We start from the raw sequence: 45,102 nt of genomic DNA, 5'->3' as shown, positions 1-45,102 counted from the left end.
ACCGCCCCTATGCCCTGCTCGTCGAGGCGCTCGCCCGCGTCGGCTACGTCGCCGTGGCCAAGGTCGCCCTGCACCGCCGGGAGCGCTTGGCGCTGCTCCGCCCCCGCCACGGCATGCTCATCCTTCAGACTCTTTTGTGGCAGGACGAGTTGCGCGACCCTGGGGACCTCGCATCCTGCGCGCCGGTCACTGACCGGGAGTTGAAGCTGGCCGAGGTGCTGATCCGAGAACTTACCGGCATCGACGTCGGCGAGGTGCACGACGAATACGCCCACGCCCTCGAGCAGCTCGTGGACGCACAGATCACCGGCGGTGAGCTCGTCGAGCCGGCGCAGCCTGCCCCGGCGCTGGACCTGATGGCAGCACTGGAGGAGAGTGTCCGGGCTGCCAAGCGGGCGCACGGGCGCCCATCGGTCCGACATCGGCCATAGCCCTTTTGCGGCCAGCCATCTCTGAGCGAATGGCAAACCGCTTTTGAGCGCTCGCGCAGCATCTGACTGCGGCCTGACTCGTGGCGGCGTCAGGCGGGGGATTCCGCCGCAGCCTCATCCGTGCGGCCGGTTCCAAGGGCCCGTCGCGGGCCCGGTGACGCCGCCGGTTGGCTTCCAAGGACACCGCGGGCACGCAGATCGCCCATGTCCGGCAGGCGGATGCCGGGCAGTGCGTCAAGAAGGTCTGCCTCTGCGGCGCGGATGCTCTGCGCGGGGGCCTCGGGGCCGGAGCCAAGAGTGCGGCGGGTGGTCACAGTGATCATCGTAAGTCCCTTGTCATGGACCGCCGTTCGTCGAAGCCGCTTGCCGCAGTCGCGGTCCGGCAGCCTGCCGCAGGCGAGGGCGGTCACCGGAAACCCGGCTGGTCGTTCTGGAGTTCCCCGTCCTCCCCCGCGACGACGAGAGGCAGCTGACCACGGACGAGGCCGTGTACCGGCTGGTCGCGCGTCCGGAATCGGCCGGGACAGTGTCGAGGTCCTGCGGGGCAGCGTCTACAGCCACCACGTCCGCTTCGCCTCCCGTTTCCGCGTCGGACGGGTGTTCCTCGCCGGTGACGCCGCCCACGCCATGCCGCGTGGATCGCCCAGGGCATGGCGGCCGGGGTGCGCGATGCCGCCTAGCTCTGTTGGAAACTCGACGCCGTGCTGTGCGGCGACCGGGCATTCAGCGGGGCTGGCCGTGGCCCCGGATGGCATCGCGCCTTCTGGGGCCACGGGCCGCTCGCATGGCGGCGGTTTACGGCTTGACGCCCACCTCCAGGACACCTACCGCCTGCGACGGCTTCTGGAGCCGGAAGCGGCCGTACTGGCCTCGCAGCGGGCCAGGGCCGAAGATCTCGACCGCCTGGACGCGCTCAGCGCAGCGACCGTGGCGGTCAACGCCTCACGTGCGGACCTGAACGAGGCGAACCGGCTGCTCCACGTGGCGATCGCGGAAGTCGCCCGCGTGTCACTGATGATCCCGATGATCAACACGTTGCACGAGGAAATTGAACGTTTCCTCAACCTCCGCGGAGAACTCGGCCGACCTCCGTACACGAGCGTCAACCACGGTCGATTGGTCGAAGCCATCAGAGGCGGGTCGGAGGAGGAGATCAAGCAGATCGCCCTCGAAGGTATCGAGCGCTCTCGCCAGTACATGCTGGACACCCTGCTCTCCGGGGAACAGAGGTGAGTGGCGCGAGCGGACCGGTGTAAGCGGGTGTCGGTTGGTGGGTGGCGAGTCCGGCACAGGCGGCCAGGTTGCCTGCGGTGGCGAAGCCGCTTCCGTCACCTTCTGGATGAGCCTGGTGGCTGCCAGGTGGGCCCGCAGCTGGGGACCAGGAAGGGAGCGGGGGAGGGGCAGCACCCGGATGCTTCCCTCCTCGCCCCCTTCAGGCTGACGGAGAGGCTCACGCGCTCGTCGCTGCGGCCGCCGATGCGCACCGCGAGGTCGATTGCTTTCTGAATGGATCCGGTGTTGGCGATGCCCTTGCCGACGATGTCGAACGCCGTGCCGTGGGCCGGAGCGCAAGATGGGGACCGGCAGTCCCCCGAACACCTCATGTAATGCATCCGGCGCGGCCCACGCCACATCCAGTACCGCAGCCTCCTCATAAACGGCTGCCTCGCCGAGACAGGACTGACGCTCAGCCCCTGACAGAAGACGACATCACGAGCAACCTTATTAGCGCCGCCGCCAGTTCTCCAGGTCCGGCTCCCGGAGGGCCGACCGGCGCTGCGGGCACGTAGCGGTGAGGGCGTTCGGAGACGGGCAGCTCGGCGGCGAGCCGTTCGGGGCCCATGGTGGCCCGGTCGACTTCCACGAACGCCCGCAGCATCGATCCGTAGTCGCCGTCGGCGGGGGAGAGGCCGGGGCGAGCACGGTGCCGACGTACGGGGTGGCGCCACCGGCCGGAGGCATCTGCGCCCTGGACGCATGGGAACGGAGAGCTCGTTGACGTCGATCTGCTCCTCGTGCGGCGGGGCCGGGGGCGAACACGAGGGGCACCGCGGTCCTGCTTGTCGCCGTGAGGTGCCCGCCGACCGCCGTTGCGCCGTGCGGCGGCTGCCGCACGGCGGAGTCGTACGGCGGTGCGACGCCGGCCAGCGGCTTGGCAGGCTGGCAGACAGACCCGTCGTACGCGACCGCTTCGGCGCGCCGGACGCGCTGGTGAACTCCGCCGGCTTCGTGGACTGGCCGGGCATCGAGGACACCCGGGACGACGCCTGGGACAGCGTGATCTAGTGGACCAGAAGGCACACATGGCTGGCGGGCAGCGGCTCCGCCGCCGGGGCCTGCCCTCGAGTCTCGACACCGCAAACCGAGACGGTGGCCGCCCATCGGCACAGCGACACACCTTACTGAAACAGCGACAACCGCTATGCGGTGAACGTCAACATCATCCGTGCGACGCACCGAACGCGCAGATCAGACCTTGAATGACAAGCTCACGGTCACCGAGCCCCGCCGGAAGGCACCCACGGCGGTCGGCCGCGCGTGCAGTCGGCAGCGCTGGCCTCCGACTCTCCGGAAGTGAAGGCTCGGGTCATGGGCACTGTTCAGTCGGTGCAACCCCAGGTCGTCCACGGATGCACGGCGGGTCCCGAGTGCGCGGATCAAGCGCGGAGCCCGTCGATCAGGGCGTCGACGGCGGCGAGCGCGGCGGCCGTGTCCAGTCCTGCGCGGGAGACCAGGGAAAGGCCCTGGACGGTGAACAGCAGTAGCTGCGCTTGTGCCTCGGGGGTGGCGGCCTGGGTGACCTCGCCGCCGGCCTGCGCGCGCCGCAGGGCGTCGGCGACGATCTGGATGAAGCGGGCGTGCGAGCGGGCCACGATCTCGCGGGCCTCGGCATCGTGCGGGACCAGCTCGGCGGTGGTGTTGCCGATCATGCACCCTTGCGGAACTCCGACGTCGGAGGCGATCTCCTGCGCCCGGGCCGGGTTGGCGAGCACCTCCCGCAGTGCCGGCAGCACCGGGCCGGCCTCCAGCGCCGTGACCAGCTGTCGTTCGTAGGTGTCCCAGTACAGCTGAACCGCCGTCAGGTAGAAACTGCGCTTGTCGCCGAAGGTGCCATACAGGCTGCCCCGCTCCAGGGCCAGTGCGTCGACGAGGTCCTGGACGGAGGTCGCCCCGTAGCCACGGGACCAGAAGAGCAGAAGCGCGCGTTCGAGGGCCTGGTCCTTGTCGAATGCCCGGGGGCGCCCTGTCCTTGCCATGCCTCCAGGCTACGACTTTTTGACCGCGTGCACAAAAGGCCGTACGGTGATGGCCGAGGTACTTCTTGAACGTTGGCACGGAAGTCGCTGGTGCGTGAGCGCGCCGCCGACGAAAGGCGGGACGACATGGACTTCACCGGCAATACGGCACTGGTCACCGGGTCGGGCGCCATCGGCGGGCTCGGGCACGCGACGGCGAGGCTCCTCGCCGCCGGCGGGGCCGACGTGATCATCACCGGTACCGACCCGGACCGCGGCGCCCGGGTCGTGGACGACGTGCGGAACGCGGTCGGCTCCGCCGGCACCGCGCGCTTCATCCCCGCCGACCTGGCCGACCCGCAGGCCGTGCAGCGGCTGGCCGAGGACGCTGGGGCGGTGGACATCCTCGTCAACAACGCGGGCGTCGTCCCTTTCAGCGCGACCGCCGACCAGGACATCGCCGACTACGACGCCGCCTTCGCAGTCAACGTGCGCGCGCCGTTCCTCCTCACCGCCCAGCTCGCGCCGAAGATGGCCGCCGGCGGGGGTGGCAGCATCGTCAACGTCAGCTCCACCGCCGCCGGCCTGGGCATGCCGCCGATGGCGGTCTACGGTGCCACCAAGGCGGCGCTCGAGTCCCTGACCCGCACCTGGGCGGCCGAGTTCGCCGCGTCGAACGTGCGCGTCAACGCCGTGGCACCCGGCCCGATGACCACCTCCAAAGTGGTGGCGGCCATGGGACCCGACCTCGGCGGCATGGGACTGACGACCGCGTTGAAGCGCACCGCCGACCCGGCGGAGGTCGCCCAGGTGATCGCCTTCGTCGCCAGCGACCAGGCCGGCTACATGACCGGCGCCATCGTGGCCGCCGACGGAGGCCGGACCGCCATCTGACCCCGGATGCGCCTGCCGCCGGCAAGGCAAAGGCGGTGTGGCGTTCTCCGAGATGGCGGGGAGGCCCGTCATCGCTGCCAGAACCACTGCTACCAGAACCACGCGCCTTGGCGCGAGTGAGGAGAACGAGTTCGATGGGTCGTCTTGAGGGAAAGCACGCACTGATCACGGGCGGGACGGGCGGCATCGGGCTTGAGACCGCCCGCGAGTTCCTCGCCGAGGGAGCGACCGTCGCGATCACCGGCCGCTCGCAGGAACGGCTGGACGAGGCCGCCCGACAGTTGGACGGCCCGCTGCTGCCCATTCTCAGCGACGCCGGGGACGTGCCCGGCCAGGCGGCGCTCGCGGCGCGGCTGCAGGAGGAGTGGCCGCGCCTCGATATCCTGATGAGCAACGCCGCCGATGTCACCCATCTCCCGATCGAGGAATGGACCGAAGAGGCGTTCGACAGGCTCATCGCCACCAACCTCAAGGCGCCGTTCTTCCTGATCAGGGCCCTGCTGCCGCTCTTCTCACGGCAGGCCTCGGTCATTCTCGTCGGCTCGGTCTCTGCTTTCGTCGGGCACGAGAACGCGGCGGTCTACGGTGCTGCCAAGGCGGGCCTGCTGTCCTTCTCCCGTGGGCTGACCTATGAGCTGAAGGACCGCGGTATCCGGGTCAACGGGCTGAGCCCGGGGCCGACCGTCACGGACACGTTCAAGCCGCTCGGCCCCGAGCGCCAGGCCGCCATCTACGCCGAACTCCGGCGGACCGTGCCCCTCCATCGCATCGGCACCGCTACCGAGCTGGCGAAGGCGGCTGTCTACCTTGCCTCGGACGAGTCCGCCTACACCGCCGGTACCGTGCTGCGCGTCGATGGCGGCATCGGGGAGCTTGCGTACTGACGAGTTGGTGCGTGATGGCGGGGGAGGTCGTGGAGCCCTGTTTGAGGGGTGCGGTTCAGGTGGCCGCAGTGCGGTCGGTCACCAGGCTGCCGGCAACGGCGCGGCAGGTGGCAGTGATGCGGTCGAATGAGTGCCAGTGGCGGTCGCGTTCCCAGCGTGCGTTGCACGGGCGGCATTCGTCGGGTGATGGTGGAACGATCGGCACCGAACAGCAGCCCCAGAACCGAGTGCGGCCAGTCGTGCCTCAGACGGATCAGCGTGGCCACCAACCGGTCGGCGAAGACCAACTGGTACCGGGCACCGGCTCCTGCGGCTCGCCTTCTCGCGCCACCTCGCGCTGCGTGGCTGCGGCTTTCGACTCCGGGCCGTTCCGGCGTCGATGTGTCCGCCTCGGCCCTCCGCCACCTATCCGCACGTCTGCGGGTGTGCCGCCACGAAGTGGAACACGCTGGCGCGGCGTGAGCGCGGGCCGCCAGGCCCTGTTCGTCCTCGCACACCCGTGCTCCGGTCATACCTGCGTCCAGCTCGCCGCCGGGTTCGGCGTCGGCACCACGAACGCCTACGGTACGTCGCCGAGGTCATCGAGGTGCCGGCCTCCCTCGCACCGGCCCTCGCCGAAGCGATGAAGACCGCCTCCGCCAAGGCGTTCGCGCGCCTGGACGACACGCTGCTGCCCATCGGCCGGTTCGCCGCCGGCCGGCCCTTCTCTTCCGGGAAGCGCAAGAAGCACGGCATGAACGTGCAGGTGATCATCGATTCTGCGGGGCGGCTGCTGTGGGCGGCACCCGCGCTACCGGCGCGGTCCACGACAACAAGGCGGCGCGCACCCACGGCATCATCTCCGCCTTGGAGAAGGCCGACGTGGAGTGCTGGGCTGCCAAGGGTTACCGGCGCCGGCGGCACCATACGGCGGCCCTCATGACCTGGCGGCTCGTGTGCGCCTGTGATGCGCCACCACCCGCATCACCAGCCGCGTCCAGGCCCTCGTCGCCCTGCACCTGACCTGCTCGAACCGAGGCTGAGGGCCGCTCGGTTGACCACCCATCTAACTGCAACTAGCCTGGTTCCAGTTCATCGGTGGCGACGGCGGGAGCAGGGGATGGCGGGGCTCAGCAGCAGGAGCGCGGTCGCGATTCACGCGCTTGCGATGCTGGCTCACCGGCGTGGGGGCTCGTTGACTTCCGCGGAGATCGCGGACAGCCTTGAAAGTAATCCGGTCTTCGTGCGGCGCATCCTCGGCCGCTTGCGAGACGCTCACCTGGTGTGGTCCACCGAGGGTCGGGGGGGCGGTTGGTCCCTTGCCCGCGCCCCGCGGGACATCACGCTCTATGACGCGTACGCCGCCGTCGAGGAGGGGCAGATCTTCTCGCGGCACACCCATCCCCCCAATGGGGGGTGCGAGGTCGGACGTGGCATCGGCGACCTGCTTGACGCAGAGTTCCGGAGCGCGGAACGAGCTCTGGAGGAACAGCTCGGCAGGACGACGATCGCCGGCCTGCTGCAGCAGATACTGGCCTCCGACGGCGAACCGAGGGGCCACTGATGAAGCGGTGACGCATGCGTACTGCGTCATGACACATGACTTAACTGTCACTGGATTGGTTACAGTTTGTTCCCGAGCGCCAGGAGTGAGAGCGATGCCCAAGGGGTCCGTTGCAATGTCGAGCACCGAGGCTCGCGGTGCTGCGCTCCACGACCTCGTGATCAGTCGCGCACATGTCTTCGACGGCCGCCAGACGCTCGCCGGTCTGTACGACGTCGCCATCAACGGCGGAGAGATCGCTTCGGTCTCGGCCGAGCCGCTCAGGGGCAGACAGGAGGTGGATGCGGCCGAAGGATGGGTCATGCCGGGTCTGATAGACACTCATGTCCATGTCTACGACGTGCGCGCGGTCTGCGGTCCGGATTCGATGCGGGCCTTCGAGGAGGACGAGCTTCCCGGAAAGCTCGGGCTGTTCCTCGACCACGGGATCACCACCATCAAGTCGGTGGGTGATCCTACGGGCGGAATCCTGGGCACACGGGCCAAAATCGCCGCGGGCACGCTGCGGGGCCCACGACTCTTGGCGACCGGTTGCGGTATCACCGGACGCGACGGGCATCCCGCCGCCACCGTCTTCAGCGGCAACCCCTGGGCGCGCGAGCGCTTCACGGGAGAAGTCGACAGTGTGCAGCAGGTCCGCGACCTGGTGCACCACCTCGCTGACCGCAAGGTGGACGCGATCAAACTCCTGTCGGAAGGCGCGTGCGCACACTTCGGCGGGCCGAAGTACCTCTGGCAGAATCCTGCCTTTCCGGATGGTGTCGAGTTGGAAAGGCTTGGCCTCGATCTCCTGCGGGCGGGTATCGAGGCCGGGCACGAGCGGGGCCTTCGGGTTACCGTCCACACCACCCAGCAAGCCGCGGCACGCGAGGCGATCGAGGCTGGGGCGGACGGCCTGGAGCACGGTGTCACCGTCGAGCCGCTCACCGACCACTCGCTCATCGACCTGATGCTCGAACACGGCATCACCTACACGCCCACGCTCTGGATCGACGATGCCCACCCGCACGCCCGCGGCAATCTCAAGAAGGTCGCTGAGGCGGGCGTGCACATCGCGCTGGGCAGCGACACCTTCAGCGGTCGGGGCCTATTCGGAGCCAACACTCTGGAAGAGGCCGAACTGATGGTGGCGGCCGGGCTGACGCCCACCCAGGTGCTGGCCGCAGGCACCAGCGGCGCGTCGCGGCAGTGTGTCCGCCCCGACCTCGGCGCGGTGGCCCCCGGCAAGCGCGCCGACCTGCTCGTGCTGAACGCTGATCCCACTGCGGATATCGGCAACCTTCGCGACCTCAGCATGGTGATCCTGAACGGCCGCCTCGCCATCGACAAGCGCTAGGAAGCTGTGTGACCAGCCGTGGTCGGCGGGTCGCACCCGACCACGGCAGATTCAGCGCGCCGGGGCCTCGCCGACCGACCCTGCGCCCGGTGTTTCTGGAGGAAGCCGTCCACCATCTGGCCTGACCTGGCCGTCGATTCCGGTGTCCCCGGCATTGTGATGGGCAGCGCGAAGCGCTGAATCCCTCCGCGCCCCTCCGGGGTGTGCCTCGGGCGGGCGTCCTTGTTCACCTGTCCGGTGCACCGAGTGAGCGCCGCGGGGACCGACCGTCCTACCGCCGTAGTGCCGTGCAACATCGACAGGACGGCGAGGCCCGGGCGGTCTCCCGAAGTGCGCCCTGGGAGGGGGCCGCCGGCCCGGGCCCGCGGCCGATGTCGGCGCGTGTGCGGCCGTGGTGCCGTTTCCGGACATCTCAGGGTGCTGAGGAGTCAATGGGTGCCGCGAGTCTCGATCGCTGTTGAGCCTGCTGATTGGCCGGCCGACATGAATGACCTCGGACCCGTTGCGTGGCCGCCTGCACTGATCAGGACTGAGAGGCTTGTGCTGCGTGAGCCCGAGGCCCGGGATCGTGCGGCGTTCATCGAGCTGCTGGCGTCGCCGGATGTGCGCACCTACCTCGGTGGACCCCGCCCGCGTGATGAGCTTGAGCGCGAGTTGCCCGAGTTGCCCGAGCGGTGGCCCGGGAGCTTTGTCGTTGATATGGACGGGGCGATGATCGGCCAGATCCTGCTCAGGAGAGCAACGGAGCACCATCGTCCGGCTGCGGTGGGGAAAGCCGACCTTGGCTACCTGTTCCTGCCACGGGCGTGGGGCTTCGGGTATGCCGCCGAGGCGTGTGCGGAGGCACTTGACTGGTTCGAAGGCGTTCTTCCCGGTGAGCCGGTGGTGCTCTCCACCCAGACCGCCAACGTCGGCTCGATGCGCCTCGCGGCAAAGCTGGGGTTCACCGAAGTAGAGCGGTTCCGGGCCTGGGACGCCGAGCAGTGGCTCGTCCTGCGGTCCCCGATACCGTCCTCAGCTTGAGTTCACGCTCGACAGCTCGGATCTGTCGAAGCGCTGTTGACGAAGCCGGGCGGGCGGGTTTGCGGGGTGTGCAGGCGCTTGGAGGAGTGACGCGGAGGCGCGTTGTTCGTCGAACGGCGGGGGGCCGCGCTGCGGACGGTGGCGTCGACGAGCAGGCGCAGCTCGTGGCCGGCGTTCCAGTTTCCTCGGTGATCCTTGAAGACGGACCCTGGCAGGACACCCTTCGCGAACCGCCCTCGACCCAGCGGACTGGGCCCCTGCAAGCCCTACCTGGAAGACGGCAGTCGGGCGCCCCCCCAGGGCAAGCTGGCGGGCACGGTGGGTCATGTCCGCTTCCAGTCCAGCCGCATCTGAGGCCACATCGGCTCGATGGCCACCTCCCAGTACTGCCGGAGGAGATCGCAGATGGCGTCGCGGAGTCTGGCGACAGGTGCGTCTTCGGTGGCGGCGGCGTCGCGAGGGGCTTCGGGAAGAGAGGCGGGTGCGTGTGCAAGCAGCAGGTCGTGGCGGACCCGAGCGCAGGATGCCTGGCGGACGACGGAGAGTTCTTCTTCGAAGGCTGGTGCGAAGACCGTGGGATTCGGGGCCAGGGAAGGGATGCTCCGGCCTCTGCGACACTGTCCCCTGGCGGCACCGCGCATGCCCGGTGCGGCCGTCGGCATGCTGGGCTGCAGAAGGCCGAGTCCCGGAGGAGTCGGTGCCCGTCACCCTTGGGTGACGTCCTCCGGTGCTGCCCGAGCGAGGGTGTCTGCCACCGTTGTGCAGGCGAGCCGGGCCACGGAGCGCAGCTCGGCGTCCGAAGCGCCGGCACGGCTCAGTACGGCCAGCGACTGGTTGACGGCGACGACAAATGTGGCGAGTTCGTCGAGCGTTCGGGCGTCGGCCGAGGAGTCCGCCAGTGCCGCGCGTACCCGTTGGCGCTGCAGGTCGAGCAGGCCGCGCACCTGAGTGCTGTTCTCCTCCTTCAGGGTCGGTGACTGCGCGGCGGACTGTGCGATGAGGCATCCCACGGGAACCGACGGGTCGGCGATGCGGCTCAGGATGAGGTCGAAGTATGCCTCGACCGCACGTACCGGATCACCGGAGTGTGCCGTCAGCGCTTGCTCGTACTGCGCGCCGTAGATCGACACGTAGCGGTCGAGGCACTGGCGGAACAGGGCGTCCTTGGTGCCGAAGGTGCCGTAGAGGGAGCCGCGGCCCAGACCAGTGGCGGAACCGAGGGCATCGAGCGAGGCTTCCGCGTATCCGCGCTGCCAGAACACTCGCATGGCCTGGTCCAGGGCCGCACCGACGTCGAACTGCTTCCGGCCGGACATGGCGCTCACCTCCAGTTTCACGACTCTGCTGTGAGCCTACCTGCATCCTGGAACGATCGGTCACACTATCTTTGACCGATCGATCCAAGATGGCTAGCGTGATGGACGGCGGTTCCATCACTCGAAAGGCCGCATGATGATCAACGACACCGCGCCAGACGTCCGCACACGTCGGTCCGCCCGTCGACGGGCGCCGGGTGCGCGCCGGGTTCTGGCTCGTAGCCGCGGTGTACACCCTGGTCATGCTGGGCGGGACGCTGCCGATTCCGCTGTATGCGTTCTGGGCGCCGCAGATGGGCGTCGGGCCCTTCACCACCACGCTGGTCTTCGCCGTCCACGCCTTTGGGGACGGTGCTCGCGCTCATGGTGTTCGCGTCGGCTTCCGACCGTGCGGGCCGCCGCCCCCTCCTGGCCGCCGCTCTCCGGGCATGCGGCGACGAGCACACCCGACGAGCGTCGACCGTCTCCACGGTGTCGCCCATGGGCGGACTGGGACCAGGGCGCCATCGCCGCCGGCCTGTTCGCGCAGTACGGGGCGGATCCCGCCAGGACGTCGCAACCCTGCTCCTCGCCGTCACCGTCGTAGCGACAACCCTCGCCGGCGCACTGAGCCGCCTCGTCATCACCACTGCTCGAGCGAGAGCCATGACGCGTGGCTCCGCTGCCTTCTGCCCACTCGGTGAAACCCCCGTCAACCACTGCCGCAAAGGATGATCGTGAGTCTGTCGCCAGCCCACCTGCCCACGCCGGAAGGACCCGGCTCCGTCTTCGAGGCCCCGAACCTCCCGGCCCGATTCACCGACACCTTCACCAGCCAGTACATCGATACCGGCGAGCTGCGCCTGCACGCCGTGACCGGTGGCGAAGGACCCGCGCTGCTGCTGTTGGCCGGCTGGCCCCAGACCTGGTACGCCTGGCGCCTCCTGATGCCCGCGCTGGCACAGGACTTCCAGGTCGTCGCGGTCGATCCGCGTGGTGTCGGACTGTCCGACAAACCCCTGGACGGATACGACACCGGCACGCTCGCAGGCGACTTGGTGGCGCTGATGGACTCGCTCGGACACCAGCGATTCGCCATGGTCGGTCACGACGTCGGGATGTGGACCGGCTATGCCCTGGCCGCGGACCACCCTGACCGGCTCGACCGCCTGGCCGTCGCTGAGGCCGCGATCCCGGGACTTTCCCCGACACCACCTCTTTTCGGCAGCCGGGAGGCCAATGACCGCCTCTGGCACTTCGCCTTCAACCGCCTCACCGGCGTCAACGAACAGCTGGTCAGCGGACGGGAACAGCTCTACTTCGGCCACCAGTTCGCCACGAAATCAGCGAAGGCACTGCCCGACCACGCCGTCCAGTACTACGTCGACATCCTCGCTGCCGACCCGGAAGCCCTGCGGTGCAGCTTCGAGTTCTACCGCGCGCTCGATACGACCATCGAACAGAACCACAAGCGCAAGACTCGACGGCTGTCCCTCCCCGTTCTCGCGATCGGGGGAGCGGAGAACTTGGGCTCATCGGTCGGCGCGACGATGCAGCTTACCGCCGACGACGTGGAGAGCGTTGTCCTCCCTGAGTGCGGCCACTATCCCGCCGAGGAAGCCCCGGAAGCGATGCTGTCGGCGCTCACCGCGTTCCTGGCGCCCTACCGTGACAGACAGACCGCGTAAGCGGATGCTTCATCCTGATGTTTCACGGCTGATCGGTGGCTGGTCACCGAGTGCGGTGCGTCGGCGGCCAGTGTTGCAGAAGTCGTTCAGGGCGCGAGTACGCGCCCGTTGGGCATTGCTGGTGAAGACCTTCCGGTAGGCCCATTGGGTCTGCAGGGTGCGGTTGCACCGATCGACCGTCCCGTTGGGCCACGGGCAGTGCGGACGGGGAACTTCTGGCATGCGACGGCGGAGTGGAAGTAGCCGTATCCCAGGCCCCGTAGCGCTCCGGGCCGTTCACCGCGGACGGCGACACCAGCCAACTGACCCGCACCCCGGCTCGCACCCGTACTCGTGTCTGATGGCGGGTGTCCCCCGGGACGAACCCGCCGGGGGGAGGGGACAGCGCGAAGTCAGCGCCGGTCGGCCGCCACGTCGACGGAGGCGATGTCCGCCAGGGGTGCCGCTTGCCGGTCAGCATCGCATCGAACCGCTTGTCGCCGGTGAGGTGGCGCCGGAAGAAGGCGTCGATGTAGGCCGCGGCGACCTGGCGTCGGCCGGCTTCGGTCAGTTGGGTCTCGTAGTCGGACTCACCGGGAACGGTGCACTGGCCGGGGTGGTCGCCGTCGTCGCCGGCGGCGACCTGTCCGCTGTCCGGCGACCACTGTGTGTCGAAGTAGTTGTGATCGCGCCGTGTATCTCGAACCGGTAGAACCCGGCGGAACTCTTGTCCGTCGCGTCGGCGGTGAAGGAGAAGGCCTCACGGCCGACCTGACCGTCGCAGGTCCCCCGCACCACGGCCACGGGCGCCTTCGTGATCCCGTACGCGGTCATGTCCTCGGTCATGACGTTGTAGGCGGGGGCGAGCGCCATGACCGCCCTGACCGTGACTCCGGCGGGCCACTGGACCTTGTGGCGATCGGCTGCCTGCCATGTCACGCCCCCGCCCCTGCGCGAGTGGCCCATGGCGCCGACCTTGTTCAGGTCGATGCGGTGCCTGGAGGCGACGCGTTGCGGCTTGTCCGTGACCGCGTCGCGGAGCGCGCCGACGAGAGCGCCACGGCCCGAGGCGTTGAGCTGCTGCCACAGCGCGAGGTGCTTGTTGATCAGGTCGGCCCGTGCGGAGGCGTTCGCGTCGCCCCACACCGACGAGGCGTTGATGCCGTTGGCCCGGATGGACATCACGACGAAGCCGTGGCCGGCCAGTTCCTCGCCGAGGTAGTCGTAGCCGCGCTCGTTGGCGATGGGACGTGTGCCGGGGCGCAGGGCCAACTGAACAGTTTCTGGCCCGCAGGGCCAACTGAACAGTTTCTGGCCGGCGGCCGCGTACGCGTCCCAGTCCCCGGCCTGTTCGGCGGCGTCGCGGGCCACCGCTGCGGTCCGGTCCGCGCAGGTCTCGTGCCAGCCGTGCAGCTGGACGATGAGGGGCCGCGGCGTGGTGCCCAGACCCTTCGGGTAGTGCACGGTCGCGGCGATCTCGACCGGTTCCCCGGTTCCCGGCAGCCGATAGGCCCGGTCACCCAGGTGGTAGGTGACGGAGGAGACGCCCCTCGGCCCCTGGGCCGGAGCGCTGGAGGGCGCGGCGGGCGCGGGGCTCCCCGCCAGGGCCTGCGACTGGAAGAGGGCCGCCGTGGACACGGCGAGTGTGCGGGCTCGAAGCAGGCGGTGAGAAGCCGTGGGTGTGTCGTTGTGCGTAAAGGACGGTCTCCGTGAGCGGTGAGCGGTGACGCCGGCAGGCAGCCGCCTGGCGCCGGACGATGGCTTCATCCCGACAGACGCCCGGCGAGGTCCGAGGTTGCGCGGCCCGGGGTTCCGGCGTGTCCGGGTTCTCGCCTTCCGCCCGCACGCGGCACACCGTACCGGTGTGCTGTGTGAGCGACGCCATATTCTTCCCGGCACCCGCAACGTCGTCGGGGGGTGGACGTCTCACGGAGGGGGCAGGCAGACCGCCTCCGCACGCCGACACGTTGTGAGGTACCGCATGGCCAATCCCGACGCCACCACCGTCATGAGAGCGCTCCGGCGGCCGTCCGGCGCCGGGGCACCGGCCGGAGAGAGGACACGTCGGCGATGAACGCGGCCGCCTGGCCGACGGCTTCACCCGCGGCTGCCGGTACGGACACCGGCAGGCTCCGCCGGCACTGGACGGGACTGCTGCTGAGACTGCCCCAGGGGCCACGGCACAGCAGGGATCACGTCATCACGCTCGGACCGGCCCGGGCAGCGTCCGGCGGACGTCACGGCGACATCACGCCCGACTTCAACCGTCTGTACCAACACCGCAGGCTCCACTACGTGCGTCTGGCCCTGCTCCTCGTGGACGACCTTCCCACCGCCGAGGACGTCGTCCAGGATGCGTTCACGGCCGTGTTCCGCCGTCATGGCGGCACACTCGCCGGCCTGGCCGACCCCGAGGCGTATCTGCGGACCAGCGTGGTGAACGGCGCGCGCTCGGTCCTGCGCAGGCGCCGGACCGTACGCGCCCACGTGCCGGAGCGGCCCGTCACCGTTGCGCCGGCCGACGAGGACGTGCTGCTGAAGGAAGAACACCGCGAGGTGCTGGCGGCGCTGCGGTCGCTCACCCGACGCCAGCGCGAGGTGCTGGTGCTGCGGTACTGGTCTCATCTGTCGGAAGCGCAGATCGCTGAAACGCTCGGACTGTCGCGTGGCGCGGTGAAGTCCACGGCCAGCAGGGCGCTGGCCGCCCTGGGCAGGAAACTGGAGGCAACCGGATGAGCGGGCAGACCGGCTACCACGGCCCGGACCGGCTGGAGGAGGTGCTGCGAGAGGCACTGGCCGCGCGCGCCGACACCGTCGGTGCCGGGGATCTGCGTCCGGCGCGACCGCCGTCGTCGAGCGGCGTGCCGCGGCGGCACAGGCTTCGCCCGGCCGTGCTGGCTGCCGTCGGGCTGGTGGCCGCGGTGGCCGTGGCCGTCCTTCTCGTGCACGGCGCGGGCGAACGGTCGCGGGGTCCTTCAGTGGTTCCGGCCGGTCCTTCGGTCTCCCCGACCGGTGGTTCCGGCCCGACGGCGTCACCGAGTCCGGGGACCGCGACACCCGCTCCCGCACCACCGCCCTCCGGCAGCCCGGCCGAGCGTTCTGGTCCCGGCCCCACGGGCGCCGCCGCGAGGTAGTTCCTCGTCCTCGTGGCGGCCCTGCCGGGTGGATCGCGCCGTGTCTGTCGCGCCGTCACCGCCGGCGGGCGTAGGCGGACTCGACGAAGCGGATCACCCTGTCGTGCAGTGCGGCACCCTGGGGACCCCTGCTGATCATGTCGGTCCCGTGGAATCCGCTCCGATCGATGACGAGCTTCTTGTCCTTCGAGGCGGAGGCCACGTACAGCTCACGGACCTGCTTCTCCACGGCGCCGTTCATGTCGCCGGGCGAGACGATGAACATGGAGGGAGCGTCGATGGTCCTCACCGCGGCCACGCCGTCGCCGCCGCAACGGGCGGGGGAGGACATGATGAGCAGGCCCACCACCGGCAAGCGGCCCTCGGCGCCGGCGACCGCCGCGGTGGTGCCACCGCACGACGCCCCTCCGAGGAAGACACGCTGGGCGCCCTGGCGCTTGAGTTCGGCGAGGGCGGCACGGGCGTCCCGAGCGATGTGCTCGTTGTCGGACACCTCTTCCGAGGCGCCGTGATTGCGGTACTCCGGGATCATCACGTGATAGCCACGGGAGGCGAGTTCCTCGCCGATACCGAGGAAGGAACAGATGCTGTAGCCCTGCTCGTGGGCGAGCAGCACCCCATCGGGACCGCCGCCGAGTTCGAGGGCAGACACATGCACGCCGTCACTTGTGGTCAGTGTGGTGACCTTGTCCCGCAGGGCGCTGGGTACACAGGCGTTGACGAGGTGGCCGGCGCTGTTGCGGACCGTCTCGTGTGGCCAGCCGGGAGTGTAGGACGCGGGCGGCCGGGTGGTGTTCGGTGTGGCTCGGTCCTGCGCCGAGCGTTCGCCGGTCGACGGTTCGGCCTCCGCCGGCCTGGGGGCGGAGCTCGGCGCACGAACCGTATCGGGCCCGGAGGAGCATGCCGCCGACGCACCGAAGCACAGCAGCACGACCAGAATCGCGCGAAGATCTCTTCTCACTGTTCGTCCTTGCCTTTCTCGCCGGGTGCCCGAAGTGCCCTGGGGCGGCACCGACTGCGGCGCCGAGTGCGGCACGTGGTCCCGCTCAGGGGGGTGCGGCGCCCGGGGTTGCCGTCTTCGAGCAGTTCGCGTGTGCCGGCCCGCAGGTGAGCGAGCGCCGCACATCTCTTCGTCATGACAGACGCGCGTTCCCTGGCCGGGTTGCAGGTGCCGTCGGGAATCCGGACTGCGCAGGCCGAGCGTGCCCATCGCACGCTCGATCCCTTTCGCTGCCTCGTCGGGGACCTGCGGCGTGACGGTGGCGAGCCCAGTGAAGCTGATCGGGTGGTTCGCGGACGGTCCGGGCGAGCTCGTCATTGAAGTCGCGGGCCAGATCGGCCGCACCGGCCGGCTTGTAGGCTGCACTCCGGGTGGGTCAGGCCGAGCAGGGCCATGTCCTGCTTGGCAGTCCGGGGCGTTGGCCCGCTGGAGAAACGCAGATCCCTCTGGTAACGGCGGTGGGGGTGCGGGCACCGGCCCCCACCGCCGTCCGTTGCCCCGCTCAAGCCCGGCGGCCGCCGTCGACCGACAGGGCGGTGCCGGTGACGTAGGAGGCATCCGGCGAGCACAGCCACACAGCCGCGGCTGCAACCTCCTCGGACTCCGCCAGCCTGCGGAGCGGGGTCACGGCCGCCTGCTGCTCGGCCATCCGCGAACCGGCCGAAGCGACGACACCGTCGAACATGGCAGTCTTCGTCAGCGCCGGGCACAGCGCGTTGACTCGGATGTTGTCCGGCCCGTAGTCCACGGCGGCAACCTTGGACAGGCCGACGACGCCGTGCTTGCTGGCCACATACGCCGGGGCGCCGGGGATCGCGTACAGGCCGCCGTTGGAGGCGACGTTGACGATCGCCCCGCCGCCGTGTTGCTTCATCACGGGCAGTTCGTACTTCAGGCACAGCCATGTGCCGATCAGGTTGACTCGCAGCACGCGCTCCCACTCCTGGACCGACATCTCCGTCAGAACCCGGTCATATGAGGGAACTCCTGCGCTGTTCACCGCGAAGTCGAGCCCGCCGAACGTTGCCACGACCTGAGTCACTGCCCGCTGCACGGACTGCTCATCGCCGATGTCGACGGCTACGGCCTCAGCCCGGCCGCCCTCCTTCACGATCAGCCCCACGGTCCGGCGGGCGTTGCCCTCGTCCAGGTCGAGCACAGCGACCGCGGCCCCGCGCCGGGCGAACTCGAGCGCGGCGGCGCGCCCGATCCCGCTGCCGGCGCCGGTGACCAGACCGGCCTTGCCGGCGTAACTGCTCACGCCAGCGGCTCGTGGTTGACCCAGACCACCTTGTACGGGTGGCGGCCCTGCCAGCGCTTGATGAGGTCGCCTGCCCCGGGCATGGTGAAGGTCGCGTTCAAGGCATCGAGGTCGGCCACGCGCAGCTGCAGGATGGCGCTGGCGATGGCCACCGGGGCGTGGTCGTCGCCCGGGACGCGGATGTGATGTCGGGCCGCGACCGACTCGACCAGACCGGATCCCTTCACGAGCTCCGCGAACTCTTTGAGGTACTGGTCCAGCTCACTTGCGGGAATCGGATTGTCGAACGCTACGATCATCGTGTGGTGAATCATGTCTCCAGCGAACAGGCATTTTCCGTGCCCGTCCAAGACCTATCCGTTTTCATTCAATGCCTGACAGGAATGAACCTCAATATTCTTGTGGCATGGCTGAGCTAGAGACCCGCGAACTGGAGTACTTCGTCGCCGTCGCCGAGGAACTGCACTTCGGCCGCGCCGCGGCCTGCCTGGCGATCGCCCAGCCGGCCCTGTCCAAAGCGATCCGGCGCCTGGAATCACGGCTCGGAGTGAAGCTACTGGAGCGCTCCAGCAGGCACGTCGCCCTCACCCCCGCCGGCGAAGCACTCCTGCACCATGGCCGGCACGCCCTCAACGCTGTCAGCGCGGCTGCCGAGAAGGCCCGCCGGGCCGGTGATCAGCAAGCCCACCTGCGCCTGGTGATCAAACCCGGCGGTGACGCAAACCTCCTGTCCGGCATCCTGGCCGCTTACGCCGGCCAGCCCGACGCCCGCCAGGTGGACATCCTCTTCGGCGGAGCCACCGACCGCGCCGATTACGTCCGCGATGGCCGCGCCGATGTCGCCCTGCTGTACGCGCCGTTCGACGACATGACCGGCCTGGACCACGAAACCCTGACGGTCGAAGGACGTGTCGCGATCCTGCCGCCGGACCACCGGCTCGCCTCTCGCTCAGAGGTCACTCTCGCTGACCTCGCCCAGGAGACACTGCCACGCTGGAAAGGCGTGCGCTGGACCGGAGCACCCGAGGCCAGGCCGGGGCCCGAGGTCACGGACGCGGCCGAAGCTCTGCAAATGATCAGGCTGGGACGCACCGTCGCCATCTTGCCACGCTCGCTGGCCCAGCCCATGCACCCCGACCTCGTCTACCGGCCCGTAACCGATGCCCCCAACAGCGAACTCGTCCTCGCATGGTCGCAGGACGACCGCCGCAGCCTGGTCGCGTCCTTCGTCGCTGCCGCTGTAGATGCTGCGGGGACGACTTGAGGATGCGGATGATTCCGCACGACCCGAAGGCAGTGCGATGCGGCCGCCGGGATCTCGACGGAGACGGCCGAACGGCAACACATGGGAACGGTCCGCACAAGGCGGCGGTCTGAGCCATGGGATACGACCCGTGCTCCGGCCGTGTGCAGGGCTCCTCCAGCCAGGCCCGGCCGGGCTCGCCCTCACGGCGGGGGCGGGCGCCGAGGCCGACAGCGCCGCTCGACTCCGCCGCGGCCGCGTTCGCCGTTGCGGACCTTGGACATTGCACGGTCGGAAGCGCGTGGGTCCGCGGATTCTTGGGCGGGGCAACCGCTGAACCCGCGCGTCGTCGCCCGCGTGGAGACGGGAACGAGGGACCCTCCACGATCACACCCTTCTTCCGTCGGCCCTGCCCGGCGTACGGCCCGGACGGGGGTGACGCACGTCCGGGCCGCTGTCGAGTGAGGCGGACCGTCTGGCGAAGGCCATCGCGGTCCGCATCCCGTCGCCAGAACGACCTGGGCCGGGGCCGGCTGCGACCAGCGGGGAGGGAAGCGCCCGGACGCTGTCCGCCGGGAACGCCCCGGCGGGCAGCGCGCGGTATCAGGCCGGATCATGGGCCGGTGTGGCGGTCGTGGTCGCCGGGCTTGCCGGCCTGTCCCGTTCGCCGCGGGCGAGGCGGTGGAAGAGCCTGCCCGGCCACCAGAACCAGCGGCCCAGGTCGAGGGCCAGGGCCGGGACGAGGACCGTGCGCACGAGGAAGGTGTCCAGCAGGACGCCGATGCCGACGAGGACGCCCATCTGGGCCATGGTCACCAGGGGCAGCCCGGCGAAGACGGCGAAGGTGGCGGTGAGGACGATGCCGGCGGAGGTGATGACGCCTCCGGTGCTGGTCAGGCCCTCCAGGACACCGCGGGTGTGGCCGAAACGTCCGGCTTCCTCTTTCACGCGGTGCATCAGGAAGATGTTGTAGTCGATACGGAGGGCCACCAGAAACACGAAGCCCATGAGCGGGATCGACCAGTCGACGCCCGCGAATCCCAGCAGTTGTTCGAAGAGCAGGTTCGAGGCGCCGAGGGCGGCGAAGTACGACAGCACCATGGTGGCCAGGAGCAGCAGCGGCGCGACAAGCGCCCGCAGCAGCCACATCAGAGCCGTCAGGACGACCAGGAGCACGATGGGGATGACTGTGGTCAGATCGCGGTGGGTGGCCCGCTGGGTGTCGAGGTTCTCGGCGGTGGTGCCGCCGCCGAGGGCGCCCATCGGATCCACCTCGCCTGCGACGGCCGCGGGCGTCCCCTGGCGATCCTCGTGACGCCGTGCCAACGTCACGACAGCATCTGCGCCCGTACCCTGCTGCAACGGATCCGCGTCCCTCGCATCGGCCTTGGCCGGCCACGCTGCCGACCCGAACAGGTCATCGCGGACAAGGCCTACAGCTCCCGCGGCCTCCGCGCCTACTGCGCAGGCGCGGCATCGCACACACCGTCCCAGAGAAGATCGTCCGTATCGTCCGGGGCTTGACGCAGGACCACCGATGTGCCAACGCCTCCACGGACGACTTCAGGTCGTGCGTGGAGGCGAGGGCGGGCAAGGACCTCACGGCCCTGTGGGACACCTGGCTCTACGGGAAGGGGAAACCCGTCACTTCACGTTGATGGCGGCCCAGGCGGCGTTGACCGCGTTGTACTCCGGGCTGCCCGCGCCGTACAGGTCGGTCGCGGCGGAGAGGGTCGCGGTACGGGCGCCGGAGTAGCCGGTGGTGGAGGTCATGTAGGTCGACAGGGCCTTGTACCAGATCTTGTACGCCGCAACCCGGCCGATGCCGCTGACGGGCTGGCCGTCGTAGGTCGGCGAGTCGTAGCTGACGCCGTTGATGGTCTTGGCGCCGCTGCCCTCGGAGAGAAGGTAGAAGAAGTGGTTGGCCGGGCCGGACGAGTAGTGGACGTTGAGGCGGCCGACGGACTTCGACCAGTAGTCGGCGGAGTTGCCGTCCTTGCTGGGCTTGTCCATGTAGCGCAGCGGGGTGCCGTCACCGTGGATGTTGATCTCCTCCCCGATGAGGTAGTCACCGGCGTCGCTGGAGTTGTTGGCGAACCACTCGACGGAGGTGCCCAGGATGTCGGAGGTGGCCTCGTTCAGGCCGCCGGACTCACCGCTGTAGCGCAGGCCCGCGGTCTTGGAGGTCAGGCCGTGGGTCATCTCGTGGCCGGCCACGTCGATGGAGGTCAGCGGGTTGGCGTTGTTGATGCCGTCGCCGTAGGTCATGCAGAAGCAGCTGTCGTTCCAGAAGGCGTTCACGTAGGCGTTGCCGTAGTGGACGCGGGAGTAGGCGGCCTTTCCGTCGTTGGCGATGCCATTGCGGCCCAGCTCGCTCTTGTAGAAGTCCCACGTCAGGGCGGCGCCGTAGTGGGCGTCGACGGCCGCGGACTGGTCGTTGGACGGGGAGCCGTTGCCCCAGACGTCGTCGGCGTCGTTGAAGAGGGTGCCGGTGCCGGCGGTGCCGCCGTTGAGGTCGTACGTCTTGTGGCCGCCGCGGGCACCGTCGTTCAGGTCGAAGGTGGAGCCGTTCGGGGTGGTGCCGACGGTGACGTTGCCGGAGTACACGCCGGTGCCGGAGCCGGTGTCGATGGTCTCGAACTCGTACAACTTCTTGCCGGTGTTGGCGTCGGTGATGACGTGCAGCTCGCTCGGGGTGCCGTCGTGCTGGAGACCGTGGACGACGGTCTCGTAGGCGAGGGTCGGCTTGCCGCCGGCGGCCCAGATGACCTTGCGCGGGGCGGCGGCCGAGGCGTTGGCGTTGTCGGCGGCCTCGGAGGCGGCGACCGCGTCCTTCTTGGCGGTGGCCGCGGAGACGGTGGCGTCGGTGGAGGTGACGGCTATCTTCGCGGAGGTCGCCTTGTTGACGCTCTTGAGCTTGCCGTCCTTGGTCTTGTGGACGACGAGGTCGCCGCCGAGGACCGGCAGGCCCTGGTAGGTGCGCTCGTAGCGGGTATGGACGGTGCCGTCGGCGTCCTTGATGACGTCGCGGACGACCAGCTTCTCCTGGGGGGCCAGGCCGATCTGCTCGGCGGCGGCGCCCGCGTCGGCCTGGGCGGCCTTGATGGCGGCGGCACGCTGTGAGGCGCTCAGCGGCAGTGCGGTGGCGCCGGCCGCACGGTCGGCGGCGGAGGAGCTGCCGGCCTGCACACCGACGACGACCATCGCCGCGGAGGCGGCCAGGGCGGCGGCACGGACGACGGTCTTACGGGGGGTGGTGCCCGGAGCGGCGGACTTCGCGGTCACTCTGGATCTCCTTGGGTCTCAAGATGCGAGGGGTGGCCGCGAGACTCCCAAGAAGCAGGCATCGTTTGACAGATGCCGGTCAACTTCTTGACCAAATCATGTCCGGAAGGTGCATGCCAATGTTCGCTATCCGGTCAACTGTCCTTCATTTGACAGCCGTTTACGCATGACCGCACAGGAACACCCGAGTTGACGGTCCTTGCGCCGGTCGATCACCCGGTAACCGAGTTCGCTCCAGAGGGCGAAGTCGGCCCGATTGTTCTTGAGGACGGCCGGCTTCACACCCGTACGCCCGCCCGGCGGAAACGGTCCTCCAGCAGCCGGGCCAACTGCCACCCGCGTCCCGCGCGGTGCCTGTGCGCGTTCACCATCAGCAGACCGATCCACGGGTCGGGTCGGCCGGATCGGGATGCCGGTCCAGCCTGATCGCGATCCCGATGAGTTGCGGGTCTCTGAGACCGGCGCCCCGCCTGCTCGACGTCCGCCGATCTGCACAGCGTCCCGCTGCTGCGGCGAAACGGCCAACATCACTGGGGACATCGTGAGCCGACGACCATTGCTGATGCATCTGCTCGGTGGTGGCCATCGGGCACTGCGCCGGCACCGCCACCGCCAGCCGGTCCCCGCCACCTCCATCCATCCTCAGCACCACCGACCGCGACGACCCGACCACGGTCACGATGCGACAACCCCGCCCCCGACCAGGCCCGCAAGCCCTCCGTGCTCCCCGCCGACATCCCCGTCGGCAACTGTGCGTATGTCTACGGCGGCTGACGACATGTCCGCGGCTCATCACGCCTGTCACGGACTGGTCGGAGCATACGACCATGCCCGGGAGTTCGGCTCCGGCTGGTTCGACGCCGACCGTGACGGCTGCAACACCCGGCAGGAGGTCCTGCTCGCGGGGGCTGTCACCCCGCCCCCTGTCGGGGGCACTTGGTATTCCTGGTACGACGACCAGCCCGTCACGGCCACCGACATCGACCACGTTGTCCCGCTTGCCGAGGCATGGGACTCCGCGGCCAAGTTCTGGGCCCGGGACAAGCGTGTCGCCTACTCAACTACCTGAACGACCTCCGGCACCTGGAGGCGGGAAGCCAGCGTTCCAACCGGCAGAAGGCCGACCAGGTCGTCGCCGAGTGGCTGCCCGTCGAGTCCGCGCGCTGTCGGTACCTCACGTATTGGGTACCCATCAAGCTGTCCTGGGGCCTGGCCGTCGACACCGCGAAGCTGGACGCGCTCAACGCTCTTGCGGAGGCCTGTCCTGACAGTGACATCACCCCCGTCCCCGGACGCTCCCCGCCTGCGCGTCCCGGCAGGGCGGTCGAGCCGTGAGACCGTGACCACTGGACAGTCCGGCGGTGCCCTGCCTGAGGGGCAGGGCACCGCCCGGGGTGCGGGTCATCCGCAGTCGTTGCGGTTGATATTCAGGGAGCGGGTCTGGTCTTCGAGGAGCGGTTCTGTGCGGCCACCGTGGATCGGCTGTCGGCGATGACCCGGTCCCGGCTGGACGACCTGATCGCCGAGGAAGCCGACGCGGATGAGGAGAGGGCGGGCGGCGGGGGCACCTTCTTCACCGAGCTGAAGGCGGACCCGGATGCGCTGGGGCTGGACAGCCTGCTGGCGGAGGTGAACAAGCTCCAGCTGGTGCGTGGGCTCCGGCTTCCGCCGGAGCTGTTCGCGGACGTGTCGGAGAAGCTGGTCGCGGCCTGGCGCGCGGGCGGCGAAGGAGTACCCCTCGGACCTGCGGGCGGCGGCGGGGCCGGTGCGGTACGCGCTGCTGTCGACGATGGCCTTGTGGCGCCGCGACCGAGCGGGCACCCCGGCCGGTTCAGGGCTGATGCATCACTCCGACGCGGGCAGCCACGCTCAACACCAGCCCCAACCGGAGGCTGGAGTCAACGCATAGAGCCTCCACCGAACCCAGGGCGGTTCATCTGGGACGCCACGAGCAGTGGACCGACATCGTCCAAGCCGTCGCCGGCCTGCTGTCCCATCAGCAAGCCGAGGACCTGGTCCCTGGGGCACAGCAGAGGTGAACACTGAGCCCCACCGAAACCCTCGACGTCTCACCGCCTACCGTGCACGAGCTCGTGAGCGGGCGCCCACATCCTGCTCTCTTCACCACCGCGACTCCCGGCCCTCGGGGCCCCTCGCCTGCATGGGCATTCATCTACGCCCCATTGACCTTGCCTTGACCCACAGGTCAGCATGATCCCGACCGCCCCCCACGCCGGTCCCGGCCGTAACGTCGTGAGGAGCCCGCCCCATGCGCACCTACCCGCAGAGCACCCGTTCGCGAGCGCTACGCACAGCCGTTGCCACCGTCGCGGCCTCCGCCGCCCTCGGCTCCGTACTGGTCACTTCACCGGCCGCCGCCACGGTCACGGCTGCCGAAAGCGAGCCGGGCAGCTGCAAGATCTCTGACGATCCGTCCTGGTCTGGCTGGACCGACCATGCTCAACTGGGCGCCACACTGAAGCAGATCGAGAAGACCAGCAAGGGCCGGGTGCAGGTCGAGGTCGCCGGGCGCACTACCCAGGGCCGCGAACTGTGGGCCGCGCGAGTGGGCACCGGCCCCCGTGTCCTGATGGTGACCAGCGCCATTCACGGCAACGAGCGCACGGGCACGGAAGCCCTCATCGGCATCCTCAAGGAGCTCGGTTCGGGCTCTGGTCCGGAGACCGCCGAACTCCTCAGCAAGGTCACCCTGGTCGCCATGCCGATGGTGAACCCGGACGGCGGCGAGCTCAACCGTCGTATCAACGTACGCTCCTGGGACCAGACCGTCGCGCAGTTCCCCCAGTTGGCCGGGGCACCGCGGGCCTGGTACCACAGCCTCAGGGGTGACGGCATCGACCAGCCCGGCTATGACCTCAACCGGGACTTCAACCCGGATCTGAACTACGTCCCGCGAGCTTCCGACCTCCCCGGCACGCAGACCGACGCCGGCTTCTTCCTTTCCCCCGAGTCGCGAGCGATCCGTGACACGTATGTGAAGATGCGCAATGAGAAGGGATCTGTCGATGCCTTCATCGATCTGCACCACATGGGTCCCTGCGAGAGCATCACGGGCGGCCCTCAGGACGGCAAGCTGATCTCGGTCTCGCTGGACTACCCGCCGCTCGGCGTGAACGACGGGGCCAAGTACAAGAAGCAGTGGCCGAAGCTGGACCAGGACAAGTCCCGCCGCTATGCGCTCACGGTGGCTAATGGCATCGCCGGCGCATACGGCGAGCAGTCGAGGCTCGCCGCGGTCGGCCGCTATCTCCACCCCGACGCGCGCGAATATGCCGGCCAGGGCCGCTCCGCCTTCGCCCTCAACGGAACCGGCACAGTCCTCTTCGAAGTCCGCGGACAGCAGGACGACTTGGGACAGCAGCAGCGCGGCATGTTCGTCCAGTCCGTACGTACCGGAGTGGAGTCCCTGATGACGGGCCTGGCCACGGGCAGCGCCGACCAGGTCGACGGGGACGACTTCTTCAAGCTGCCGGACTACGGGTGGGAGACCACGGCGGACTGACCATGGTGGAACGGGTCCCGTGCGCAGGCACATGACCCACGGCAGCGACTCGGCCCGCGGCGGGTTCCCGACCTGCCGCGGTACCACGTCTGTTCCGCGGCGGCCTGGCCCAGGAGGGTCTGCGTTATCCGAGGGGCAGGGCACTGCCGGGGGTGTGGGTGAGCCGCAGTCGTTGCGGTTGATCTTGAGGGAGCGGGTCTGGTCGTTGAGGTTGTAGCCGCGCAGGTCGTGGATGGAGCCGCCGCTGCGGGTGACGCACACCCAGCGGCCGGCGTGGTTGCGCTTCTCGTAGATGCGGGCGATGCGGCAGGACTTGTTGCGGATGGAGCTGCCGCGGTCGCGGATCGCGGACGGGAGGTCTTCGATGCTGCCGTTACGACCACCAGGAAGTCGCCGACGTCCAGAAGACGCGGCCGCCCCGATGCCGCGTGGGCGGGTGCGGTGTCCGGCCGGGGGATCGGGCGGTCCTGTGTGGCGTTGCACGTCGGCGGGGCCTCCGCGCATCGGGCGGGCCGGCAACGCACGTCAACTACTGCAAGCGATGGGCGCGAGGCCGGCTGGTCCAGGCGGCCCGACGGCCACGACCGGCGGTGGACGGCCTACGTACGCAACCTGTACGGCGTCCTGGACCGACTGCGTGCCGACCACCTCGGGCTGCGCGTGGAGACGTGCAGCGGCGGGGGAGGGGGGCGCTCGCTGACCTCGGCATCCTGCGCCGGACGGACCAGGCGTGGACGTCGGACAACACCGACGCCGTGGACCGGCTGGTCATCCAGGACGGATTCGGCCAGGTGCTGCCGGCCCGGGTGATGTCCGCGTGGGTCACCGACGTGCCCAACCAGTTCACCGGCCGCACGGTCCCGCTGCGGTACCGCTTCCACGCGGCGATGGCCGGACTGCTCGGGATCGGGGGCGACCTGAACCGCTGGACCCGGGAGGAACTCGCCGAGGGCGCGGCGCTGGTCGCCGAGTACAAGAGGGTGCGCCACCTCGTGCAGCACGGCTCCCTGTACCGGCCGGCCGGACCGCGTGGCGACGGTCCCATCGTGGTGCAGTACGCCGCCGGCGACGGGGCCGAGACGCTGGTCCTGGCGTGGCGGCGCGGCCCGGGCCGGGGTGTGCCGGACGCACCGGTGCGACTGCGCGGCCTCACCGCGGGCGCCCGCTACCGGGACGCGCGCATGGGCGCCGTCCATCACGCCGCCGTCCTGGAGGCGTACGGTCTGCGGCTCGGGCTGCCGAGCGGCGACTGGTCGAGTACGGCCGTGCATCTGGTACGGGCCGCGGACGCCAGGCGGGAGGACTGACCGGCGCCGAGTCGGCTCGGAGCGGGTCGGAACGGCTCGGCCCGGATCCGCAGGGCGGCACCGACCCGGCGCGCAGGGCTGCGGCTAGGCCGAACTTGACGCCATCGTCCGCTGCGTACACCGTGCCGGACATTTCGTGGCCGAGTGTCACGGGGCGGACTCGCCCGAGACCGGGTGCGGGTGCTCGGCCGGCGGCGCAGAAGGAGGAGGAGGAGGAGGAGCCGGCCCGGGCCGGGGCCGAGCCGTGCCGGCGGGGCCGGGACTGGGTGCGCGCCGGTCGACGCGGGCGCGACGTCCGGGCCGGTGATGCAGGGATTCCGGTGCCGCGCCGGGCGAGGGGGAGTCGATTATGGGCGGGTGCCGACAACGTCTCGCCGCGCTGTGGCCGGGCGGACCTCGCGGCGGCGAGCGAGGCCGTGTGACGGCCGCGGACCGGCGAGCGTGCCTGGTGGAATCGCGGCCGTCGGCCCCAGAAGCGAGCGGCCCGCTGCAACCGTTCTTGGATCGTCCGATTGACGTTCAAGACGACCGTTCATATTCTTCTGGGTGAGAGAAAGGGAGCTTGAATGCCCAGGCCCAGCGTTCGTGAGCAGTTGGTCGAGGCCGCCATGGAGTGTTTCCACGAGCGCGGCTTCAACGGCACAGGGATCCAGGACATCGCCCGCACGGCCGGTATTCCCAAGGGGTCGGTGTACAACCACTTCGAGAACAAGGAAGCCCTTGCCGGCGAGGTCATGGACCGCTACGCCGCCTCCCGCAGGTTGGAGATGCTGCGGGACGAGAACCTGGCGCCCGTGTCACGGCTGCGCGCCCATTTCGAGTACCTCGCCGCGGATCTGGAGCGCTTCTCCTACGGGCGTGGGTGCATGTTCGGGAACTTCGGGGCGGAGCTGTCGAACCAGACGGACGCCATGCGCGGCAAGGTCGATGCCCGGCTGAGCGCTTGGACCGACGCTGTCACACGGGTCCTGGAAGAAGCGCGTGCGGCCGGCGCCCTCACGAGCGCCCTCACGCCCGGACAGCTCGGGCAGTTTCTCGTCGACGGGTGGGAAGGTGCGGTGTTGCGGGCGAAGGTGACCCGAAGCCGGGCTCCCCTGGACGGCTTCTTCGACGTCTTCGACTCGCTTGTCGTCTAGGGCGTGTCCGATGAGTCGCGCCGTGGCTCAGTGGGGCGCAGGTCGTAGAGGTAGGAGCGGTCGTTCTTGAAGCTGCGCCAGACGGTGGCAGGAGGCTCAGGCTCGTTGCCGAGGCTGTTGACGGGGTAGGCGGTGACGAGGCCGCCGGCGATCTCGCAGTGCCAGCCGTCCTCTGGCCCCCAAACGCACCACACCTGTCCGTCGGTTCGGCGATAGGCGGGCCGGCCATTGCGCTCGCCGTCGGTCTCGAAGTGGTAGCGGAGGCCATCGACGTGGCGCACGAAGCTGAAGACCTTAAGAGCCGTCATGCCTTCAGCACTCTATTGGATGTGGTTGAGGGTGGCGACGGAGTATTGATCGGGGCCGGGGGCTCGTATGCCATGTCTCATGCACGTAGCCAGAGGCGAATCGCTGCGAGGGCGACGGTGCCATGGGAGACGTATGCCCGCTTGTCGTACCTCGTGGCCACCGCCCGGAAGCTCTTCAGGGCGTTGATCGTCCGCTCGACTTCGTTACGGCGCTTGTACTTCTCCTTATCGAAGCCAACGGGTCGGCTGCCCCTGATGCCTCGACTCCTGCGGTGGAAACGCTGGTTCTTCGGTGCTGGGATGGTGTGCTTGATCTGCCGTCGCCGCAGGTAGCGGCGATTGCGGCGGGAGGGATATGCCTTGTCGCCGCCCAGGTGGTCCGGCCTGGTGCGGGGGCGCCCGCCTCTCGGGCGCGGCACCCGGATGTGATCAAGAACTGGGATCAACTGCGGAGCATCGCCCCACCGGCCCGGTGTGATGAGGAAGGCCAGAGGACGGCATCCGCCTTCGCCAGCAAGGTGGATCTTGCAGGTGAGGCCGCCCCTGGAGCGTCCCAGGGCCTCGTCTGCACGGTGGTGCCTCGGGCCACTACGCCTGCCGGGGATACGCGGTGCGGCGACGCGTGCGCCGCCCGCATGCTGATGGGCGCGGCAGGAGGTGGAGTCCACGCTGACCATGCTCCAGTCGATTCGACCTGCCTTGTCGGCGTCGGCCTGGACGGCCCACAGGATCCTTTCCCACGTGCCGTCCGCTGACCAGCGTCGATGCCTGTCGTGCGCCGTCTTCCACTTCCCGAACCGGGACGGTAGATCGCGCCATGGAATTCCTGTGCGCTGCCGAAAGAGGATCCTGTTGATCACCCTGCGGTGGCTCTTCCAACGTCCGCCCCGTCCGACGTTCTTCGGTAGGTGCGGCTCCAGCCGTCCCCACTCCTCATCCGAGAGGTCACCCCGCCCCATGTGGACCGGAACGATCCGCAAGCCGGTCAGTCACAGGACCCACCGGACATGCCCTAGCAATATCAGCCAGGAGCCGGCGTCGTGCACCCGGTGCTGTTCATCCTGCGGCTGCTGAACATCCCCAACGGCAACGGATCGGACGAACCAGCCGCGACAAGTCATGGCCCTGGACTGCGGCGACCTCGCGGCGGCGACGAGCGCCGGCGTCAGACTCCCACTTGCGGGCGAAGTCGTCGGTGGCGCGGAATTCCGACGAGGCCTGCGTCGGTTGGCCGGGTGTCGACGCATGGGCCGACCCGCCGCGGGCTTCTCGTCGCGTCAGTCGTCTTCTCGAACGTCACCTGCGGTACCGGGCGCCGAGTCCGCCGAGGCCGGCGATCGGGTGTCGCGCAGGTTCGCGTGGTGCGGCGCGGGCAATGTCGTGCCCACGGACAGGTCCCGCAGCGGGAATCCCGCCGGCGCCAGCCGCTGAAGCGTGGGAATGCCGGCCGACGAGCCCGGATCGGTCACCTTGGTGCGAAAGGCGAACAGCCTGTCCAGCCCCGAAGCCCCGCCAACGGGCTCAGGTTCGCCAGCGGGCTGTCGGTGATCGAGAGATCCCACAACGCACCGAGCCCTGCCGGGGGCGTACGCCGGTCACCGCGTACGGCGGTGATCCATTCAGGGAGCCGACGGAGCGGGTCCCCGTCGACGCGCGGACGCTCCCCGTCCGCAACATACCCACCCCCGCCCGGCGCGCGCAGGCTTCCGCGCCGCCAGGCCCGGGACGTGAATCCCCGCACACACGCCCTGGGCCGGCGGTGCTCCTGTATCCGTCGCCGGTGCGGGTCCATCCGCGCCAACCGCGCCGCGAAACCGGGGCGAGCACCTGTGAGCCCGGCCGGACGACCGATGTGCGGCTCAGTCGTGAACCGGAAGATCGGCAGGGGCGAGCGGCCCAGTCGTCGCAGCCCACCGTGTTTCGATGAGGGCGTCTCTTGCCTTTGGGCCGGTCGACCCTTAGCGTCTAAGACGACCGGTCATATTGGGCTGGCTGGAACTAGGAGGAGCCCCTCATGTCTGACCTTCTCGACACCGTCATCGCCGCCCACGGCGGCCTCGACCGCTGGCGCTCCGCCACTCGAATCACGGCCGAGGTGCAGGCCGGCGGCGCACTGTGGGGCCTCAAGGGCCAGCCTGGGGTGCTCGACCGGTACAGCATCTCCCTTGACCCGCACCGGCAGTCGGCCACCCTCGCGCCCTTCGCGGGGCGCGGGCTGCGCGCGGCGTACACCCCCGAAAGGGTCGCGATCGAGTCCCTCGACGGCCGGGTGGCGGAGGAGCGTATCCAGCCGCGGGAGTCCTTCGCCGGGCACACGCTTGAGACGCCGTGGGATCGTCTGCAGGCGGCGTACTTCGCCGGGTATGCCATGTGGACCTATCTGACGGAGCCCTTCGTCTTCGCCGAGCCCGGCTTCACCGCCACGGAGATCGAGCCGTGGGAGGAGAACGGCGAGACCTGGCGGCGCCTGCAGGTGACCTTCCCCGACCGCATTGCGACCCACAGCCGGGTGCAGACCTATTACGTCGACGCCAAGGGCCTCATCCGGCGCCATGACTACCGGCCCGACGTGTTCGGTGCCGCCGACCGCGACTCGGCGCACTACACGTGGGAGCACCGGACGTTCGGCGGGCTCGTCTTCCCGACCAGGCGCTCGGTGCACCTCACCGACGAGCACAACCAGAAGGTCGCCGAACCGGTGATCATCTCCATCGATCTCACCGACATCACGGTCTCGTGAAGCGGCGGACGGAAGTCCGGCAACGCCCGGACGAGGACAGGAGGACGTCGTGAGCGGCTATCGAGCCGTCGAGGCGAGCGCTGACGGTGGATTCACCGTCGTGGAGCGAGCGCTCGAACAGCCGGGGCCGGGGCAGGTCCGGATCGCGGTCGAGGCGTGCGGGGTCTGCCACAGCGACGTGGCCGGGATCATGAACATGACCAGCAGTCGGCCGTCCGGTGTACCCGTGGTGCCCGGGCACGAGGTCATCGGCCGGATCGACGCGGTCGGTGACGGCGTTTCCGGTTGGCGTGTCGGGCAGCGGGTCGGTGTGGGCTACCTTGGCGGGCACTGCGGTGTGTGCGCGATGTGCCGTCGCGGGGACTTCGTGTACTGCACCGACCAACCGGTGCTGGGAGACAGTCAGCAGGGTGGGTACGCCGAGTACCTCACGGCCCGGACGTCGGGTCTCGTCGCGGTGCCGGACGACATACCGGCGGCCGAGCTGGCCCCGCTGATGTGTGCTGGCCTGACGGTGCATCATGCGCTGATGACCTCGGCCGCGCGCACGGACGACCTCGTCGCCGTCCAGGGCATCGGCGGCCTGGGACACCTCGGGATCCAGTACGCGCGCGCCTTGGGGTTCCAGGTGGCGGCGATCGCGCGTGGTCGGGGCAAGAAGGAGCTCGCGCTTCGGCTCGGGGCGCATCATTACATCGACTCCGCCGAGGGCGACCCTGGGCAGGCGCTGCAGGAACTGGGTGGTGCCAGGGTCGTTCTCGCCACCGCCAGCAGTGGCGCCTCGATGTCGCCGCTGGTCGGGGGGCTTGCCGTCCGCGGGCAGCTGGTCGTCGTGGGCGTGGCGCAGGACCCGATCGAGGTGGCCACCATGCCGCTCATCTTCGGTGCCCGCTCGATCGTCGGCTCGTTGACCGGCACGCCTGGCGACAACGAGGACAACGTCGGCTTCGCTCACGCCCACGGCATCCGCCCGATGGTCGAGACCGTGCCCTTGGAGCGGGCCGGAGAGGCGTACGCACGGATGATGTCCGGCGACGCGCGCTTCCGGATGGTGCTCGAGGTCGGTCGCTGACACGGCCGAGTGCGGCGGGGTCGGGCGGAAACACCCCGCACAGCATGTGACACCCAACTTTGTGTACGGAGATCAAGACGATGGACATAGCTGAGTAGGACAAATTCCTCATCGACGGCGCGTGGCAGGCACCGGCAACCCCGGACCGCATCGAGGTGACTGCGGCCAACGGCCGGCCGATCGGCAGCGTGCCGGCGGCGTCGACGCGGGACGTCGACGCGGCCGTGGCAGCGGCCAGGCGCGCGTTCGACCACCCGAGCGGTTGGGCACACTGGGCGCCAGAGGACCGGGCGGCGGCGATGCTGCGACTGGCCGATGCTCTTGCGGTGCGTTCGGACCGCACCACTGAGCTCGTCTCGGCCCAGGTGGGTATGCCGATCAACACCGCGAAGTCGTCCGAGGGCTCCGTGCCCGAGAAGCTCCTGCGCGGTTCTACGCGTCGATGATCATGCAGAGGCCGTCGGACGACCTGCGCGGCGAGACGCTCTTCACCCGCAGGCCCCTCGGCGTGGTCACCGCGATCACGCTGTGGAACTTCCCTGAGGTCCTGGCGTTCTTCAAGCTCGCGTCCGCACTCGCGGCAGGCTGCACCGTGGTCATGAAGCCCTCGTGGACGCGGTCTGGACACCGGCGTCCTCGCCGAAGCCGTCATCGGGCCGGCCTTCCCCCCCGGCGTCGTCAACATCGTGCCCGGCGGCCGCGGGATCGGTCCTACCTGGTCACCCAAGGGATGACGGTCCCGCGCGTCCCATACGCCTCCGGATGCGAAGGCTGCCTTGCAGTCTGTCCACAGCGCAGTGATGCCGAACCGGAGAGAATGCCGCCCATGACTGATGGCGTTGCGACGACCGAACTGTGGGCGCTCGTCGAAGAAGCAGAGATCGAGGCACTCGCGGGAGGTCCGGCCGACACGCAACGCTTCACCGTCGGCGGGGCGATCGTGCTGCTGGGCCCGTCGGGGAGCGCGGTCATCACGGTGGCAGGCGACGCGCTGGGGCACAGCGGCGTGTGGAGCGCCGAGGAAGTCCGTCAGGTCGGTCCGGCACCCGCTCCGGTGACCAAGCGACTGCTGGGCGGGCCGGAGGCGTGGGGTGCCGATGAGTCGTCGCTGCCGACCCACCTGGCCGTCCGCCTCGCCGAGGGACTGCTGTATCTGGGCACGGGCCGGCTCAGGCACGCGGAAACCACGCGACCGGCGGGCGGCGGCGAGCCCGTGCTCGAGAGCTGCCTGCTGCGGATCCACACACGACTGAGCAGGCCAGTTCTGGAACGGGTTCGCCCCCCGCGGCCTGCACCGGACCTGCCGGACTTGGGGTGGCTGGAGCACGTCAACGAGGACCGGGCCGTAGCGCTCGAGCAGTTCGTCACCGGCTGGTACCCGGCCGTCGAGCAGCCACAGCACCCGTCATCCGTGCCGGCCGGGTCGCGGTCGCTGCCCGGTAGCCTGCAGCAGCTGTACCTGCCGGCCGAACAACGGCCGGACGTGCTCGGACGCCACAACCACATCTTGCCCTGGCACGAAGTCCTCACCGACCCTCTGGGAGCGCTGCTGGTATTCGGTGTCGAGAACCAGGGAGGCTTCTACTGGGGCCTGCCATGGACCCTGGACGAACCGGAGGACGATCCGGCCGTCTGGTTTTGCGAGTTCGACGAGAAGCCGATAGCCGAACAGGAGCCGCTCAGCGGCTTCCTCCTACAGTTCTCCCTCTTCGAAGCCGCCATGAGCGCCCACTACGTGGGCCTCGCCGACAGCCTCAGCGACCGTCAGGTCCAGCAGCTCACCGCACCTCTGCAGCGGGTCCCTCTGCGACCCTTCTGGCCCCAGGCCCACACCCGCTTCTACGTCGCACCAGGACTCGTCCTGTACGTCGGCGACGCCGTGGACGACGGCAAGTTCGACCTGTGGGCCGGTGCCACACACCGCAGCGCTCTGCAGGCCATCCCGGAATCCGACGTCAAGTGGATCCGCTTCGACGGCTGACAGCCGTCAGGTGTCCGTCGTTCCGGGCGAGGACCGCAGCCGAACGCGCGGCTCTCCTGCCGCCCGCCTCACCACTGCGCCGGCAGCCCTCACCCAGGCGACCCGGTCCGGACGGCCTACGGCCCGCTGAACCACCCGGGGCGGGGACCCGGCACGCAGTAGCTCGATGCGAAAGCCCGTCCTGCACCTGCTCACCGCGACGCAGGCAGTTCCCTCTCCCGCTGCTCTCTCACAGGTCAGCGAAGTGCTTCGGGCTGCGCGACGAAACGATGGAGCGCCTTTGCGCTACCGCGGGGCAGATCAGTGAGCGCTGCCTCAGGCAGCATGGTGATCACGGTGCACAGCCGCGCCCTGAGGTCAGGCAACTGGGACCAGGCGGAGGCCGGGGCGTTGACAGCGGCGAGCAGCAGGTCTCCTTCGTAGAAGGAGACTTCCAGCAGCGGATCCTCAAGCAGTGCGCGTACCGCGAGGGGAAGGACGAACGGCAGTGCTACCTGCTGTGAGATGAGGGTGCGCAGGTCCGCCGGACCGAGTTCACTCGGTGGAACGCGCCGCAGCCCGTGCACCCTGCGAACCAGATGGGCACATCGCCGCCGTCCTCAGCCGTGATGGGCGGCTCGGCGAGGTCGATGCCGCAATGCTGGTGCGCGTCGTGTCCGCCGTGATGTTCCTCGCGATGGCGGCGAGCGTGAACGCCGCGGCGAGCGTCGACGGGATCCTGTGCGACATCCTGGGGCAGGCGGCGGTCCTGCCGCCATGCTGATGTCGGTGACGCTCTGACCGGCGGTGCAGTGGCCGGCCGGGGCGGTTGCCGTAGAGCGCGGAGTGTCGCGATGTCCGGCCGTCGGCGCGGGTGGCCGTGTCCTGAGACGCATCGAAGCCGACGAGGTCTGCCCCATGCCTCCGTCCCGGACCCCGGGCGCCGCGGTCGCCTGCGGGTGCGACCGGCGCGTACACGCCGTGCGGTGCCGAGACCGGAACCCCGGTCAGCCTGGTCAGCTGATTTTCGTCAGGGCCGCGTGCGCAGCGGTCAAGATCTCCTCGGAGAGCGGGGAGCCCTTGGTGGCCCGGGCCAGGACGAGCGCACCGAAGAGAGTGCACAGCCGGACGATGCCGTCCCCGTTCTTGTCCGCGGCCCTGTCTCCGTCCCCGGCGGCGGTTTCGGCGGGGCCGAGGAATGCGGCGAAGTCGGCCACTCCCTCCGCGTAGCGGCGGCGGGCTTCGCTGCCCTCGTCCTGGCGCGCGATGTCGACCGCGAGTGCCGAGACCGGGCAGCCGTCCGCCGCGTTGTCGCGATGCTCGACGGAGAGGTAGGCGTCGATCAGGGCGCGCTGGGCGGCGTCGCGCTGCCCGTCGTACCGCTCCAGTCCGGCCGCGTGGCGCCGGGCCAACTCGGCGAAGGCGTGGGCAGTGGCCTCGTCGACGAGTGCCTCCTTGGAGGCGAACTGCTTGTAGAAGGCGCCGTGGGTCAGGCCGGCCGCCTTCATCAGGTCGGCGACGCTGACCTGCGTGCCCTGTTCCCGGAAGAGCCGGGATGCGGTGTCCACGACCCGCCTGCGGTTCTCCTCCGCCTGCGCCTGCGATACGCGGCCCATGGCCACCTCCTACGTGAACCCGTTTGGATGTCGACTGGCATCTATCGTAGTCCGGTGTTTAGATTGTCTCCGTAATCTAAAAATGATGGGTTCGGGTGGCCGGACGGCGCCCGCCACAACCGGAAGCAGGATCAGACATGGAACTCAAGAACGCGGTCGCGGTCGTCACCGGCGCCAACCGGGGACTCGGACGGCACCTCGCCGCCCAGCTCGTGGAGCGCGGCGCCAAGGTCTACGCGGCGGCCCGCCGCCCCGAGACGGTCGACCTGCCCGGCGTCACCCCGCTGCGCCTGGACGTCACGGACGAGGAGTCGGTCCGGGAGGCCGCCCGTACCGCCTCCGACGCGACGCTGCTGATCAACAACGCGGGCATCTCCACCGGCGCCACCCTGGTCGGCGGCGACCCGGGCGACGTCCGCCGGGAAATGGACACCAACTTCTTCGGCCCGCTCGCCACGACCCGCGCCTTCGCCCCGGTCATCGAGGGCAACGGCGGCGGCGCCGTCCTCAACATCCTGTCCGTTCTGTCCTGGTACCATCCGGCCGGCCTCGGCTCCTACGCCGCCTCCAAGGCCGCCGCCTGGGCGCTGACCGGCGCGAGCCGCGAGGAACTGGCGCCGCGCGGCATCACCGTCTCGGCGCTGCACGTCGGATACATGGACACCGACATGGCCGCCGATGTCCCCGCCGGTCAGAAGGTCTCCGCCTCCGACGTCGCGGCCCAGACCCTGGACGGCATCGAGGCGGGCCTGCCTGAGATCGTCGCCGACGAGATCACCCGGCAGGTCAAGCAGAGCCTGGCCACCACGCCGCAGCCGAACGCCGCCTGAGTCTCCAGAGCCCTCCAGGGGCACGCCCTGTCTCTACTGCAAGGACACGCGATCCTGCTACGCCCCTGCCCGGTCACGTGGCTGTCACCGCGTATCGGGCCGGGACTCATAGTGCAGGCTGTGGAAACGCCCGTCCTCCTCGCGTCCGGTGGGATTGCCTCCCAGCGCCCGTACTGCCTCGATCGCATAACGACGTTCCCGCTCGTCGGTGAAGAGGCGCTGCGGGTAAGTGCGGGAGACATCGACGGTGGTGCTCAGACCGTGCGCGGCCAGTGCCTGGACGATCGGGTGGTACGACACCGTCCGCAGCACGAAGGCGCTGACCCATACCGGCCTTCGGGTGCCGTCCAGCAGTGCCGTGAACGTGCGGGCGGTGATATAGCTGCCGCCGCCTGTCAGCGTGATGAGGCCGACCTCGGCGAGCGCGCCCCTGAGACCGGTGCCCGGTGGGCCCTGTTCCAGGTCTTCGGTGAAGGCCGCGTCCAGCAGACCCACCTCAAGCGCGTACTGCACGGCGGGTGCCGCGACGTCCAGACCGAACACAGTTACAGCGTCCGGTCGGCGTCGCTCGGCATAGAACTCTTTGTCACGTGCCGCGAGTTCTTTCCTCGACATCGTCCGGTAAGCAGGGGAGGTGTACCGCTCGTACATCTCCGCCAGCGTGACGTCGTGGTTGACCAGCGCGGCGTTGACCCCGTAGGAGCAGCACACGTCCAGCATCGCCGGCCTGCCCCGATGGCCGTCGTCGAGCGCGGCCCGGTCGGTCGCAATCTGCCGGAAGAACGGCTGGGCATGATGGGGGATCTCGTACCCCAGCGGGGCCAGTCGCTGGAAGTACGCGCGGGGGTCGGGACGGTCGTAGATGTCGTCGAACCGTGACTTGCCGTCCGACGCGCCCTCGGCACCACCAGTGCGGGTTTCATACATTTCGCGCTTCTCCTCCCTGATGGTCGGCATACATCCATCATGTCCTGTCTTGCGTGCCGGGTTCTCAGTAGCAGGTGAGATCGCCGCGCGGGCGCAATCGGTGCTGCGGATCTACCGTGGTCGCATGGGCACCGACAAGCCTGACCGACGTAGCGGAGGAGGCTGGTATGAAGGAACACTTCGTCTGGGTAACGACGCGCCGCATTCGGCCGGGCACCCTCAATGATTTCGAGAACGCGTGGCGGCCGGCCACCCACCCGGAGGGCATGCACCGTGCCTTCGCGTACTGGTCCCAGGACGAACAGGAGATCACCGGTGTGTCCTTCTGGGACTCCGAAGAGGCGTGCGACTCCTGGCGGGCCTCGGAGTCGGAGACGCAGCGGCGTGCCGCCATGGCTTCGTATGTCGTGGAGGAGCGGGAAGGCTTCTACCGTGGCCGTGAACTCGCCATCCCCGGCGCAGGCCGCGGGTGAGCGGGGATCGCACAAGCCGCTCCAGTCAGGTTCCATTCAACAAGTTCAGTACGGCTCAAGAACCGGCTGAAAGCCTTCGAGCGGGACACCGACGTGGCCTGACAGCCCACGTTGCCCAGGTCGGCCGGGTTCATCGGTCGTCGATGAGCCGCTGAAAGATCTCGGAGAACTCGCCGTTCTCGATCAGCCCGGTGATTACGTCGGCCATGTTGTCGACGCCGGGATCCCGGACGATCAGGCCGTCCGAGACCCAGAAGTACCGGCCTTCGAGAGGTTCGTCGCTCTCCGTCCAGAGTCTCATCGGGCGCTCGACTTCCGCGACGGTGAACATGGTCTCGGACCAGCGAGATCCGTCCTTCAGAGCCACAAAGACATCGACGTTGCAGACCGCCGTGTCCAAGTACTCGCCCTCACTGGGCAGGAACGACGCCTCGGAGACGTCCCCACGAATCCGGTACCAAGGGCCGTCCCAGCCTTGGACCACCGATCCGGCCGCCATGCCCTGTCTCATCGTTCGGGTGTCCCGGGCAGCGTCTCGCTCTCGACCAGAGTCCGCCATGCCCGACCCGCGAGCACAGCTGGGGACGTTCATCCGCATGCAGCTGGGGGAATCAGGGCGTACGCCGACAATCACGGAAACGGTGGGGACGCTCTCACGGGTAGCTGTCCGTGAGGAGACCGAGCACGCGCGCGTACAGGGCGAGGACACGCCGGCGACGCCGACGAACGCGTCCTGGTAGCGGTGGGTCGCGGGGCGTGCCGCGGTGAGAGCCCCGCGGCCTCGGCGGCGCGGACGTCGTCGTACTGCCCGATGTTGGACCGCTCCAGTTCCAGCCGTCCGAAGTCGTCGGGCCACTGGCGCCGGCCTCGGTAGGGGTGGCCGGTGGGACTGGCGAACCGGTCCTTCTCCTCGCGGGGCAGGTCGAGGACGCGGCCGAAGTGGTGGTGCAGGCACAGCCGCGTCCGAAGCATTGCCGCCTCCTCCCGGTACCGCGACCGAGCGGAACCGAGCCGATTTCTCGACCCTGCCCCGGTGACCAGATCCGCGAGCGGCCGACCAAGGCCGGTAGCCGGCCAGGCCCGGGGCCCGACCACGGCGATGCGGGTGTCGGGGGCGAGCGGCAGCAGGCCGTCGGGGTTGTCCAGGAGGACCACCGACTCCTCGGCCAGGCGGCGGGCCAGGGCGCCATTGGCGGGGGAGTCCAGGTCGACCGGGCCGGTCCCGCCGGGCGCCCCGGCGGTCCAGTCCTCGTCCAGCAGGCCCAGTTCACACTTCTGGAGCAGCACGCGGCGGGCCGCGAGGTCGGCCATGAGCGGCGGGCATGGGTCAGGAGCCGCAGGAGTGAGCTGGGCTGGTCGCCCGGCGTGATGCGGCCGGTTGCCAGGCGGAAGTGATCGGACCGCTCGTCGCCGAACCGGCCGCAATCGACCCCACCGCGAGTCGCCCGCCGGGCCACCGGGCGACTCGCGGGGGGAGCGGGGCTCCTCCTCCGAGGAACTGCTGACTTCCTGTGCTGCCGTCTTCTTGCAATAGCGCAAGACGAGGCCCGATCCTGATCGGGATAGCGAACGGACATGACGAATGGCCGTACGGTATATCGAACGCAAGCAGAAGTGAAGGGGGAGAACGTGAGCGTCTCCGAGGGCTCGGTCAGAGACATGCTGGCCGCCAATCTCCGGCGCGTCCGGACCGAGCGGGGGCTGTCGATCTCCGAACTGTCCCGGCGCTCGAAGATCGGCAAGGCGACGCTGTCGCAGTTGGAGTCGGGGGCCGGAAATCCGACGATCGAGACGGTGTTCAGCCTCTCCCGCGTACTGGAGGTGCCCATCTCCGACCTGTTGGACGCCCGGCCCACCAGCGGGCTCACGGTGGTGCGTGCCAAAGAGGCCGAGGTGCTCAGCGGCGAGGGCGTGGACCTGCGCCCCCTGCAGCGGATCGAGTCCGGCGATGCCGTCTTCGAGCTCTTCGACCAGGAAGTACGGGCCGGCTGCCGGCAGGAGTCCCTCGGGCATGTGGGGACCGAGCACACCATCGTGCAGGCCGGCCGGCTGCACGTGCAGGTGGAGGGGCAGGAGGTCGAACTGGGGCCGGGTGACTACGTAGGTTTCGACGCCTCCCTCCCGCACAGCTACACGGCGCCCGACGAGGCCGTCCGCTCGGTGCTGCTGCTGCAGTACCGAGCGGACCAGCGCCTGCACCTGTCGGACGCGGCCCCCGGCACCCCGTCCTCGACGGAGGACTGACGCCGCAGCGGCGGCGACCGGGAAGAGCCCCGCGGCGGCCGAGGGCAATCGATGTCACGTGACCGTTGACACGTCCTGAACACCGTCGTACGTTTCCTGGCGTTCGGTTTAACGAACGAGGAGGGTTCGATGTACGGAACGCGGGTTGCGGTGCTGGGCGCCGGGATCATCGGTGCCGCCTGCGCTCGCGAGCTGGCCCTGGCCGGACTCGAGGTGACGGTCGTCGAGCGCGGCGCGGCCGCATCGGCGACCACGGCCCACGGCGAGGGCAACGTGCTCGTCTCCGACAAGGGACCGGGACCGGAGCTGGAACTCGCCCGGATCTCCCGGGCGTTGTGGCCCGAGGTGCTCGCTCGGGTCGCCGAGCGGTCCGCGCACGCTGCGCAGGCCGTGGAATGGGAGCCCAAGGGCGGCATCGTCGTCGCGACGACCGACGCCGGCGCCCGGGAGCTGACCCGCTTCGCCGCCGACCAGCGCGCGGCGGGGGTACGCGCCGAGGTGATGGACGCCGACGAGCTCGCGAAGGCCGAGCCCCATGTCACCCGGGAGCACACCGCCGCCCTGCTCTACCCCGAGGACGCCCAGGTGCAGCCCGCCGGAGCGGCCGCCGCGCTGCTCGGCGACGCGCTCGCGGCCGGCGCGAGACTGCGGACGGGCTGCGAGGTGCTCGGCGCGGTCACCCGCGGGGGACGGATCACCGCGGTCCGCACCTCGACCGGCCCGGTGGAGGCCGACTGGTTCGTCGACACCGCGGGTCCCTGGGCCGGCGAACTGTCCGCCCGCCTCGGCGCTCCGGTCGACGTACGGCCCCGGCGCGGCGACGTCCTGGTGACGACGCCGCTGCCGCCGACGGTCTTCCACAAGGTCTACGACGCGGACTACGTGGGCGCGGTCGGCAGCAGCGCAGAGGATCTGCAGACGTCCGCGGTCGTGGAGTCCACCCGCGGCGGCAGCGTACTGATCGGCTCCTCACGCCGCCGGGTCGGGTTCGACGACCGGCTGCGCCCCGAGGTGCTGTCGGCCGTCGCCGCGAAGGCGCTGCGGCTGTTCCCGACGCTGGCCGGCGTGCCGGTGACGCGTGCGTACGGCGGGTTCCGGCCGTACGTCCCCGACCATCTGCCGGTCATCGGCGCCGACCCGCGGCTGGAGGGCCTCTGGCACGCGGGCGGTCACGAGGGCGCCGGGATCGGTCTGTCGGTGGGCACCGGACGACTGCTGCGGAATCTGATGCTCGGCGAGCCGGCGGTCATGGACGCCACCCATTTCCGGGTGGACCGTCCGGCCGTGCTCGGCGAGGGCGCACACCTCCCTGTGAGTGAGGAGACGGCATGAGCCCCAGACGTGTCCGCGCCGAGTCCGACGCCGTCGGGCGGCAGGACCGGCCGCTGCGGATCACCGTCGACGGCGAACCCGTCGACGGCATCGCGGGCCAGACCATCGCGGGCGTCCTGCTCGCCGCCGACCGCCTGGCCTGGCGCCGGGGACGCTCCGGCGCTCCCCGCGGGGTGTTCTGCGGGATCGGCGTCTGCTTCGACTGTCTGGTGACCGTGGGCGACGAGCGCGACGTACGGGCCTGCCGCCGACGGGCGCGTGACGGCGACGTGGTGACCACCCAGACCCGTGAGCCGGTGCCGGACCTGTCGAGGGAAGCGGAGCCGGAGGTCTCGCCGGAGGCGGAGCCGGAGTCGGAGACCGTGCCGTCACCGGAAGCTTCCCCCGAGCCGGAAGCTTCCCCCGAGCCGGAAGCCGCGCCCGAACCGGAAGCCACGCCCGAACCGGAAACCGTGCCGGAGCCGTACCGGGAGACCGGCCAAAGCCCGGCACCGGTCGACCGGGAGACGTCCGATCCGTCCGCAACGGAGGAGCGATGACACACCGTCATGTCGTGGTCGTCGGCGCGGGGCCCGCGGGCCTCGCCGCCGCGGAGGCCGCGCTGGGCGCCGGTGCCCGGGTGACGCTGATCGACTCGGCGGACCGGCCCGGCGGCCAGTACCACCGGATGCTGCCCGAGGCGTACGACGCCGCCCGCCCGGAGGTCCTGCAGCACGGCTGGCAGGCCTTCGACCGGCGCCGTCGCCGGGTGCTCGCCCACTCCCGCTGCGCCTGGTGGTCCGAGACATCGGTGTGGGCCCTGGAGCGCCCGGATCCCGGGCACCCCGGACCGCCGCGCGTCCATGTGCTGCGCGGGCCGGCCGACGGCGGCGGCCGGCGCCGTACGACGCTGGATCCCGATGCGCTGGTGCTCGCCGTCGGTGCGCACGACCGCGTACTGCCCTTCCCAGGCTGGGAGTTGCCCGGTGTGTTCACCGCCGGTGCGGCCCAGGCGCTCGCCAAGGGGGAGCGGGTCGTGGTCGGCGACCGCGTGGTGGTCGCGGGTACCGGACCGTTCCTGCTCCCGGTGGCCGCCTCGCTGCTGGAGGCCGGCTCCCAGGTGCTGGAGGTGCTGGAGGCCAACACGCCGCGCACGGTGGCCCGCGGCTGGTCGCGGCGCCCGTGGGAGCTCGCGGCGCAGGTCGGCAAAGGCGGTGAACTCGCCGAGTACACCGCCTTGTTGCTCCGCCACCGGGTGCCCTACCGCCTCGGCCGCACCGTGATCGAGGCGCGCGGTGACGGGCGGGTCGAGGAGGCCGTCACCGCACGGCTGCGCGCGGACTGGTCGGTGGTGCCGGGCAGCGAGCACACGGTCGCGGTCGACGCGGTGTGCGTCACGCACGGCTTCAGCCCGCAACTGGAGCTGCCGGTGGCCGCCGGATGCGCCCTGCGCACCACGCCGGGCGGCGAGTTCGTGGCCGTCGACGACGACCAGGCCACCAGTTGCCCCGGCGTGTACGCGGCCGGCGAGATCACCGGCATCGCGGGCGCCCCGGCCGCACGGGCGGAGGGCGCGCTCGCCGGATGGACCGCCGCGGGCGGCCACCGGGGCACCGCCGCTCTGCGCGCGCTGCGCCGCAGCCGTGACCAGGGCCGCGCGTTCGCCGAACGGCTGGCCCGGGCGCACCCGATCGGTGCGGCCTGGCCCGCGTGGCTGCGCCCCGAGACCGTCGTCTGCCGCTGCGAGGAGGCCGACTACGCCTCGATCCGCCGGGCGGCCGCCGACCGGGCGAGCACCGCGACACGGGTCGCCAAGCTGGAGACCAGGGCCGGTCTCGGCCCCTGCCAGGCCCGTGTCTGCGGCCCCACGGTCGCCGAACTGAACGCCCGCCTGTCGGACGAGCCCGCCGGCCGCCCGGTCGAGGGCCTCCCGGCACCCGTGCCCCACCGGCGTCCGATCGCCCAGCCCATCCGGCTCGGCGAACTGGCCGCCGCCCCCGAACCGCCTTTCGCGGACCCCGCCCCCCAGACCCCCTGACCCTCGACTCCCTCACCCATCGACTCCCCTCCCAAGGAGCAGAGTTCATGAGCGACACCCAGAAGCAGTCCCTGTCCCTCGGCGGCGTGGTCGTGGCCACGGCCCTCCCTTACCACGAGGACCCGTCCGCCCCGGCCGGTCTCGCCGTGGACTACGACAAGTACGCCGACCACTGCCGCTGGCTGGTGGAGAACGGCTGTCACGGCGTCGGCCCGAACGGCTCGCTGGGCGAGTACTCCTCCCTGACCGACGACGAGCGCCGCAAGGTCGCGCAGACGGCGGTCGAGGCCGTGGGCGACTCGGGCATCGTGGTCGTCGGTGTGCACGGCGTCGGCTCGCACCAGGCGAAGCACTGGGCCGAGGTCGCGGCCGAGGACGGCGCCGACGGGCTGCTGTGCCTGCCGCCCACGATGTACCGCGCCAACCGCGGTGAGGTCCTGGCCCACTTCGAGGCCGTGGCCTCCGTCGGCCTGCCGGTCATGGTCTACAACAACCCCATCGACACCAAGGTCGACCTGACGCCGGACCTGGTCGCGGAGATCGCGCAGATCGACAACGTCGTCGCGATCAAGGAGTTCTCCGGAGACGTGCGGCGCGTCCTGGAGATCAGGGAGCAGGCGCCCGGCCTGGAGGTCATCAGCGGCGCGGACGACGTCGTCCTGGAGAGCCTGCTGATGGGCGCCACCGGATGGTTCGCCGGCTTCCCGAACGTCTTCCCCGCGGAGTCGGCCCGCCTGTACGACCTGGCCGTCGCCGGAAAGCTGGAGGAGGCGCGGGCGCTGTACGAGCCGCTGGTCGCCGCCTTCCGCTGGGACTCGCGCACCGAGTTCGTCCAGGCCATCAAGCTCGGCATGGAGCAGGTCGGCCGGTTCGGCGGCCCCTGCCGCCCGCCGCGTGGTCCGCTCACCCCGCAGATGCGCGAGCAGGTCCAGGCCGACATGGCCCGCGCCATCGCCTCCCTCGCGAAGCAGTCAGCCTGATGCGGTCCGTCCGTACGATCAGCGCCGTCGACTCGCACACCGAGGGCATGCCCACCCGCGTCGTCACCGGCGGGGTGGGACCGATCCCCGGGGACACCATGGCCGAGCGCCGTCGCTACGCGATGGAGAACCTGGACGGGCTGCGCCGCTTCCTGGTCGACGAGCCGCGCGGGCACTCGGCGATGAGCGGGGCGATCCTGCAGCCGCCCACCCGCCCGGACGCCGACTGGGGCGTGCTCTACATCGAGGTCAGCGGCTTCCTGCCGATGTGCGGCCACGGCACCATCGGTGTGGCCACGGTCCTCGTCGAGACCGGGATGGTCGAGGTCACCGAGCCGGAGACCAGGGTCCGCCTCGACACGCCCGCCGGGCTGGTCGAGGCGCGGGTGACGGTCACCGACGGCC

45 protein-coding genes and 6 pseudogenes (1 of these 51 running past the window's edge) are annotated in these 45,102 nt (G+C 70.0%); 32 read left to right on the top strand and 19 right to left on the bottom strand.

The window, feature by feature from the left end; genetic code table 11:
- From IE260_RS35260 to IE260_RS35250, 3 genes and pseudogenes are all read left to right on the top strand, one after another.
- Nucleotides 1-431 (top strand): Ku protein (locus IE260_RS35260; RefSeq protein ID WP_308434725.1); only part of this gene is annotated, 431 nt, incomplete at its 5' end.
- 433 nt (nucleotides 432-864) lie between these two features.
- Nucleotides 865-1,108, top strand: a pseudogene (locus IE260_RS35255) (FAD-dependent monooxygenase); the annotation flags it as partial.
- A 61-nt stretch (nucleotides 1,109-1,169) separates the two neighbouring features.
- Complete coding sequence (locus IE260_RS35250; RefSeq protein ID WP_189879423.1) at nucleotides 1,170-1,664, top strand: FadR/GntR family transcriptional regulator; 495 nt, start codon at nucleotides 1,170-1,172, stop codon at nucleotides 1,662-1,664.
- Between the two features lie 95 nt (nucleotides 1,665-1,759).
- Here the strand turns inward: IE260_RS35250 and IE260_RS43240 are convergent, their stop codons facing one another.
- Nucleotides 1,760-2,035: a 4-hydroxythreonine-4-phosphate dehydrogenase PdxA gene (locus tag IE260_RS43240; RefSeq protein WP_373303448.1), complete on the bottom strand. Its 276-nt coding sequence runs from the start codon at nucleotides 2,033-2,035 to the stop codon at nucleotides 1,760-1,762.
- A 7-nt stretch (nucleotides 2,036-2,042) separates the two neighbouring features.
- Between IE260_RS43240 and IE260_RS42180 the strand changes: the two are divergent.
- Nucleotides 2,043-2,129: pseudogene (locus IE260_RS42180) on the top strand (transposase); the annotation flags it as partial.
- A gap of 279 nt (nucleotides 2,130-2,408) precedes the next feature.
- On the top strand, nucleotides 2,409-2,717 hold the full coding sequence (locus IE260_RS43235; protein WP_229881623.1) for a Rossmann-fold NAD(P)-binding domain-containing protein: 309 nt from the start codon (nucleotides 2,409-2,411) through the stop codon (nucleotides 2,715-2,717).
- A gap of 371 nt (nucleotides 2,718-3,088) precedes the next feature.
- Here IE260_RS43235 and IE260_RS35235 read toward each other — a convergent pair whose 3' ends face one another.
- On the bottom strand, nucleotides 3,089-3,688 hold the full coding sequence (locus tag IE260_RS35235) for a TetR/AcrR family transcriptional regulator (RefSeq protein WP_189879421.1): 600 nt from the start codon (nucleotides 3,686-3,688) through the stop codon (nucleotides 3,089-3,091).
- 126 nt (nucleotides 3,689-3,814) lie between these two features.
- Here IE260_RS35235 and IE260_RS35230 point away from each other — a divergent pair, with 126 nt between their 5' ends.
- Both IE260_RS35230 and IE260_RS35225 read left to right on the top strand, forming a co-directional pair.
- Nucleotides 3,815-4,561 (top strand): SDR family NAD(P)-dependent oxidoreductase, encoded by a 747-nt coding sequence (locus IE260_RS35230; protein ID WP_189879445.1) that lies wholly within the window; start codon nucleotides 3,815-3,817, stop codon nucleotides 4,559-4,561.
- 134 nt (nucleotides 4,562-4,695) lie between these two features.
- Nucleotides 4,696-5,445, top strand: coding sequence for an SDR family oxidoreductase (locus IE260_RS35225; protein ID WP_189879419.1), 750 nt, complete (start codon nucleotides 4,696-4,698; stop codon nucleotides 5,443-5,445).
- On the opposite strand, the gene IE260_RS43230 is transcribed toward IE260_RS35225, so the two are convergent.
- Nucleotides 5,388-5,732: a transposase family protein gene (locus IE260_RS43230; protein WP_373303447.1), complete on the bottom strand. Its 345-nt coding sequence runs from the start codon at nucleotides 5,730-5,732 to the stop codon at nucleotides 5,388-5,390. The genes IE260_RS35225 and IE260_RS43230 overlap by 58 nt on opposite strands.
- A gap of 58 nt (nucleotides 5,733-5,790) precedes the next feature.
- Between IE260_RS43230 and IE260_RS35215 the strand changes: the two are divergent.
- The 4 genes and pseudogenes from IE260_RS35215 (at nucleotide 5,791) to IE260_RS35200 (ending at nucleotide 9,347) form a co-directional block, all read left to right on the top strand.
- Nucleotides 5,791-6,467: pseudogene (locus IE260_RS35215) on the top strand (transposase family protein).
- Between the two features lie 77 nt (nucleotides 6,468-6,544).
- Entirely contained in the window at nucleotides 6,545-6,988 is a 444-nt protein-coding gene (locus tag IE260_RS35210; protein ID WP_189879417.1) for an Rrf2 family transcriptional regulator, read from the top strand.
- Nucleotides 6,989-7,103: 115 nt separating this feature from the next.
- Nucleotides 7,104-8,324, top strand: coding sequence for an amidohydrolase family protein (locus IE260_RS35205; RefSeq protein ID WP_229881622.1), 1,221 nt, complete (start codon nucleotides 7,104-7,106; stop codon nucleotides 8,322-8,324).
- 483 nt (nucleotides 8,325-8,807) lie between these two features.
- Nucleotides 8,808-9,347 (top strand): GNAT family N-acetyltransferase, encoded by a 540-nt coding sequence (locus tag IE260_RS35200; protein WP_189879443.1) that lies wholly within the window; start codon nucleotides 8,808-8,810, stop codon nucleotides 9,345-9,347.
- 704 nt (nucleotides 9,348-10,051) lie between these two features.
- Here IE260_RS35200 and IE260_RS35195 read toward each other — a convergent pair.
- Nucleotides 10,052-10,663, bottom strand: a complete 612-nt coding sequence (locus IE260_RS35195) for a TetR/AcrR family transcriptional regulator (protein ID WP_189879414.1) — start codon at nucleotides 10,661-10,663, stop codon at nucleotides 10,052-10,054.
- Nucleotides 10,664-11,373: 710 nt separating this feature from the next.
- On the opposite strand from IE260_RS35195, the gene IE260_RS35190 reads away from it, so the two are divergent.
- On the top strand, nucleotides 11,374-12,330 hold the full coding sequence (locus IE260_RS35190) for an alpha/beta fold hydrolase (protein WP_189879411.1): 957 nt from the start codon (nucleotides 11,374-11,376) through the stop codon (nucleotides 12,328-12,330).
- A gap of 9 nt (nucleotides 12,331-12,339) precedes the next feature.
- On the opposite strand, the pseudogene IE260_RS42165 reads toward IE260_RS35190, so the two are convergent.
- Nucleotides 12,340-12,537, bottom strand: a pseudogene (locus IE260_RS42165) (integrase core domain-containing protein); the annotation flags it as partial.
- A 339-nt stretch (nucleotides 12,538-12,876) separates the two neighbouring features.
- Nucleotides 12,877-13,947, bottom strand: coding sequence for an alpha/beta hydrolase (locus IE260_RS35180; protein ID WP_229881621.1), 1,071 nt, complete (start codon nucleotides 13,945-13,947; stop codon nucleotides 12,877-12,879).
- Nucleotides 13,948-14,379: 432 nt separating this feature from the next.
- Here IE260_RS35180 and IE260_RS35175 point away from each other — a divergent pair, with 432 nt between their 5' ends.
- Nucleotides 14,380-15,045 carry an RNA polymerase sigma factor gene (locus IE260_RS35175; RefSeq protein WP_189879409.1) on the top strand — a complete coding sequence of 222 codons (666 nt, stop codon included), beginning with the start codon at nucleotides 14,380-14,382 and terminating at the stop codon, nucleotides 15,043-15,045.
- A 453-nt stretch (nucleotides 15,046-15,498) separates the two neighbouring features.
- On the opposite strand, the gene IE260_RS42160 is transcribed toward IE260_RS35175, so the two are convergent.
- The 3 genes from IE260_RS42160 to IE260_RS35160 form a co-directional block, all read right to left on the bottom strand.
- Nucleotides 15,499-16,101: an alpha/beta hydrolase gene (locus IE260_RS42160; RefSeq protein WP_229881619.1), complete on the bottom strand. Its 603-nt coding sequence runs from the start codon at nucleotides 16,099-16,101 to the stop codon at nucleotides 15,499-15,501.
- Nucleotides 16,102-16,945: 844 nt separating this feature from the next.
- Nucleotides 16,946-17,704: an SDR family NAD(P)-dependent oxidoreductase gene (locus IE260_RS35165; RefSeq protein ID WP_189879405.1), complete on the bottom strand. Its 759-nt coding sequence runs from the start codon at nucleotides 17,702-17,704 to the stop codon at nucleotides 16,946-16,948.
- Nucleotides 17,701-18,018 (bottom strand): hypothetical protein, encoded by a 318-nt coding sequence (locus tag IE260_RS35160; RefSeq protein ID WP_189879403.1) that lies wholly within the window; start codon nucleotides 18,016-18,018, stop codon nucleotides 17,701-17,703. The genes IE260_RS35165 and IE260_RS35160 overlap by 4 nt, the downstream gene beginning before the upstream one ends.
- Nucleotides 18,019-18,110: 92 nt before the next feature.
- Here IE260_RS35160 and IE260_RS35155 point away from each other — a divergent pair, with 92 nt between their 5' ends.
- A complete protein-coding gene (locus tag IE260_RS35155; RefSeq protein ID WP_189879401.1) occupies nucleotides 18,111-18,968 on the top strand; it encodes a LysR family transcriptional regulator in 858 nt (285 codons plus the stop codon).
- A 582-nt stretch (nucleotides 18,969-19,550) separates the two neighbouring features.
- Here IE260_RS35155 and IE260_RS35150 read toward each other — a convergent pair.
- A pseudogene (locus IE260_RS35150) lies at nucleotides 19,551-20,225 on the bottom strand (MMPL family transporter); the annotation flags it as partial.
- On the opposite strand from IE260_RS35150, the gene IE260_RS35145 reads away from it, so the two are divergent.
- Nucleotides 20,151-20,471 (top strand): transposase, encoded by a 321-nt coding sequence (locus IE260_RS35145; protein ID WP_189879399.1) that lies wholly within the window; start codon nucleotides 20,151-20,153, stop codon nucleotides 20,469-20,471. The pseudogene IE260_RS35150 and the gene IE260_RS35145 sit on opposite strands and share 75 nt — an antisense overlap.
- Nucleotides 20,472-20,591: 120 nt before the next feature.
- Here IE260_RS35145 and IE260_RS35140 read toward each other — a convergent pair whose 3' ends face one another.
- Complete coding sequence (locus IE260_RS35140; RefSeq protein ID WP_189879441.1) at nucleotides 20,592-22,151, bottom strand: M4 family metallopeptidase; 1,560 nt, start codon at nucleotides 22,149-22,151, stop codon at nucleotides 20,592-20,594.
- An 859-nt stretch (nucleotides 22,152-23,010) separates the two neighbouring features.
- On the opposite strand from IE260_RS35140, the gene IE260_RS35135 reads away from it, so the two are divergent.
- The 4 genes from IE260_RS35135 (at nucleotide 23,011) to IE260_RS35115 (ending at nucleotide 28,198) form a co-directional block, all read left to right on the top strand.
- Complete coding sequence (locus IE260_RS35135) at nucleotides 23,011-23,301, top strand: hypothetical protein (protein WP_189879397.1); 291 nt, start codon at nucleotides 23,011-23,013, stop codon at nucleotides 23,299-23,301.
- A 1,200-nt stretch (nucleotides 23,302-24,501) separates the two neighbouring features.
- Entirely contained in the window at nucleotides 24,502-25,755 is a 1,254-nt protein-coding gene (locus IE260_RS35125) for a M14 family zinc carboxypeptidase (protein WP_189879394.1), read from the top strand.
- Nucleotides 25,756-26,423: 668 nt separating this feature from the next.
- A complete protein-coding gene (locus tag IE260_RS35120; RefSeq protein WP_308434724.1) occupies nucleotides 26,424-27,062 on the top strand; it encodes an alpha-galactosidase in 639 nt (212 codons plus the stop codon).
- Nucleotides 27,063-27,628: 566 nt separating this feature from the next.
- The gene (locus tag IE260_RS35115; RefSeq protein ID WP_189879392.1) at nucleotides 27,629-28,198 is read left to right on the top strand and encodes a TetR/AcrR family transcriptional regulator; all 570 of its coding nucleotides are present in this window, start codon (nucleotides 27,629-27,631) and stop codon (nucleotides 28,196-28,198) included.
- On the opposite strand, the gene IE260_RS35110 is transcribed toward IE260_RS35115, so the two are convergent.
- Nucleotides 28,195-28,506: a hypothetical protein gene (locus IE260_RS35110; RefSeq protein ID WP_189879390.1), complete on the bottom strand. Its 312-nt coding sequence runs from the start codon at nucleotides 28,504-28,506 to the stop codon at nucleotides 28,195-28,197. The genes IE260_RS35115 and IE260_RS35110 overlap by 4 nt on opposite strands.
- Nucleotides 28,507-28,583: 77 nt before the next feature.
- A complete protein-coding gene (locus IE260_RS35105) occupies nucleotides 28,584-29,465 on the bottom strand; it encodes an IS5 family transposase (RefSeq protein WP_189879439.1) in 882 nt (293 codons plus the stop codon).
- Between the two features lie 1,055 nt (nucleotides 29,466-30,520).
- Here IE260_RS35105 and IE260_RS35100 point away from each other — a divergent pair.
- The 3 genes from IE260_RS35100 (at nucleotide 30,521) to IE260_RS35090 (ending at nucleotide 32,764) form a co-directional block, all read left to right on the top strand.
- Nucleotides 30,521-31,246: a hypothetical protein gene (locus tag IE260_RS35100; protein ID WP_189879388.1), complete on the top strand. Its 726-nt coding sequence runs from the start codon at nucleotides 30,521-30,523 to the stop codon at nucleotides 31,244-31,246.
- Nucleotides 31,247-31,295: 49 nt separating this feature from the next.
- Complete coding sequence (locus IE260_RS35095) at nucleotides 31,296-32,318, top strand: alcohol dehydrogenase catalytic domain-containing protein (RefSeq protein WP_189879386.1); 1,023 nt, start codon at nucleotides 31,296-31,298, stop codon at nucleotides 32,316-32,318.
- A 155-nt stretch (nucleotides 32,319-32,473) separates the two neighbouring features.
- Nucleotides 32,474-32,764 carry an aldehyde dehydrogenase family protein gene (locus IE260_RS35090; protein ID WP_189879384.1) on the top strand — a complete coding sequence of 97 codons (291 nt, stop codon included), beginning with the start codon at nucleotides 32,474-32,476 and terminating at the stop codon, nucleotides 32,762-32,764.
- Here the strand turns inward: IE260_RS35090 and IE260_RS42705 are convergent.
- Complete coding sequence (locus IE260_RS42705; RefSeq protein WP_268254971.1) at nucleotides 32,751-32,918, bottom strand: hypothetical protein; 168 nt, start codon at nucleotides 32,916-32,918, stop codon at nucleotides 32,751-32,753. The two genes, IE260_RS35090 and IE260_RS42705, sit on opposite strands and share 14 nt — an antisense overlap.
- On the opposite strand from IE260_RS42705, the gene IE260_RS35085 reads away from it, so the two are divergent.
- Nucleotides 32,839-34,299 carry an aldehyde dehydrogenase family protein gene (locus tag IE260_RS35085; RefSeq protein ID WP_373303451.1) on the top strand — a complete coding sequence of 487 codons (1,461 nt, stop codon included), beginning with the start codon at nucleotides 32,839-32,841 and terminating at the stop codon, nucleotides 34,297-34,299. The two genes, IE260_RS42705 and IE260_RS35085, sit on opposite strands and share 80 nt — an antisense overlap.
- A gap of 236 nt (nucleotides 34,300-34,535) precedes the next feature.
- Here IE260_RS35085 and IE260_RS35080 read toward each other — a convergent pair whose 3' ends face one another.
- Complete coding sequence (locus IE260_RS35080) at nucleotides 34,536-34,865, bottom strand: contact-dependent growth inhibition system immunity protein (RefSeq protein ID WP_229881618.1); 330 nt, start codon at nucleotides 34,863-34,865, stop codon at nucleotides 34,536-34,538.
- 71 nt (nucleotides 34,866-34,936) lie between these two features.
- On the opposite strand from IE260_RS35080, the gene IE260_RS42700 reads away from it, so the two are divergent.
- Nucleotides 34,937-35,062: a hypothetical protein gene (locus IE260_RS42700; RefSeq protein ID WP_268254970.1), complete on the top strand. Its 126-nt coding sequence runs from the start codon at nucleotides 34,937-34,939 to the stop codon at nucleotides 35,060-35,062.
- A gap of 232 nt (nucleotides 35,063-35,294) precedes the next feature.
- On the opposite strand, the gene IE260_RS35075 is transcribed toward IE260_RS42700, so the two are convergent.
- Nucleotides 35,295-35,894, bottom strand: a complete 600-nt coding sequence (locus IE260_RS35075) for a TetR/AcrR family transcriptional regulator (RefSeq protein ID WP_189879380.1) — start codon at nucleotides 35,892-35,894, stop codon at nucleotides 35,295-35,297.
- 137 nt (nucleotides 35,895-36,031) lie between these two features.
- Here IE260_RS35075 and IE260_RS35070 point away from each other — a divergent pair, with 137 nt between their 5' ends.
- On the top strand, nucleotides 36,032-36,724 hold the full coding sequence (locus tag IE260_RS35070; RefSeq protein ID WP_189879378.1) for an SDR family oxidoreductase: 693 nt from the start codon (nucleotides 36,032-36,034) through the stop codon (nucleotides 36,722-36,724).
- Between the two features lie 84 nt (nucleotides 36,725-36,808).
- Here the strand turns inward: IE260_RS35070 and IE260_RS35065 are convergent, their stop codons facing one another.
- Nucleotides 36,809-37,681 carry a hypothetical protein gene (locus IE260_RS35065; RefSeq protein ID WP_229881617.1) on the bottom strand — a complete coding sequence of 291 codons (873 nt, stop codon included), beginning with the start codon at nucleotides 37,679-37,681 and terminating at the stop codon, nucleotides 36,809-36,811.
- A gap of 137 nt (nucleotides 37,682-37,818) precedes the next feature.
- Between IE260_RS35065 and IE260_RS35060 the strand changes: the two genes are divergently transcribed.
- Complete coding sequence (locus IE260_RS35060; protein WP_189879375.1) at nucleotides 37,819-38,124, top strand: hypothetical protein; 306 nt, start codon at nucleotides 37,819-37,821, stop codon at nucleotides 38,122-38,124.
- 130 nt (nucleotides 38,125-38,254) lie between these two features.
- On the opposite strand, the gene IE260_RS35055 is transcribed toward IE260_RS35060, so the two are convergent.
- A complete protein-coding gene (locus IE260_RS35055; protein ID WP_189879373.1) occupies nucleotides 38,255-38,623 on the bottom strand; it encodes a hypothetical protein in 369 nt (122 codons plus the stop codon).
- Nucleotides 38,624-39,183: 560 nt separating this feature from the next.
- Nucleotides 39,184-39,429, bottom strand: a pseudogene (locus IE260_RS35050) (glycosyl hydrolase); the annotation flags it as partial.
- A gap of 324 nt (nucleotides 39,430-39,753) precedes the next feature.
- Here IE260_RS35050 and IE260_RS35045 point away from each other — a divergent pair.
- The 6 genes from IE260_RS35045 to IE260_RS35020 form a co-directional block, all read left to right on the top strand.
- Nucleotides 39,754-40,368, top strand: a complete 615-nt coding sequence (locus IE260_RS35045; RefSeq protein WP_229881616.1) for a helix-turn-helix domain-containing protein — start codon at nucleotides 39,754-39,756, stop codon at nucleotides 40,366-40,368.
- A gap of 129 nt (nucleotides 40,369-40,497) precedes the next feature.
- Nucleotides 40,498-41,700 (top strand): NAD(P)/FAD-dependent oxidoreductase, encoded by a 1,203-nt coding sequence (locus IE260_RS35040; protein WP_189879369.1) that lies wholly within the window; start codon nucleotides 40,498-40,500, stop codon nucleotides 41,698-41,700.
- Entirely contained in the window at nucleotides 41,697-42,239 is a 543-nt protein-coding gene (locus IE260_RS42870) for a (2Fe-2S)-binding protein (protein WP_308434723.1), read from the top strand. The genes IE260_RS35040 and IE260_RS42870 overlap by 4 nt, the downstream gene beginning before the upstream one ends.
- Entirely contained in the window at nucleotides 42,236-43,717 is a 1,482-nt protein-coding gene (locus tag IE260_RS35030) for an FAD-dependent oxidoreductase (protein WP_189879367.1), read from the top strand. The genes IE260_RS42870 and IE260_RS35030 overlap by 4 nt, the downstream gene beginning before the upstream one ends.
- A 47-nt stretch (nucleotides 43,718-43,764) precedes the next feature.
- Nucleotides 43,765-44,697: a dihydrodipicolinate synthase family protein gene (locus tag IE260_RS35025; RefSeq protein ID WP_189879365.1), complete on the top strand. Its 933-nt coding sequence runs from the start codon at nucleotides 43,765-43,767 to the stop codon at nucleotides 44,695-44,697.
- Nucleotides 44,697-45,102, top strand: partial view of a proline racemase family protein gene (locus IE260_RS35020; protein ID WP_189879363.1) — the start only. Its footprint extends 596 nt past the window's final position; 406 of the gene's 1,002 nt are visible here — the first part of the coding sequence; the start codon lies at nucleotides 44,697-44,699; the stop codon falls past the right edge of the window. The genes IE260_RS35025 and IE260_RS35020 overlap by 1 nt, the downstream gene beginning before the upstream one ends.

It is taken from the genome of Streptomyces viridiviolaceus, from assembly GCF_014650995.1.
GTDB lineage: Bacteria > Actinomycetota > Actinomycetes > Streptomycetales > Streptomycetaceae > Streptomyces > Streptomyces viridiviolaceus.
The sequence above is the reverse complement of the archived record's forward strand: the minus strand, read 5'-3'. Positions and strand labels throughout refer to the sequence as shown.

Coding starts and splice junctions, on each gene's coding strand:
- IE260_RS35065 (WP_229881617.1), bottom strand. CDS start 37,681: ATGCCGACCATCAGGGAGGAGAAGCGCGAAATGTATGAAACCCGCACT.
- IE260_RS35055 (WP_189879373.1), bottom strand. CDS start 38,623: ATGGCGGCCGGATCGGTGGTCCAAGGCTGGGACGGCCCTTGGTACCGG.
- IE260_RS35100 (WP_189879388.1), top strand. CDS start 30,521: ATGTCTGACCTTCTCGACACCGTCATCGCCGCCCACGGCGGCCTCGAC.
- IE260_RS35040 (WP_189879369.1), top strand. CDS start 40,498: ATGTACGGAACGCGGGTTGCGGTGCTGGGCGCCGGGATCATCGGTGCC.
- IE260_RS35030 (WP_189879367.1), top strand. CDS start 42,236: ATGACACACCGTCATGTCGTGGTCGTCGGCGCGGGGCCCGCGGGCCTC.
- IE260_RS42700 (WP_268254970.1), top strand. CDS start 34,937: ATGCTGGTGCGCGTCGTGTCCGCCGTGATGTTCCTCGCGATGGCGGCG.
- IE260_RS35225 (WP_189879419.1), top strand. CDS start 4,696: ATGGGTCGTCTTGAGGGAAAGCACGCACTGATCACGGGCGGGACGGGC.
- IE260_RS35205 (WP_229881622.1), top strand. CDS start 7,104: ATGTCGAGCACCGAGGCTCGCGGTGCTGCGCTCCACGACCTCGTGATC.
- IE260_RS35025 (WP_189879365.1), top strand. CDS start 43,765: ATGAGCGACACCCAGAAGCAGTCCCTGTCCCTCGGCGGCGTGGTCGTG.
- IE260_RS35115 (WP_189879392.1), top strand. CDS start 27,629: ATGCCCAGGCCCAGCGTTCGTGAGCAGTTGGTCGAGGCCGCCATGGAG.
- IE260_RS35105 (WP_189879439.1), bottom strand. CDS start 29,465: ATGGGGCGGGGTGACCTCTCGGATGAGGAGTGGGGACGGCTGGAGCCG.
- IE260_RS43240 (WP_373303448.1), bottom strand. CDS start 2,035: ATGAGGTGTTCGGGGGACTGCCGGTCCCCATCTTGCGCTCCGGCCCAC.
- IE260_RS35140 (WP_189879441.1), bottom strand. CDS start 22,151: ATGGTCGTCGTCGGTGTGCAGGCCGGCAGCTCCTCCGCCGCCGACCGT.
- IE260_RS35175 (WP_189879409.1), top strand. CDS start 14,380: ATGAACGCGGCCGCCTGGCCGACGGCTTCACCCGCGGCTGCCGGTACG.
- IE260_RS35125 (WP_189879394.1), top strand. CDS start 24,502: ATGCGCACCTACCCGCAGAGCACCCGTTCGCGAGCGCTACGCACAGCC.
- IE260_RS35070 (WP_189879378.1), top strand. CDS start 36,032: ATGGAACTCAAGAACGCGGTCGCGGTCGTCACCGGCGCCAACCGGGGA.
- IE260_RS35060 (WP_189879375.1), top strand. CDS start 37,819: ATGAAGGAACACTTCGTCTGGGTAACGACGCGCCGCATTCGGCCGGGC.
- IE260_RS35230 (WP_189879445.1), top strand. CDS start 3,815: ATGGACTTCACCGGCAATACGGCACTGGTCACCGGGTCGGGCGCCATC.
- IE260_RS35135 (WP_189879397.1), top strand. CDS start 23,011: ATGTCCGCGGCTCATCACGCCTGTCACGGACTGGTCGGAGCATACGAC.
- IE260_RS35190 (WP_189879411.1), top strand. CDS start 11,374: ATGATCGTGAGTCTGTCGCCAGCCCACCTGCCCACGCCGGAAGGACCC.
- IE260_RS35110 (WP_189879390.1), bottom strand. CDS start 28,506: ATGACGGCTCTTAAGGTCTTCAGCTTCGTGCGCCACGTCGATGGCCTC.
- IE260_RS35235 (WP_189879421.1), bottom strand. CDS start 3,688: ATGGCAAGGACAGGGCGCCCCCGGGCATTCGACAAGGACCAGGCCCTC.
- IE260_RS42705 (WP_268254971.1), bottom strand. CDS start 32,918: ATGACCACGGTGCAGCCTGCCGCGAGTGCGGACGCGAGCTTGAAGAAC.
- IE260_RS43235 (WP_229881623.1), top strand. CDS start 2,409: ATGGGAACGGAGAGCTCGTTGACGTCGATCTGCTCCTCGTGCGGCGGG.
- IE260_RS35210 (WP_189879417.1), top strand. CDS start 6,545: ATGGCGGGGCTCAGCAGCAGGAGCGCGGTCGCGATTCACGCGCTTGCG.
- IE260_RS35195 (WP_189879414.1), bottom strand. CDS start 10,663: ATGTCCGGCCGGAAGCAGTTCGACGTCGGTGCGGCCCTGGACCAGGCC.
- IE260_RS35160 (WP_189879403.1), bottom strand. CDS start 18,018: ATGATTCACCACACGATGATCGTAGCGTTCGACAATCCGATTCCCGCA.
- IE260_RS35075 (WP_189879380.1), bottom strand. CDS start 35,894: ATGGGCCGCGTATCGCAGGCGCAGGCGGAGGAGAACCGCAGGCGGGTC.
- IE260_RS35155 (WP_189879401.1), top strand. CDS start 18,111: ATGGCTGAGCTAGAGACCCGCGAACTGGAGTACTTCGTCGCCGTCGCC.
- IE260_RS42870 (WP_308434723.1), top strand. CDS start 41,697: ATGAGCCCCAGACGTGTCCGCGCCGAGTCCGACGCCGTCGGGCGGCAG.
- IE260_RS35200 (WP_189879443.1), top strand. CDS start 8,808: ATGAATGACCTCGGACCCGTTGCGTGGCCGCCTGCACTGATCAGGACT.